Raw genomic sequence first — 54,859 nt, 5'->3', positions numbered from 1 at the left:
CTCACGGCCCGCCTGCACGCCATGCTGGACTTCGCCGAGAAGCTCACGCGCACGCCCGAAGCGATGCGCGAGCAGGACCTCGGCCCGCTGCGAGGTCACGGCCTCACCGACCCGCAGATCCTGGAACTCACGCAGGTCATCGGCATGTTCAACATGACGAACCGTATCTCCTCGGCGCTCGGCTTCGTGCCGAACGACGAGTACCACGCCGCTGCCCGCACCTGACCGGACATCCGGCGCGGGCGGCCGCTATGCTCGGGGGGTGACCGCCGTCCCGCCCGCCTTCCCCGGCACGCTCGCGCTGCCCCTCACGCACCCGCGCTCCGGCAAGGTGTACACCCTCACGCGCGCCGACGCCCTGCAGGACACCCCGGAATTGCGCGCCGACCTGACCGCCGCGTGCAACGAGCCGCTCATCTACGACTGGCTGTTCCGCGAACGCTGCGGCGGCCAGCCGTACAGCGACGCGGACGCCGCAGCGTTCCTCGCGTGGCTGCGGGCCGGATGGCGGGACGGCACGCACTTCGTGTTCGCCCTGCAGTCCCCGTGTGGACGGACCGTCGGCGCGCTCGACATCAAGAGCGCCGACACGGACGCCGCCGAGATCGGGTACTGGCTCAGCGCCCGCCACTCGGGCCTCATGACGCTCGCCGTGCAGGCCCTGGAAGACGTGGCCCGCCAGGCCGGTTACCGCGCCCTGTACGCCCGCGTGCGTCCCGGTAACGCCCGCTCCCTGAACGTCACGGCCCGCGCCGGATGGACGGACGCGGGCCTGGAAGCGGACGGCCACCACCGGCGCTTCACGCGCGCCCTCCGCTGACCCCCGCCGGGTCAGCAGGCCGGTGCGTCAGCCGCGCGCGGCCCGCAGGGCGTTGCGGATCACGCGGATCTGCCCGCGGTGACTGACCTCGTCCTCCATCACGTGAAACCACGCCCAGTGCTGGTTCGGCCGGAAATCGTCCCACGCCGTCATGACCTCCTGCAGCCACGCGTCGTCCCGCGCCGCGAACTGCCGTAACGTCTCCTCCCGCACCTCGGCCAGCTGCGCCAGCAGCTCCTCCAGCGTCCGGCCCTGCACGCGCTCCCCGTCCTTCCCGAACGACATGGCGCCCACGAACGGCGCGTACGCTTCCGTCTCGTACGGGTCCACGCCCTCAAAACTCGCCGTCTGGTACAGGCGGTCCGTCGCCGCCACGTGCGCCAGCAGCATCCCGATGCTGTTCGAGAATCCGGGCGGCACCGCGTCCAGCTCGTTCACGCTCAGGTCGTGCACCGCCTGCAGCGTCGTGCTGCGCGCGTAGTTCATCATCTCGACCAGCGCCCCGATCTGAGGCGTGAACGGCGGCTGCGGCAGGATGCGGTACAGGCGATCCGGGTCACTCACGATGCCCCCAGCATACGGGGAACGACCGGCCATCCACATGGAATCTGCCGGTCGTCCGCGCATCACTGCCCTGTGTGTGACCGGGGGGACGTGAGCGCGCCCGGAACGGCCCCCGCGCTCCGTCAGTCGTAGCGGTAGAAGCCCTCGCCGCTCTTGCGGCCCAGCAGGCCCGCCTGCACCATCTTGCGCAGCAGGGGAGACGGCCGGTACTTGTCGTCACCCAGGCCCTGGTGCAGCACCTCCATGATGCTCAGGCACGTGTCCAGCCCGATGAAGTCCGCCAGCGTCAGCGGCCCCATCGGGTGATTCATGCCGAGCCGCATGATCCCGTCGATCGCCTCCTTGTCCGCCACGCCCTCCATCACGCACTGAATCGCCTCGTTCAGCATCGGCATCAGGATGCGGTTGCTCACGAACCCCGGGAAATCGTTGCAGGTGAGCGGCGTCTTGCCCATCTGTTCTGCCGTGTCCATCACGAAGCGTGCCGTCTCGTCGCTCGTCCGGTACCCCCGGATGACCTCCACCAGACCCATCAGCGGCACCGGATTCATGAAATGCATCCCGATGAACCGCTCCGGCCGCCCCGACGACGTGGCGAGCGCCGTGATCGGAATGCTGCTCGTGTTGCTCGCCAGCACCCCCTCCGGCTTCACGATGCAGCCCAGCGACCGGAACAGTTCCGTTTTCACGGCCTCCTGCTCCACGATGGCCTCCACCACCAGATCGCACCCCGCGAAGTCCTCCAGCGCCGTCGTGAACCGCATGCGGCCCAGCACGACCTCCGGAGTTTCCGCCAGCCGACCCTTCTCGTGCAGCTTCGCCAGCGACTTCCCGATGTTGGCCCGGCCCCGGTCCAGGAACTCCTGCCGCACGTCCTGCACCACCACGTCGAACCCCGACTGGGCGGCCACCTGCGCGATCCCGCCCCCCATCTGCCCCGCACCGATCACACCGAACAGCATATGAACGCTCCTTTACTGGCCTTGATCTCCTGGCCTGGATCACCCTTCACCGGGACACGATGGAGGATGAGGTTGATGTCCTGAATCGCCTGAGGAAGAGACGACTGACTGGTCCCGATGTACAGCAGTTCGTCACGGAAGTGCGCCAGTTCGGACGTCATGACGAACAGCCCGGCGGCCTGCACCCATGCCTGCCCGGGCAGGTCGATCCTGGCGACCACGTTGAGTCAACTGGCATCCCGGTCCTCTTCAGCGGACGGAAATGGACCCCTCTTCACCGTCAGACGGAGCGGTCCGGGCGTGAAGTCGGTGGCCCTGTCTGCCGTTCACTCCACCAGCGGGATGCCTTCGATGTGGAGGGCCGCGCCGCGTTTGACGGGCGTGAAGGCGACGTAGCTGTACTCGGAGCAGCCCTGCTGCACGAAGGGGTCCTCGGCGAACACCGCTTCGAGTTCCGCCTGCGTTTCGGCGCGGGCCAGGATCACGCCGCCCTGCCCGCTGACCATGCGGCCCGACACGATGAACAGCCCGGAGCGGTAGTGCTGGTCGAGCCACTCGCGGTGCTGCGGGGTGACTTCGGCGATCTCGGTCTTGGGTTTCAGGTAGCTGCTGGTCACGATGAACAGGGTGGGGGCGGTCATGCGTTCAGCTTACCCGCTTCCGCGTGCCGGATTGCGCCTGCCTGACCGGGTGCGCGTGTGCTCATACGCGTCTGACGGCGAGGGCGAGACCGTTGCCGCCACCCATGCAGAGGGTGGCGACGCCGGTTTCGCGGTCGTGCTGGCGCAGGGCATGGAGGAGCGTCACGAGGATGCGTGCGCCCGAGGCGCCGATGGGGTGACCGAGGGCGACGGCGCCGCCGTGGACGTTGACGCGGTCCGGGTCGAGGTTCAGTTCGCGGGTCACGGCGAGGCTCTGGACGCTGAACGCCTCGTTGAGTTCCCAGAGGTCCACGTCGCTCGCCTGCCAGCCGAGCTTCTGCAGGAGGGTGCGGGTGGCGGGGACGGGCGTCATCATGACCCACTCGGGGTCGAGGCCGCCGGTGGCGTATCCGAGGATCTCGGCGAGGACGGGCAGGCCGTGCGCCTGCGCGAGTTCGCGGGACGTGACCATCAGGCTGGCCGCGCCGTCGTTCAGGCCGGGCGCGTTCCCGGCGGTGACGGTGCCGTCCGCCCTGAAGGCGGGCCGGAGCCGTGCGAGGCTTTCGGCGGTCGTTTCGGGGCGGGGGCCTTCGTCGGTGCTGACGACGGTGTCGCCCTTGCGGCCGTGGACGGTGACGGGCACGATCTCGTCCGTGAAGCGGCCCGCCTGCATGGCGGCGACGGCCTTCTGCTGGCTGGCGAGGGCGTAGGCGTCCTGTTCGGCGCGGCTGATGCCGTAGTGGTCCGCGACGCGTTCGCCGGTCATGCCCATGCCTTCCTGCCCGATGCTGCACCACAGGCCGTCCTGGGTGTTCGCGTCGAGGGCCGTCTGGTGCCCCATGCGGTACCCCTGGCGCGCGCCGGGCAGCAGGTAGGGGCTGCCGCTCATGCTTTCCATGCCGCCCGCGAGGACGGCGCTCTGGTCGCCCGCGCGGATGCTCTGCGCGGCGAGGATGACGGCTTTCAGGCCGCTGCCGCACACCTTGTTGATGGTGAGCGCCCCGGCGGCGCTGGGGACGCCCGCGTGGATGGCGGCCTGCCGAGCGGGGTTCTGGCCGCTGCCGGCCTGCACGACCTGCCCCATGATGACTTCCTCGACGAGGTCGGGGGAGAGGCCGCTGCGGGAGAGGGTTTCGTGGAGGGTGACGGTGCCGAGCTGCACGGCACTCACGGACTCCAGGGCGCCGAGGAACCGGCCGACGGGCGTGCGGGACGCCGCCACGATCACTGCGTTGGACATGCGGGCAGTCTAGCGCCCCGAACCGAACGGGCGTTAGGTGCGGGGCCCCCGGTCGGGCCGGACCACCTCGGTCGCCCGCGCACGCCCCGGCAGGCGGTCCTGCGCGTGTGCCGCAGGGCGCGGCGGCCCTTGCCAGCCCACGCCCGGCCGGATATACCGGAAGCATGACGCTGCCAGGCCCCCTGACCGCCGTGCGCCCCGCCACGCGAGGCGACGTGCCCGCCATCCTCGACATCTACAACGAGGCGGTCCTGCACACCACCGCGAGCTACGACCTCGAACCCGTCACGCTCGCGTCGCGCCTCGCGTGGTGGGACGACAAGGCCGCGCACGGACACCCCGTCTTCGTCGCGGAGCGCGGCGGCACGGTCCTCGGCTGGTCCACGTACGGCGCGTTCCGCACGAAACCCGGGTACGCGCACACCGCCGAGCACAGCGTGTACGTGAGCGCCACCGCGCACCGCCAGGGCCTCGGGCGCGCCCTGATGCAGCCCGTGATCACGCACGCGCGGGACGCGGGCCTGCACGTGCTGGTGGGCGGCGTGGACGCCAGCAACGCCGCCAGCATCGCGCTGCACGTCTCGCTCGGCTTCGAGCAGGTCGCGCATTTCCGGCAGGTGGGCCGCAAGTTCGGCCGCTGGCTGGACCTCGCATTCATGCAGCTCCTGCTGGACGACCGCCCCTGACCCGCACCGCATGACCAGCCCGGAGGGTGCACGCGTCCCGGCCCGCATGCCTTACGCTGACCTCATGTCCTGGCCCTTCCTCGTCTTCCTGGTCTGCTGGCTGGTGGGCATGGTCGGCACCTTCGTGCCGGTGCTGCCCGCCACCCTCATCATCTTCGCGGGATCGGTGGTCGCCACCCTGATGGACGGCTTCCAGCCGTGGCCGGACCTGCCGTTCCTGCTGAGCTTCGCGGCCCTGACGGTCGCCATCTCGCTCATTGACAACTTCGCGTCCGCGTGGGGCGCGCGCCGCTACGGCGGGAGCCGCCAGGCGGGCTGGGGCGCCCTGATCGGCGGGCTGGTCGGCATCTTCATTCCCTTCGGCCTGATCCTCGGGCCGCTGGCGGGCGCGCTCCTCGCGGAACTCGTGTGGGTCCGCAAACCGTTCATGGAGGCGCTGCGGGCCGCGTGGGGCACATTGATCGGCCTGCTGACCGGCATCGCCGCGAAATTCGTGCTGCACCTCCTGATCGGCCTCTTCGAACTGTGGCGCCTGTGGGACCCGGCCGGGAGCATCCTGCGTGCCTGACACCCTGTACTCCCGGAACGGCTGCCACCTGTGCGAGGACGCGCAGGCCGCCCTGGACGCCGCCGGGTGGCCGTACACCCGCGTGGAGATCACGGGCGACGCGGACCTCGAACGCCGGTACGGCTGGGACGTGCCGGTCCTCGTGCGGGACGGCCACGTGCTGCTCAAGGGCGTGATCGGCGCGTCCCGCCTGCGCCGCCTCACCCCGCCCACCCCCTGACCCGCCCCGCGGCCACGTGCGGACTGCACGCCGCACGCGGCCGGGCAGGCACGCGTGACGGGGTACACTGACGCCGATACCTATGCATCCAGTCTTCCTTCAAATCGGCAGCTTCACCATCGCGTGGTACGGCGTCCTGATCACCCTCGGCATCGTGATCGGCGCGGTCCTCGGCACCCGCATGGCCCGGCAGCGGGGCCTCAACGAGCAGCTCTTCTCAGACATGATCCTGTGGGCCGTGCTGTGGGGCCTGATCGGCGCGCGCCTGTTCTTCGTGGCGACGTCATGGAACCTCTTCGCAGGCAAGTCGGGCCTGCCGCTGCTGTACGACATCGTGAACATCCGGCAGGGCGGCATCAGCATCCACGGCGGCCTGATCTTCGGCGTGGCGTACCTCGTGTGGGCGGCACGCAGGCACCGCATCAACTTCTACAAGTACGCGGACCTGTTCGTGCCGGGCGTGTGCTTCGGCATCATCGGCGGACGCATCGGCAACATCATGAACGGCTCGGACACCGTGGGCCGCGTCACCGGCTGGGCCGTCGGGTACCACTGGCCCGCCTGGGCGCGCGGCTTCCACGACAGCATGTGCAGCGCCGCCACGCCCCTGAACCTCGTGCAGTACTGCCAGAACATCGCCGGTCAGCAGGTCATGACGGCGCCCGTGCACTTCACGCAGCTGTACGGCGTGATCATCGGCATCATCCTGAGCGTCGCGGTGTTCTCCTGGCTGCGTTCCCGCCGCCCCGGCTGGACCTTCTGGCAGTTCTGGCTGTGGTACAGCCTGCTGCGCGCCGGGTGGGAGGAGACCTTCCGCCTCAACCCGCTCCCCTGGAAGGTGTACCTCTCGGAGGGCCTCGACAAGTCCGGCATCGGCCTGTTCACCGAGACGCAGCTCGTCAGCATCCCGCTCGTGATCGTGGCCATCCTGCTGCTCGTGCGGATCCGCAGGCAGCCGGAACAGCCGTGGACGGAACCGGCCCCAGTCACCGATCCGGTGAAGGCGTGAGCGCCCCGCACGCGCCCGCCGCACGTCCGCTGGACGTGGTGATCCTCGCGGCGGGACAGGGCACCCGCATGAAGTCCTCGCTGCCCAAGATGCTGCACCCGGTGCTGGGCCGCCCGATGGTCGCGTGGAGCGTGAAGCTCGCGCAGGGCCTCGGCGCGCGCGACATCGTGGTCGTCACCGGGCACGGCGCCGAACAGGTCGAGGAGACCCTCCGGCCGCTCGGCGTGCAGTTCGCGCGACAGGAACAGCAGCTCGGGACCGGGCACGCCTTCCTGACCGCCTCACAGCGGCTCCAGGGCGGCGCGGACGTGCTGCTGCTGTACGGCGACAGCCCCATGCTGCCGCACGCCACCCTGCAGGCCTTCCTGGACGCGCACCGCTCCCAGGGCAACGCCCTGACCGTCCTGACGAGCGAACTGCCGGACGCGACCGGGTACGGCCGCATCATCCGCGCCGACAACGGTGACGTGCAGCGCATCGTGGAAGAAAAGGCCGCCACTCCCGAGGAGCGCCGCGTGCGGGAATTCAACAGCGGCGTGTACGTCATGGACCCGCAGGCGCCGGAACTCGCGGCCCGCATCGGGAACGACAACGTCGCGGGCGAGTACTACATCACGGACCTGCTCGCCCTGTACCGCGAGGGCGGCTCGCGCGTCGCCGCGTTCCGCATCGCCGACCCCGGCGAGGTGATGGGCGCCAACGACCGCGTGCAGCTCGCGGAACTGGAAGCCATCATGCGCCGCCGCGTGAACGAGGCGCACATGCGCGCCGGCGTCACCCTGCAGGATCCCGCCAACACCGTCATTCACGACACCGTCACCATCGGGCGCGACAGCGTGATCGCGGCGGGCGCGCACCTGCTCGGCCATACCACCCTCGGCGAGGGCGTGCAGGTCGGCCCGTACAGCGTCGTGCAGGACAGCACCCTCGGGGACGGCGCGCAGCTGGGCCCATTCGCGGTCGTGACGGGCAGCGCCCTGGCGGGCGGCAGCGTCGTGCACGCGCACAGCGTCCTGCAGGAAGCGCGCGTGGCGGGCGGCAGCGACGTCGGCCCCTTCGCGCGCCTGCGTCCCGGTACGGTCCTCGAAGAGGGCGTCCACATCGGGAATTTCGTGGAGACCAAGAACGCGCACCTGCACTCGGGCGTGAAGGCCGGACACCTCGCGTACCTGGGTGACGTGGAGATCGGCGCGGAAACGAACATCGGGGCGGGCACCATCGTCGCGAACTACGACGGCCTGAACAAGCACCGCACCGAGATCGGTGCGGGCGTGTTCGTGGGCAGCAACAGCACCCTCGTCGCGCCGCGCACGCTGGGCGACGCGGCCTTCGTCGCGGCAGGCAGCACCGTCACCGCCGACGTGCCCGAGGGCGCCATGGCCGTCGCGCGCGGCCAGCAGCGCGTCGTCGAGGGCTGGTCCCGCCGGTACTGGGGCGCCTTCGGGGAGCGCCTGAACGCCAAGCTGCCGTTCCTGGCCGCCTGGATCGCCCGCAAACCCTGACCCGCTCCCGGTGCGTCCGTGCTGCACGGACTGCCCGGAAGGTGCGCCGAGCGTGCCTGCCCGTCCTCCGCCCCGCGCGGCGGTGAACCGGGCGGGCACGCCGCGCCACGTGGCAGCCACCGCGTGCCCTGCACGGCACCTTCACCGTTCCTGAACATCCAGACGCGGACCGGCCGCGTATACCAGTTCAGGGCAGCACCACACCGGGCGGCACACCTCCCCTCGCCCTCCCCGCCGCACGCTGCCCCGCCCGGCGGTCCCCGCCCCGGCAGGCAGGCGGCCAGCGTTCAGGAAGCGTAAAGGACACCCCCGCCGCGCCGCTCCCCCTCCGGGGACTCAGGGCGTATCCTCAGAATCACATCACTCCGCCCGACCGGGCCGGAGTCAAGGAGAACAGATTATGGGTATCGTGGAAATTCTGCTCATCGTGGTGGTCATCGTGCTGCTGTTCGGCGCCAAGAAAATCCCGGAAATCGGGAAGGGCCTCGGCCAGGGCATCAAGGAATTCCGTTCCACCGCCAAGGACGACACGACCGTCACGGTCGTCAAGCCCGAAGACCGGCACTGAGCACGGAGGCGCGGCATGACCCAGAACGACGTCCCCACCATGCTCGAAAAGAGCGCGCCACTGCTGGACCACCTCGAGGAACTCCGGACCCGGCTGATCTACTCCCTGATCTACCTCGTGATCGGGCTCGGCGCCGCGTGGAACTTCGTGCCGCGCATCATCAAGCTGCTGCAGGAACCCCTCGAGCACACCGCCCTCTACAAGGCCGGTAAACTCCAGCTGGTCGCCACGCAGCTTCCCGAACAGCTCCTCATGAGCTTCAACATCGCCCTCTGGGCGGGCCTCGCCATCGCCCTGCCGTTCATCCTGCATCAGATCTGGCTGTTCATCGCGCCGGGCCTGTACCAGGAGGAGAAACGCTGGGCGGCCCCCTTCATCGTCGGGGCGGGCGTCAGCTTCATGCTCGGCGTGGTCACCGCGTACTACCTGATCCTGCCGCCCATGGTGAAGTTCCTGGCGGACTTCCTGGGCGGCACCGTGTCCGCGTTCCTGAGCGTCGGCACGTACATCGGTCAGGTCGTGACCGTGATGGTCGCCTTCGGGCTGTTCTTCGAGATGCCGATCCTGGCGGTCGTCCTCACGAAGATCGGCGTGGTCAACCACGTCATGCTCGGCAGCGTCCGCAAGTTCGCGTTCATCGCCTGCCTCGTCGCGGCGGCCATCATCACGCCCACCACCGACCCCGTCAACATGGCCCTCTTCGCCGGACCCCTCTACCTGCTGTACGAAGTGGGCGTCCTCCTCTCCCGCGTCTTCCGCAAGCGCGAGGAGGCCGAAGTGCAGAGCGGTGACCCCTTCGCGGGCATCTGATACGGTTTTGAGCTGAACTTGTAGAGTTCAGCCGAGCGAAGCGAGTGCAAATAGATACGGTTTTGAGGAGGTGGAAGGGATGTCGGTGCTGTTTCCGGCATCCCTGGAATCGGATCGAAACCGTAGGACACGCCCGGCCCGTCAGCGCCGCAGAACCACTCCAGACACCCAGGCTCACCCTGGGTGTTTTTCGTTCCCGCCCGGACCTTTCAATTGACTATGTTTACCCCCTCCGGCGTGGGTTGGGGGTCACTACACTGGGTGCATGAATCCCAACCCCTCCATCGAAGACCTGCGCAGTCAGGTCGACGAAATCAACCGGGAACTGCTCAAGCTCCTCAGTCGGCGCGGCGAGGTCGTCGCGCAGATCGGGCACGCCAAGACCCTCGAAGGCCGCCCGCACCACTACGACCCGCAGCGCGAGGAGAAGCAGTTCCGTGAACTGGAGGCCCTGAACCCCGGCCCGTTCACGAACGCCGCCGTCAAGGCCGTCTTCAAGGAGATCTTCAAGGCCAGCCTCGACCTCGAAGAAGCCAACGACAAGAAACAGCTCCTCGTGTCCCGCAAGGTCCAGAAGCAGGACACCGTCCTGCACATCGGCCCCGTCACCATCGGCGGCGACAGCGCCCCCATCATCCTCGCCGGACCGTGCAGCATCGAGAGCGAAGAACAGATGGACGAAACCGCCCGCTTCCTCGCCGGGAAGGGCGTCCGCATGCTGCGCGGCGGCGCGTACAAGCCCCGCACCAGCCCCTACGGCTTCCAGGGCATGGGCATCGACGGCCTGATCATCGGGGCGGGCGCCGCGCGCGAGAACGGCCAGATCTTCGTCACGGAAGTCATGGACACCCGCGACGTGGAAGTCGTCGCCGAGTACGCCGACGTGCTGCAGGTCGGCGCGCGCAACATGCACAACTTCGCGCTGCTGCGCGAGGTGGGCCGCGCCCGCAAGCCCGTGCTGCTCAAGCGCGGCCTGTCCGCCACCATCGAGGAGTGGCTGTACGCCGCCGAGTACATCCTGGCCGAAGGGAACCGCGAAGTCATCCTGTGCGAGCGCGGCATCCGCACCTTCGAGAAATGGACCCGCAACACCCTCGACCTGTCCGCCGTGGCGCTCGCCAAGCAGGAGACGCACCTGCCGGTCATCGTGGACGTCACGCACGCCGCCGGTCGCCGCGACCTGCTCATCCCGCTGGCCCGCGCGGCCCTCGCGGTCGGCGCGGACGGCATCCACGTCGAGGTGCACCCCAACCCCGCCACGGCCCTGAGCGACAACGAGCAGCAGCTGGACTTCGCGGGCTTCGAGGCCTTCCAGGCGGCCCTCGCGCCCCTGATGAACGCCCCCGTCAAGCTGTAAGCAGAGCAGGATAAGGGAAGGGCGGCCAGTTCGAACTGGCCGCCCTTCCCCTATCCCGGTGCGGAACCTGCTGTTCCTGCTTTACTCCATCGTGACGAGGTAGTCGTACAGGTCCGGGCCGCCCGCGTGCACCTCGGTCTCGGCCATCGGGAATTCCTGCGCGAGGCGCTCCTGCAGGCTTTCCTGCTGTTCGGGCGTGACGCCCGCGCCAGTGAAGACCGTGATGATCTCCTGCCCGGCGTAGTTGCGGGTGAGCATGGCGAGCACGGCGTCCTCGGGCGTGCCGCCCGCGTGCGTGAGGTCGTCGTCCATCAGGCCGATCACGTCGCCGTCCGTGATGTGCAGGTCGCGGCCGTCCTTGGTGGTGAGGGTGGTGGTGCGGCTCGCGCGCGTCACCTCGAAGGTCGTGACGGCCTTCGCGGCCTCGTCCATGGTGGGCGCGAGGTCCTGCGCGCGGGTGTCCTGACTGAAGGCGAGGGCCGCGCCGATGCCCTGCCCGAGCGTGCGGGTCGGCACGACGACCGCGCGCCCTTCGAGCAGTTCGGCAGCCTTCTGGGCGGCCATCAGGACGTTCTTGTTGTTGGGGAGGATCACGACCGTCTCGGCGCTCACGCTGCGGGCGGCGTCCACGATGTCCTGCACGCTGGGGTTCGCGGTCTGCCCGCCCGACACGATGCGCGCGCCGAGGCTGCGGAACAGTTTCACGAGGCCGTACCCGCTCGCGACGGCGACCATGCCGCTCTGAGGGAGTTCCTCCTCGGCGCGGGCGGCACTGCCTGCCTGCGCGAGAATCTCGGTGTGCTGCTCGCCCATGTCCTCGACCTTCGTCTTGAGCATCCGGCCGTGCCGTGCGACCGTGGCGAGCAGGTCGTCGGGCTCGTTGGTGTGAATGTGGCCCTTCACGTACCCTTCGGCGCCCACCACGAGCAGGCTGTCCCCGAACGGCGCGACGAGTTCACGGATCTGCTCGATGGGCAGCGTGGCCTTCTCCATCAGGAACTCGGTGCAGTACCCGAACTCCTCGTGCTCGAAGTGTTCCTGCGCGTAGCTCGTGACGTCCGGCGCGGCGGGCAGCGCGTCGCCGCGCAGGCTGGCGAGCAGGCCCTGCACGACGTACAGGTACCCCTGACCGCCGGAGTCCACCACGCCCGCCTGCTTCAGCACGGGCAGCTGTTCGGGCGTGTGGTCCAGGGCGGCCTGACCGGCGATCAGGGCGTTCTCGAGGACCATGTCGGGCGTGTCGCCCTTCGCGCCGTCCGCGAGGCCGCGCGCGACGCTCAGGATGGTGCCCTCGACGGGTTTCATGACGGCCCCGTACCCGGCCTTCTGTGCGGCCTGCAGCGCCGTCACGAGCTGCGCGGCGTTCACGGACGGCAGGTCACGGATGCTGTCCGCGAAGCCCTTGAGGAGCTGGCTGAGGATCACGCCGCTGTTGCCGCGCGCGCCGAGCAGCGCGCCGTAACTGACGGCCTTGGCGACGGCCGCCATGCTGGATTCCGGCGCGGTGTCCAGTTCGCGGCGCACGCTCTGCATGGTGAGGTGCATGTTGGTGCCGGTGTCGCCGTCCGGGACGGGGTACACGTTCAGGGCGTTGACCTGCTCGCGGAACACGCCGAGCCACTCGGTGGCGTACCGGAACGCGGCCGCGATCTGGGCGGGGGAGAGGGTCTGCTCAGGCATGGGCGACCCCCACGGCGTGCACGCGCGTGGCGGCCAGTTCGGTCCCGGCCTGCGTCTTGACGATGTGCTCCACGCGCTCCACGATGTTCTGCGCGACGGTCGGAATGCTGACGCCGTACGCGACCACCACGTACAGGTCGGCCGTGTACCGGTCCCCGTCGCGGCCGATCACGACCCCGTCGCGGACCTGGGCGCGGCCCAGCACGCGCTGGATGCCTTCGCGCAGGTTGGCGGGCGCCATGCCCACCACGCCGGGAATCTCGTGGGCCGTCAGGCCGATCAGTGAGGCCAGGGCCCCCTCGGTGATGTGAATACTTCCGTTCATAGTGCTCCCGCAATTCGAGCCGTCAACATGCGTCCCAGCTGAATGTTCAAATGCGGGCAGTATAGCGGAGCGGGAAGGTCGGGCGCGACCCCGGACCTTCCCACTTTTGTGAGCCTCGCGTGCCCTGCCGGGTCAGTCGCCCGCGAGGGGCGGCACGACAAGTGTGCCGAACACCGTGTTGACGGGGTTCACGTCGCGCACCTGCGTGCCCCGGAACTTCCCGCCGAAACTGCTGGCCCCGCGTGCCCGCGCCCGTTCGAACTCGTGCGGGATCATGTCGAGCGGTATGCGGCTGTCCTGCAGGATGCGCCGGAACACCGAGCCGCTCAGACCGGGCCTGCGGTACGCGCGCTCCAGGCTGGCCGGTGACGTGGCGAAGAACACCGGGTCCAGCCCGAACAGGGCGTCCGCGCGTTTCAGTTCGTTCCGCAGGGTCTGGAGGCGGTCGGGATCCGTCGCGTGCGGCGTGGCGATCAGCAGTCGGTCGCCGCGCCTGCCGAGCACGGCGAAGGCCTGCGCGTGCGCGAGTTCCGGCGTGTACAGGCGGCGGTCGATCATTTCGGGCGTCAGGTCGAGGTACGTGACGCCCTGCGTGGTGGCGAGCACCTCGTGCAGCTGTGATTCGTCGAGCAGGTGGTGGTTCAGGGCCAGCTGCCCGAGCGGGAGCTGCGTGCGGCGCTGGTCCGCCACGAGGCGCGACAGGGCGCGCGCGTCGAGCTTCCCGGCGAACAGCAGCTGGTCGCCCACCCGGCGGCGTGCGGAGTTCAGCACCTCGTCCGGCACGTAGGCCTTGCGTTCGGTCTTGTCCCATCTGGCCGTGCCGCGCTTCTGGCCCTTCTCGGGGAAGAGGTACAGCCGCCAAGCGCGGACCGTGGCGAGCGTGTTGATGTAGTTGCCGATCAGCCACCGGAGCGGCAGGCCCGGCAGGGCCAGCGTCGCGATGAGTGCCTGCCGCAGCCCGTAGATGCGGCGCACCGCCTCGCCGCGCATCAGCATGCGCCACGCGGTGATGCCGAGCACCGTGAACAGCAGCGTGCGCGTGAGTGGTGTCGGCTGGTCGCTGAGTCCGAACGCGCTCGCGACGAGCAGCGTCAGCGAGAACGGGTACCCGATCAGGTGGATGAGGTTGGTGTACTTGCCTTTCTGGTCGTGCCAGAGGGTCAGGCGGTCCCGGAGGTTCAGCCGCATGCCCTTCAGGCGTTGCGGGGTCTGCAGGGTGATGCCGTACGTCCAGCGGCCCTTCTGTTTGATGGCGGCCGCGATCTCGGTCGGGAAGTATTCGCGGACCGCGACGTAATCCATCTGCGCCTGCCCGCGCGTGTCGATGCGCGGGAGCGGCTGCACGTGGAAGTGCACCCTGATGCCCTTGCGCCACAGCCTGAGGGCCAGTTCGTAGTCCTCGGCGAGCGCGCCCTCGGTGAGCACCTGGCCGTCCTCGTTCAGGAGCTCCATCACGCTGCGCCGCATCGCGAAGCCGGTCCCGGCGCTCGGCAGGAACAGGCCCAGCGCCTCGCGGGCGGGCAGGTGATGCAGGTGATGCTCGGCGAACTCGTCCGCGTAGCTGCCGGTCACGAGTTGCGCCAGCACGCGGTAGAAGCGTTCGCGGGGACCGCCGCCGCCCTTCGCCATGCGCGGGAACAGCGCGAAGACGGGCAGCTGCACCATCTTCCAGCGTTTCAGCAGGGTGCTGTACAGCCGGAAGGTGTACGGGTGGATGACGTCCTCGGCGTCGTGCACGGCGATCACGTCGAAGCGTTTGCCGGTGCGGCGCTCGTGTTCCACGATGGCGGCGTACACCCCGTTGAGGTTCTGGCTCTTGCTGGTCGGGCCGGGTTTCTCGTTGACGACGCAGTGCACGTTGGGGAGCCGGTCGGCGAGTTCCTGCACTTCCGGCAGGGTGGCGAGGTCGTTGGGGTACACGCCCACGAAGAACTCCACGCGGGACGCGGGGTAGTGCATCATGCGCAGCGTGCTTTCCACCATGGGCGTGACGACGCCCGCCTCCTGCCACGCGCCGACCATCAGGGCGATGTGGGCGGGCCGGTCGCGTTCGAGGTCGCTGGCGCGCACTTCCCAGCTGCGGATGCGGCGGCGGTTGAGCAGGTACGCCACGTCGAGCAGCAGGTCGTCGAGGCTGACGAGGATGTACACGGCGAGCAGGGCCGTCACGAGCACCAGCAGCACGGCGGCGGGGCCGGTCAGGTGCAGGGCTTGGAAGGGCATGTCGTTACCTCCTTGTGAGATTGAACCCATGAAGGGCAGGGCCGACCGCAGGCAGCAGGCGGGAGCGCCGGGCGTGGGGGTGGCGGGGGACGTCGTGGGGGTCGGAGGAGGGGTGGCGGCCGCTGGCCGGACCGGAAGAACGGAACGAATGAGAGTCTACTGAGGGAAGCGCTAAGGAAACGTTTCAGGCCACGGCGCCGCATGACACGGGCCGGGCCGTCAGGGCGAGAGGTCCAGCGTGCGCGTCACCATGCCGCCCTGCATGTAGCGGCGGAACACGGCCGCCAGGGCCGGGAGGCGCTCCACGCGCAGTTCGCTGTCGTGCGCGGGGTCGTCGTCGTTCGCCCACGCGCTGTCCCACCACGCGAAGCCGCGCAGGGCAGGCCAGCGGCGGGCCGTCAGGTCGCGCAGCGCCGCGTCCGCCCAGACTTCAGGGGCGGGCGACGCGCCCGCACTGCTCCCGAACTCCAGCAGCAGCACCGGCTTGGTGGGCGCGAGCGTCTGCAGGCGCGGCATCACGTCGTCCAGCTGCTCGCGCAGGCCCTGGACGGGCGCGTCCGTCGGGGACTGCGCGCCGTACGCGGACACGCCCAGCACGCTCACCACGTCCCCGCCCGGGTAGTACCGCTCCAGGCGGTTCCAGTCGGTGTCCGGGTCGTCCTGCGCCGCGACGTGGAACACCCAGCGGACGTTGTCGGCGCCCGCCTGCCGCACCACGTTCGCCACGTGCCGGTACGCCTGCACGAACCGTTCCGGTCCGGCCTCCTGGCCGTTCCACAGGCCGTTCCAGGCGAACCACCGGCCGTTCACCTCGGTGCCGTACTCGGCGTACACCGGGACCCCGGCGGCCGCCGCGCCGCGCGCCCAGGCGCGCAGGTCCGCGTCCAGCGTGCCGTCCGTCACGTCCTGCAGGGTGTACCCGTCGTCCGGGCCGGTCGCCTCGTCGTCGCTGGAGCGCAGCATCAGGCGCACGAACGGCACCGACCCGCCCGCCACCACGCGCCGCACCACGTCCGCCGGAAAGGCCCGGCTGCGGAACCAGTTGTTGGTGACGTACACGAAGGCCAGGCCGTCCGCACCACTGGCCTGCAGGTACGCCTGCAGCTGCGCGTCCGGCACGTCGTCTTCCGGCGTGCCGGGCGACGCGACGAACACGCCGTGCGCGAGCGGGCGCTCGCCCGTCATGCGGCTGGCCGGTTCGCCGCCCGAGCAGCCTGCCAGCAGGGCCAGCAGCAGGCACGGCGCGAGGCCCGTGGGGCGGCGCACGTTACTGGAGGGTGCGCGTCGTCACGTCGAGCGGGCTGACGAACGTGAAGCCCTTGGCCTGAATGTCCGTGAGCAGCTTCGTGAGCGTCGCCTTGGTCAGGCGGTCCGCGCCGGTGTACCCGGACTCCAGCAGGTACGGGTGCACGAACACACTGGCGTACGCGCAGTCCAGGTTCCTGTTCGCTTCGGCGGCCTCCAGCACGGCGTCCGTGCCGTACCCGACCTGCACGTTCCCCAGGTTCTCCGGCACGACCAGCGTCCCGTATGCGTCCTTGACGGGGTACGGGAAGAACTGCCCGGCCCGTACGCCGTCCGCGCTGTACATGCGCCGCTCGATGACGCGCGGGTACACGCCGGTCAGTGCCGGGTACAGGCCCGTGTCGGCCTCGTAGTGCGGCGTGGTCCACATGCGCGGCTGGATGCCCAGCCCGAGCAGGATGTTCCGGCCCGTCTGGAGGCGCGCGGTCGTCGCGGCGGGCGTGAGGGTCGGCAGGGGCACGCCGTTCTCCTTGTCCCAGAACTCCCACTCGTCGCCGGAGTTCCCGTCGCCCTGCACCGCGCCCAGGCGGCTCAGGCCGTGGTAGTTGTGCGTGGTGCCGTGCTGGATGGCGACACCGCCCAGCGTGAGGGCGCGGTACACCTGCAGCAGCTGCGCGCCGTTCGCGGTCCACGGGTACTTCACGCCGTCGTACCACGTTTCGGGGATGACCGTCATGGCGAAGGGGATTTTGAGCGTCTGAATGACGTCCAGCGTGTCCCTGAGCGCCTGCGGGTCGTTGATGCTGCTCAGGTCCTCCAGCCGCAGGATCGCCTGCTTGCGGCAGGTGGCGGTCTGCGTGTCGCCGAGCATGCGGTGCAGGCTGTCGGCCAGCACGAGGTAGCGGTCGGTGGTGGTGATGTACTGGAAGGGGTTGTCCGCCACGTAGTAGAAGTTCCCGCTCCGCACGAGGTACGGGATGCGGCTGCCCGCCGCGTTGCTGGCGGTGGCGAGCGTCTCGGTGCGGGCCGGGTCGGCGGTGAGTTCCACCATCTCCTGCTGCGTGGCGTACTTGCGGTACGTGTACCCCTTGTAGGCGACGTTGCTGTACGCGGCGGCGATGTCGGCCGTGTTGACGGCGGTATGCAGGCCCACGTATCCCAGGCCCAGGCCGCTCAGGCCGCTCCCGAGTTCCCAGACGTTGTACCCGATCCACGAGACGGGCGCGCCCGCCCGGACGTCCGAGAGGAAGCTGGCGGGCAGCGCCTCGTCGAACACCGTGCCGATGTAGAAGGTGCGCAGGCTGCTGGCCGCGTCGCCCGCCACGTACTGGCTGATGGGTCTGCTGATCACCTGGACGTTGTCGTACTGCCCGAGCAGGTTGCGGAGCATGACGGCGTGGAAGCTGCCGCCGTCCCGGTACGGGGAGCTGGCGGGCAGCGGGTCGCTGTAGTACACGCGGACGGTGCGGGTCGGCGCGGTCGCCTGCGTGTGCAGCGGCAGGGTTTCCGGGGCGTCCGGGACGGGCGGGCGCAGCTGTGCCGGGTCGATGGGCTGCATGCCCCGGTACGGGACGGGCGTGACGTGCCGCTCGAAGAGGGCCTGGGTGTCCGCGACGGGCTGGGACGCCTGGACCGGCTGTCCGCCGGTGGTGGTGTCGGTGCGGCCGGTGCCGCTGGTGCTGCTGGACCCGCAGGCCGCCAGGGCGAGGCTGAGGGAGAGCAGGATGACGCTGGACGTGCGCTTGGGTTGACTCACGGTCACTCCTGTGAGCGCGTGCGTTCCGGGCCTGGAGTGCACGGCACGGCCGCCCGCGTGGGCGGGGGCGTGTGACGGTGCGGGCTCCGTGCCTCGCGCGCGCGTCTTCCCCAAAACGGGCGTGCGGGTGGCCGGGTTCGGACGCGCCGATGTCGAGAGGGCTCCAGACGACCTGCTGCGGGCGCGCCGCGCGGTGCGGTGCGAGCCTGAGTCGTCCGAGGCGGCTCCCCCCCTGCGGCCACTCGTGCTGTCGGAAAGTATACGTCAGCGGACCGCGATTTTAAGAAAGTTCACATTTGCAGGCCGCACATGAACTTCATGATCCGGGGGGGAAGTCCAGACCGGCACCACGCCATCCCGACATAAGGAAAGGGCCGTGTGGCATTGCCACACGGCCCCCGACCCGGTCCGGCTCAGGCGAGAACGGTCGCCGCCTCCACGAACGGCAACTCCAGCGCGTCCGCCACGCCACGGTACGTCAGCTGCCCCGCGTGCGTGTTCAGCCCCGCCATGAGCGCCTTGTTGCGCCGTACCGCGTCCAGCCCGCGCTCCGCCAGCTGCAGCGCGTACGGCAGCGTCTGGTTCGTGAGCGCGAAGGTACTCGTGCGCGGCACCGCGCCCGGCATGTTCGCCACGCCGTAATGGATGACGCCGTCCACGATGTACGTGGGGTCGTCGTGCGTCGTCGCATGAATCGTCTCCACGCACCCGCCCTGGTCGACCGCCACGTCCACGATCACGCTGCCCTCCTGCATCAGCGGAAGCATGTCGCGCGTCACGAGGTGCGGGGCCTTCGCACCCGGAATGAGCACCGCGCCGATCAGCAGGTCCGTCTCCGGCAGCAGTGCCCGCAGGTTCGCCTCGCTGCTCATCATGGTGGTCAGCTTGCCGAAGAACACGTCGTCGAGGTACGTCAGGCGGCGGTGCGACACGTCCAGCACCGTCACCTTCGCGCCCAGACCCATCGCCATCTTCGCGGCGTTCGTGCCGACCACGCCGCCGCCCACGATCAGCACGTGGCCCGGCTGCACGCCCGGAACGCCGCCCAGCAGCACGCCGCGCCCACCGACCGGCTTCTGCAGGTGGTACGCGCCCGCCTGCACGCTCAGGCGGCCCGCCACCTCGCTCATCGGCGACAGGAGCGGCAGCGACCCGTCGAGTTCCTGCACCGTCTCGTACGCCACGCTGGTCGTCCCGGCCTTCAGGAGCGCCTCCGTCAGCTCACGGTCCGCCGCGAGGTGCAGGTACGTGAACAGCAGCAGGTCCGCGCGCAGGTACCCGTACTCGGACGCGACCGGCTCCTTGACCTTCACGACCATCTCGGCCGCCCACGCCTCGGCGGCGGTGCCCATCACGGCGCCCGCCGTCACGTACTCGCTGTCGGCGATGCCGCTCCCGACGCCCGCCCCGTGCTCCACCGTGACGGTGTGCCCGCGGCGCACGAGCGTCCCCACCCCGCCGGGGGTGAGGGCGACACGGTTTTCCTTGACCTTGATCTCTTTGGGCAGTCCGATATGCATACGCGCTCCTCGCCGCGCTGCGCGAAGTGCGAGCCGGCTGACATTGGCACCATCTTAAGCGCCGGACGCAATTTAGGATTGCGTTCTGCCCTGCCTGCCGCCGCATCCGGGCAACGATATTGCGCGAACATGCTATCCTTCACGCGTCACATGTCAAAAACCGATCAGAAGGCCGAACTCGACGAAATCGACCGCCGCATCCTCGGCATCCTGCAACGCGACGCGCGTATCCCCAACACCGAACTCGCCGACGAGGTCGGCCTCACGCCCGCCCCCACCCTGCGCCGCGTCCGCCGCCTGGAAGAGGAAGGCGTCATCCGCCGCTACGTCGCCCTGCTCGACCCCAAGAAGGTCGGCCGCGACCTGACGGTCTTCGTGGACGTCAGCCTCGACAAGCAGACCAAGCCCGGCTTCGAGACCTTCGCCGAACAGATGCGCCGCCGCCCCGAAGTGCTCGAATGCTACCTGAGCCTCGGCGAGAGCGACTTCATCCTGAAGGTCTGCGTGCCGGACCTCGACGCGTACCAGCGTTTCCTGGTGGACGTCCTCGCCGCCATTCCCGGCGTGCGCAACACCAGCAGCACCATCGTCGTGCGGCAGGAGAAGTACACCACCAGCCTCCCCCTCGACCGCGACGACTGAACTGGTCCCCCTTCAGTCCGCCGCGCGCGGATCCAGCCGCAGCGTCCACGAGCAGCCTTCCTCCGGCGCGGTGAACCCGTGCACGAAGTACCGCCCGCCCGGCAGGGCGTCCGTCGTGACGCGCAGTTCCCGCTCGCCGGACGCCGCGCCGACCGTCTTCCCGGCGCGGCTCCACTCGCCGCCCACCGGCGTCAGGTAGAAGGTGTACTGGCATTCGGGCAGCAGGTCCGCGCGCACGTCGTACCGGCCCGCGCGCAACGTGAACGGCGCGGTGCTGGCCTCCGACTCGCCCGCCAGCGCCACCGGCCCCTGCCGCGACCCCAGCCACAGCAGGGCGCCGCCCAGGACGAGGAGCACGGCCAGCGCCGCGCCCCACAGGGCCGGACGCCGGAAGACGGACGGACGGTCGGACTTCAGCATGACCCGTGCAGTGTAGCAACCGCCGCGCCCGCCCCCGGTCAGGGCACGGTCTGCTCCCGCCCGGGCCGGTAGAATGCCCCGCAATGACGAAGTCTGGAACCTTCATCCGAACGGACGAACTGCTTGACGGCACGTTCGGGACGGCCCGCGCCCACGCGCTCGAACAGCAGTACGGCAACGGCAAACTCATGCGGCTGCTGCAGGTGGTCGGCGCGGGCGGCCCCTTCCGGGCCGTGACGCCCTGGGAACTCGACGACGACCAGGGGAAACGCGTCATCAACGCCTCCGGCTACGCCGCCCTCCCGTTCGGCGACAACCCGCCCGAACTGAACGCCTTCGTGCGCCGCGTGCTGGAAGACCCGCAGCAGATGATGTTCGCGCAGCAGTCCGTCAGCGAATGGCGCGCCGCGCTCGAAGCGAACCTCGTGAATCTCCTCGACCGCGAATGCCAGGCGGGCGGCGACACCACGCACCACGACTCGCGCGTGTTCTTCTCGAACAGCGGCGCCGAGGCGATCGAGGCGGCCATCAAGTTCGCGCAGGCCGCCCGCCCCAGGGGACGCTACGTCGTGAACTTCACGCGCGCATACCACGGCAAGACGCTCGGCGCGCTCGCCCTGACGCCCAACCCCAGCCTGCAGGGCCCCTTCCGCAACATCCTCTCCCCGAACGTCATCACGCTGCCCTTCGGGGACGCGGACGCCGTGGAACGCACCGTGAAACGCATCGGGCCCGACAAGATCATCGCCGTGATCCTCGAACCGATCCTCGGGGAGGCCGGCGTGCGCCTCCCCCCGCCCGGCTTCCTGAAACGCGTCGGGGAGGTGTGCCGCGCGCACGACGTCCTCGTGATCGCGGACGAGATCCAGACGGGCCTCGGCCGCAGCGGGCACTGGTTCGAGAGCGTCGCGCAGGGCCTCGTGCCGGACATCCTCACGCTCGCCAAACCGCTCGGCGGCGGCATGGTCCCGGTCGGCGCGACCATCGTCCGGCACGCCATCTACAAACCGCTGCTCGGCAGTCTCGAAACCGTGAAACGCCACTCGAACACCTTCGGCGGCAACACGCTCGCCATGGCGGTCGGCCTCAAGAGCCTGGAAATGCTGATGGACGCCGACATGCCCGCCCGCTCCCGCCGCCTTGGGGCCGCAGGCCTGCAGCGCCTGAAGGCCGCGCAGGCCCGGCACCCCGAACTGCTGGAGGACGTGCGCGGCGCCGGCATGCTGTTCGCCATGAACTTCAGGCCGCTGCTGGCCCTGCCGTTCAAACTGCAGGCGGACCTCATCTCCGAAGCGACCGGCATGCTGGCCCTCGTCGCCTTCTACCGCAGCGGCGTCCTCATGAACTTCTCGCTGAACGCCGCGCGCACCATGCGCCTCACGCCCGCCATGAACATGCCCGAAGAGACCTTCGGCGAGCTGTTCACCCGCGTCGAACGCGTCACGGACGCGTACCCCAGCAGCTTCAAGCTCGTGCAGCGCTACGGCACCCCGCAGATGCTCGGGCTGCTCAAGGCCGCCTTCCTCGAAGACTGACGCGCCCCGCCCACCCCCAGCCGAAGTCCGCCCACCCTCACGTTTCCCCTGTTACCCCTGCGGGAACGCGGCGGGCAGCGGCGTGACCGCCGGAAGCCAGTGATAAAGTGAGGCCAACATGACCAACATCGCCAAAGGGCTCGAAGGTGTACTGTTCACCGAAACAAAGCTCACGTTCATCAACGGAACCGAAGGCATCCTGACCCACCTCGGCATCCCGATCCAGGAGTGGGCCGAGAACAGCACCTTCGAGGAACTCAGCCTCGCGCTGCTCGACGGGAAACTCCCCACCGCCAGCGAACTCGCCGCCTTCGACGCGGACCTCCGCGCGAACCGCGCCGTGCCCGCCGAACTGCTCGACATCATCAAGGCGTACCCGAAAGGCATCCACCCGATGCAGGCCCTGCGGACCGCCGTGTCGCACCTCGCGCTGTACGACAAGCAGGCCGAGGACACCAGCGACACCGCCCGCCGCGCCATCTCGGTGCGCCTCATCGCGCAGATGTCCACCCTGATCGCCGCCATCAACCGCACCCAGCAGGGTGAGGAGCCCGTCGCGCCGCGCGCCGACCTGACGCACGCCGGGAACTTCCTGTACATGCTCAAGGGCACCGAACCCACCCCCGAGCAATCCCGCCTCTTCGACATCGCGCTCGTCCTGCACGTCGACCACGGCATGAACGCCAGCACCTTCACGGCCATCGCCACCGCCAGCACCCTCAGCGACCAGTACTCCACCGCCGTCAGCGCCATCGGCGCCCTGAAAGGCCCGCTGCACGGCGGCGCGAACGAAGCCGTGATGGACATGCTCGACGAGATCGGCACGCCCGACCGGGCCGCCGACTTCATCAACGCCAAACTCGACGCCAAGGAGAAGGTCATGGGCGTCGGGCACCGCGTCTACAAGTACTTCGACCCGCGCAGCCGCGTCCTGCGTGACTACGCCGCGCACGTCGCCGAGAAGGAAGGCAAGAGCCACTACTACCAGATTCTCGAAGTCATCGAGAAGACCGTCGTGGACCGCCTGAGCAGCAAGGGCATCTACCCCAACGTGGACTTCTACTCCGGCACGGTGTACAGCGACCTCGGCATCCAGAAGGAGTACTTCACGCCGATCTTCGCGCTGGCCCGCATCTCCGGCTGGTGCGCCAGCGTCAACGAGTACGAGCGCGACAACCGCCTCCTGCGCCCCGACGCCGTGTACAGCGGCGCCGAAGGTGCCCACTACATCCAGATTCAGGACCGCAAGTAAGACAGAATTGAGCTGAACTCCCGGCGTTCAGCAGAGCGGAGGGGCCGGGTCTTCGGACACCGGCCCCTCCGCCCTGTCCGGTCACGCGGTGGGGCGCGGGTCCCGCCGGGCGAGCCACACGGCCAGCGCCAGCAGCAGCGCGCTCACGCCCGCGATGAGCACGAACAGGGCGCGCGGCGAGGCGGTGAACACGGCTCCGGCGAGCGCGGCGGCCGGGACGGAGCACAGCAGCGCGAGCGTCTGCACGGCCGAGTACAGGTCGGCGGCCCCCTGGCCGGGCAGGCGGGCGAACAGCGCCGCGTCCCGGTACGTCTGCGTGAGGAACGTCGCGCCGCCCAGCAGGCTCACCACGAGCAGCATCACGCCCAGCTGCCCGGCCGGAACGAACAGCAGCGCCACGGCCCCCACCAGCCCGAGCGCCCGCGTGAGGACCAGGGCGCGCGTGACGGGCAGCGCCGCGAGGCGCGGCAGGACCAGCGCGTACAGCAGTACCGTGACGGCCACGCCCGCCACCGGCACGTACGACAGCGCCTGCGCGCTGAAATGCAGCGTGCGGCCCAGGAACAGGATCTGGAACAGGCTGAGCTGCTCCAGAAATACCGTCAGGACGTAGAAGGCCGTCACGCCCATCAGGCCGGGATGCCCGCGCATGCCGGCCACCTCGGCCAGCGAGTGACGCAGGCTCTGCAGGACGCCCAGCTCGCGGTGCTGCGCGCGGGCGGCGACGCCGCTGACCGTCTCGGACGTGAGGGCGTTGCGCCACACGAACATGACGGTCATGCCGATGCCGCCCGCGAAGTACAGGGCGCGCAGGGTGGGCGTCACGCCGTGCCCCGCCATGACGAGCCCCACCAGCGGTGTGAGCAGCCCGCAGCCCGTCACGAGCAGGTTCAGGATCGCGAACACCCGTGCCCGGTGCCGCTCCTGCACGTCCTCGATGACGAGCAGGCTCCACGACACGCCCACGATGCGGTTGCTGGCGTTGAGGGCCGCCGCGACCGCGAACGCCGCGAAGCTCTGCGCGAACGCCCACACGAACATCGGGGCCGTCCACGAGATCAGGTCGCCCCACAGGGTCGTGCGTTTGCGGCCCACGCGGTTCGTGACGGGACCCGCCAGCGCCTGGAACACGAACGACAACGCCAGCCCCAGCGAGCCCAGCACGCCGATCTGCGTGCCGGACAGCCCGACGCTGCTCATGTACAGCGGCGCGTAGTACAGCAGCGGCGTCGCGAACACCGCCCACAGCGGCTCCAGCAGGATGGAGTTGCGCGCGTTGCGCGGCAGGTCCTCCAGCGCCCGCACGCGCGGCCCACGCCGGGACGGGGGAGGGGACGTCAGGCGCGCAGCCCGCGTTCGCCGTGCAGGGTGCGCTCCACCGCGTCGCTCACTTCACGCTCGAAGCGCGTCAGGTGCTCGCGCAGCCGCATGAGTTCCGTCTCGTCGAGCGTCGGGAGCCACAGCACGCTGCGGCCCAGCACCGCGAACGTCACGCTCTCGTCCAGCCCCAGCGGACTGCCGGGACCGTCCTCGTCGTCGTCCGTTTCGAGCGGGTCGAGGACCAGCGACCCGTAGTCGAGGTTCTGGTTCATGAGGTTCACGCCCATCAGGACGTCCATGAGGGCTTCCTCGTCCACGTACAGGTTCAGGTCCAGGTGCAGGCGCACCAGCACGCCTCCGTCCTCGGCGTCCTCCACGAACAGGGCCACGCTCGAATCCCCTTCCCGGACCAGGGCGCCGTCCTCAACGCTTTCGACATCCAGTCCGTCACGGCGAAGCGCCGCCAGAATGCGCTGAAGTTCGGTCATGTCAGGAAGTATAGAGGGTTTCCGCAGACGCCCTGCCGCGCGGCAGCCCTCCAGCACGCCATTCCCGCCCGCCACGGGGCAAGGCGGACCGGCCTGCGGGCGTGGCGTCCGGGCAGGCGGGCCGGGCGCGTGCCACAATCAGGCATGGTGACCGCCATTGTCCTCATTCAGGCCCAGCGTGAACAGATCGCCGAGACGGCTGCCGCCCTCGCCAACATCAAGTACGTGGGCGAGGTCTACAGCGTGACCGGCGAGTGGGACATCGTGGCCCTGCTGCGCCTCCCCGACTACAGCCACCTCGACGAGGTCGTGACCGGCAGCCTCCGCAAGATGAGCACCATCCTGCGCACGCAGACGATGCTCGCCTTCCGCGCGTACAGCCCGGACCTGCTCGACCAGGGCTTCGGGGTGGGCGTCACCGAGAAGTGATACGGCGTTGAGCTGAACGCCCGGTGTTCAGCCGGGCAGAGCCAGCACCGGGCCGGAGGCGGTCTGTCAGGCGGTCGCGCCCGCCGCACCGTCCGGTTCCGGCTCCATGCCTTTCATGGCGTCCAGCACGTGCTGCATGTGCTCGTCGAGCGGCACGCCGAGTTCCTGAGCGCCGAGTTCCACCTCGTCACGGTTCACGCCGCCCGCGAAGGCCCGGTTCCTGAACTTCTTCTTCAGGCTCGCCAGTTCCACGCCGCGCACGTCCCGGTCCGGCCGGACGAGCGCGGCGGCCTGCACGAGGCCCGTCAGTTCGTCCACCGCGAACAGCGTGCGGGACAGGCGCGATTCCCTCGGCACGCCGCTGTACGTCGCGTGCCCCATGATGGCGTCCAGCACGTCTTCCGGCACGTCGCCGCGCACCCGCAGGAACTCCACCCCCCAGAACGGGTGCTCCTGCGGGTGCCGCTCGTAATCGAAGTCGTGGAGCAGGCCCGTCACGGCGTACCGTTCCTCGTCCTCTCCCCAGTTGCGGGCGTACCAGCGCATCGCGGCCTCCACGTTCAGCATGTGTCGCTGCAGGCTGGCGCTGGGCGTGAACTCGACCATCAGGGCGTAGGCGTCGGCACGGTTCATGCCGGGCAGTCTAGAGCATCCGCCTGAACAGCTGCCCGGCCCTCGTGACCGAACGGCGTGCGGAGCTGCCGGGCTGAAGCAGCCTGGAAACGGAAACGCTGCCGGCACGGGGCAGGCAGCGTTCGGGGTGGGGGCAGGTCAGGCCGCGCGGCCCGTCATTCCCACTCGATGGTGGCGGGCGGCTTGCCGGTGATGTCGTACACGACCCGGTTGATCTCGTGCACCTGATTCACGATGCGGTTGCTCATGGTCGCGAGGAAATCGTACGGGAGGCGCGCCCATTCGGCCGTCATGAAGTCGTCGGTCGCCACGGCCCGCAGCGCGCACGTGTAGCTGTACGTGCGCTCGTCGCCCATCACGCCGACGCTCTGGATGGGCGTCAGCACCGCGAGTGCCTGCGAGCAGCTGTCGTACAGCCCGAACTCGCGCAGGCCCGAGATGAAGATGTCGTCCACGCGCTTCAGGATGTCGAGCTTGTCGGGCGTGATTGCGCCCAGGATCCGGATGGCGAGGCCCGGGCCGGGGAAGGGGTGACGCATCCGGATGTGGTCCGGCAGGCCCAGCAGGCCCGCGATCTGCCGTACCTCGTCCTTGAACAGCGTCCGGAACGGCTCCACCAGCTTGAAGGCCAGGTCGTCCGGCAGGCCGCCCACGTTGTGGTGACTCTTGATGTTCGCGGCGCCTTCACCGCCGGAACTTTCGATCACGTCCGGGTAGAGGGTGCCCTGCGCGAGGAAGTCGAAGGGGCCGTACTCGCGCGCTTCCTTTTCGAAGGCGCGGATGAATTCCCGCCCGATGATCTTGCGTTTCGCTTCCGGGTCGCTCACGCCGTCCAGTGCGCCGAGGAACTGCTCGCGGGCGTCCACCGTCACGAGGTGCACGCCGAGCGGCTTGAGGGCCGCCTCGACCTGTTCGCGCTCCCCGAGCCGCAGCAGGCCGTGATCGATGAACACGGCCGTCAGGCGGTCCCCGATGGCGCGGGCGAGCAGCAGGCCGAGCGTGCTGCTGTCCACGCCGCCCGAGATGGCGAGCAGCACGCGCCCGTCCCCCACCTGCGCCTGCACGTCCGTGATGAGTTCGTCCACGATGTGTTCCGCCGTCCAGTCGAGGGCCGCGCCGCACACTTTCAGGTAGTTCAGGAGCAGCTGCGTGCCCTTGGGGGTGTGCACGACCTCCGGGTGGAACTGCACACCGTAGCGGCGCGTGACGGTGTTCTCGATGGCGGTGACGGGCGTGTCTTCGGTCTCCGCGACGACCTCGTACCCTTCAGGGAGGCGCGTGACGCTGTCGCTGTGGCTCATCCACGCGACGAACTCGCCCTGGATGCCTTCGAACAGCTGCCCGCCGTACCGGGTGAGGTCAGCCTTGCCGTACTCGCGCTTCCCGGCGCGTTTCACGTCGCCGCCCGCCTGCTGCGCCAGGAACTGCATGCCGTAGCAGATGCCGAGGACCGGCATGTCGAGGTCCAGCACGCCCGGCGCGGGGCGGGGCGCGTTCTCGTCGTACACGCTGCTCGGCCCGCCGGACAGCACCACGCCGACCGGCTTCTCCTGCAGGATGCGTTCCAGCGGGGCGTTGCCGGGAAGGATGACGCTGTACGCGCCGAGTTCGCGCATACGCCGCGCGATCAGCCGGGTGTACTGGCTGCCGAAATCAAGGATGACCACACTCACGCCGTGCATTGTACCCACAGGGAGGCGGGACGGACCGGAGGCGGGTCAGGCAGGTGCCAGGCTGTCACTTCAGGGCGACAGGGAAGGGCGCGCCGCTCGGGACGGTGACGGTGCCGTTCTGCGGGTCGTGGCCGGGCGCGCTGAACTTCAGGGTGTACTGTCCGGGCGGACCGGGGAACTGCAGCGTGCCGGGAACCGAGCCGACGACCGCGCCCGGCTGCAGGGCACTGCCGGGCGGGGCGTGCACGAGCGTCACCGTGACGCGCTCCCGGCCCGTCACGGTGAACGCCTGACTGCAGCACGCGCCGGAGGGCGTGCCGCCGCGACCGAACACCCAGAACGCCCCGAGCAGCAGGACCAGCACCACGCCCGCGATGAGGGGGAGGTTGGCGGGCCTGCGTTCACGGACGGGCGTGGGCGGGCCGGGCTTGACGACGCGCCACGAGTGGTCCTCCTCCCAGCCGATCCGGAACGGCTGCCCGCGTCCGGGCGCGTCCGCTGAAAGGGCGGGGCGCGGCACGGCGGGCGGCGCGGCCCCCGTCAGGGTGGGGGAGGAGGCGGGCGTGAAGCGGGCAGGCCGCCCCGCCGCGCCTCCGGGTGCGGGTGGCGTGCCGGGCGCGTCCGTGCCGCCGTCCTCGCCGGGCTCCTGCACTGATGCCGCGTCGTCCGGCGTCCACTCGGGAAGTTCCTCGTCCTCGAAACCGATCCGGATGGGGTCCGGGATGGACGGCGCGCCCTGCCGCTGCCCTGCCGTGGTGGGCGCGGGCGTCTGCGGCGGTCCTTCCGGCAGGGGATCGCCGATCACGATCACGTCCCCCGGCGCGCGGAACACGGTGGGCGTCACGTCCGCCGCCACGGGGTCAGGCACGGGCGGGATCACGGTGGCGGGCGCCACGGGGACCGTTTCCGGCGGGCGAACTGCTGCGGTCATGGCGGCGTCTGCTGCGGATTCAGGCAGCGGCGTCTCGTGCCGGGGGGTGGGCACGAGGCGCTCCTGAGCCTGCCGCCGCTCCTGAGGCTTCGCGGCCCTTCCCGCGCGCTTCGCGGCCGGAGTGGACTGCAGCGGCAGATCTTCCGGTGCGGGCGCGGCGGACGGGACGGGCACAGGCGGCAGCGGTGGGGCAGACGGGGGCAGGGCAGTGGACGGTGCGGGTGTCCCGGCCCTTTCCGTCCGGAGGGCCGGAGGGGAGACTGCCTGAAGCGGCGCCGGGGCCACGGGGTCCGGCGCAGCCTCGGGGACAGGCACCGGCGCGGTGCGGGACTGCCCCGCGCGGGACGTGTCACCGCCCGCCTCCGTGAGCCTCGCGAGCGCCTCTGGCGCCGTCAGTTCCTCCAGGCCCTTCAGGGCGGTCGGGCGCGGCCCCAGGCTGTCCAGCGCCGCCGCGAGCGCCCGCATGTCCCCCTGCGGCGTCGCGTCCGCCGCCCACGGCAGGCCCGCCCCGGCCAGACGCACGTCGCGCCCCACCTGCCAGAACTGCGAGGGATGCACCGCACCGTGCGAGACGCCCGCCCGGTGCAGGGCCGCCAGGGCGCGCAGCACGCCCGGCGCTGCCGTGGCCGGATGCGTCGCCAGCAGCGCCGAGATCGGCAGTTCCGTCACGGCGTACGGCTGCGCGTCCCACACGTCCACCTCCGTCACCGGCAGCAGGTCCGGCGACTCCGGCACAGCGCCCGGCAGCACGTACTCCGGCAGGTGATGCAGCAGCACCGGCATGCCCGTCAGACGGTCCACACCGTGCAGCGGCACGCTCCCCGGCACGGCCTGCAGCGTCGCCACGGGTGGCCGGGGCGCGCTGCCTGCCTGCCCGCCGGAAGCGGTTCCGAGCGGCGTGGCCGAGATGACGTACGGCCCGATGACCTTCATCCGCCGAGTATAGAGCATCCCCTTCCCGCAGGTTCGCCCACCGTGTGCTGGAAACGGCGTGCTGGTGCGGCTGCACTCCGGCCGCCCCGTGCGCGGGTCGCCGCTCCGGCCCGCCGGGAGGTCCGCCGTTCCCGCCGCGCTTCCCGTCCTGCCCGGCGCGGGGGTGCGGCACGTTCCGCTGCCCGCCTTTGTAACCCCTTAACTTGCTCCGCGCGTCCCCGTGCGCTAAAACTCGCTCATGCATGAGAAGTTGCTGGCCGCCCTGAGCACGGTGAACGATCCCGAGCTGCACCGTGATCTGGTTTCGCTGGGCATGATCGAGCGGGCCGAGGTCAGCGGAGGCGTCGCCGACATCAAGGTCAACCTCACCACGCCCGCCTGCCCCCTCAAGGCCACCATCCAGGCCGACGTGACGCGCGCCGCGCTCGGCGTGACCGGCGTGGAGTCCGTGCAGGTCGAGTTCGGCGCGCAGGTCCGCACGCAGGCCACGCCGCCCCTGCCGGGCGTCAAGAACATCATCGTGGTCGGCAGCGGCAAGGGCGGCGTCGGGAAGTCCTCCGTCGCCAGCAACCTCGCCTGCGCCCTCGCCGGGACGGGCGCCCGCGTGGGCCTGCTCGACGCGGACGTGTACGGCCCCAGCATCGCGCACATGATGGGCCAGGGCACGGCCCGCATCACCGCCAACGCCGAAAAGAAGATGCAGCCCATCGAGGCGCACGGCCTGCGCTTCCTGAGCATGGGGAACCTCATGCCTGCCGGTCAGGCGCTCGTGTGGCGCGGACCGATGCTGCACTCCGCCATCGGGCAGTTCCTGAAGGACGCCGCGTGGGGCGAACTCGATTACCTGATCGTGGACCTGCCGCCCGGCACCGGCGACGTGCAACTGTCCCTGACGCAGTCCGTGCAGCTCACGGGCGCCGTGATCGTCACCACCCCGCAGGACGTGGCGCTCCTCGACGCGAGCCGCGCCATCGACATGTTCCGCAAGGCGAGCGTCCCGGTGCTCGGGATCGTGGAGAACATGAGTTACTTCGTCGCGCCCGACACCGGCCTCACGTACGACATCTTCGGGCGGGGCGGCGCGCAGAAGCTCGCGCAGAGCTTCGGGGGCCTCCCCATCCTGGGCGAGATCCCGCTCGACACCGAGGTCCGGCAGGACGCCGACGCGGGCCGCCCCTCGGTCCTCGCGCACCCCGACAGCCCCGCGTCCCGGGCGCTCACGCAGGTCGCCCTCAACCTCGCGGGCCGCGTGAGCGTGCAGACCTTCACCGGCTCCCTCGAGCCGCTCCCGATGGCCTGAGGGACGCCGTGACCGTCTCCGTGCCCCCCGCGTCACCGCAGGCCCTCGGCGCCCCCCTGCAGGGCACCAAGGCACGCCTGCTGGAACTCGTCAAACGGCACGGCTCGCCGACCGTGCAGGCCCTCGCGCAGGACCTCGACATCAGCGTCCCCGCCGCACGCAAGCACCTCTGCGACCTGCAGGAAGCGGGCCTGATCGACGCCCGTACCGAGAAGCCCGGCGGGCGCGGTCGCCCGCAGCACGTGTACGTCCTGTCCGACCGGGGCGAGAGCACCTTCCCGAAATCCTACGCGAGCCTGTGCAGCGACGTGCTCGCCCACGTCCAGAAGCTCTTCGGTGAGGGGGCCGTCATGCAGGTCCTGTCCGAACGGCAGGCGGACCTGTACGCGCGCCTCGCGCCCGCCATCACCGGCACGCTCAGCGAACGCCTCCACACCCTCGCCCAGAAACTCCAGGAGGCCGGGTACGCCGCCGAGATCAGCCAGGAGGACGGCGTGTGGTACCTCAAGGAACGCAACTGCCCGGCCCTGAAGGTCGCGCGCGACTACGGAGAGCTGTGCGAGTCCGAACTGCGGCTGTACCGTGACCTGCTGGGCGTCCCGGTCGTCCGCGAGACGCGCATCGCGTGCGGGGCGGCCGAGTGCCGCTACCGCGTGGGCTGAATGACGAACGGGCCGCTGTACGGCCTCGTCGCCTGGCCCTGCCCCGAACTCGACGGCTGGCTGCGCGCCCTGCAGGCCCGACTGAACGTCCGCGCGTACGGCGAGCCGCACCTGAACCTCCGCGCGCCCTTCCCCGCCGACGTGCCCGAGGAGACGCTCGTGCACGACCTGCGCGCCCTGCTGTCCGGCGTTCCGGCCTTCGAGGTGCACGTGAGCGGCTGGCGGTACTTTCCGGGCATCGTGTTCCTGGAGTGCACCCTTGGGCCGGACCTGGCGGCCCTGCACGACCACGTGCTGGCGCTCCCGTCCGCACCGCCGCAACCGTACGACCAGAAGGCGTACATTCCGCACCTCACGCTCGCGCTCGGCGTGCTCCCGTGGGCGCAACCCACCCTGGAAGCCACGCTCGCCCCGCTCGTGCCGCCCGTGCAGCACTTCGAGGTGTCGGCCCTGAGCCTCACGGTCGAGGCGGGCGGCGAGGTGCGCGAGGTGCACACCTTCCCGCTCACCGCGCCCACCCCGCACCCCCACTGACCTGCAGAGACGCCCGCGCCCACACCGGACCCCGCCCGGCCTGCGCTAGCATCCCGGCATGACCGGCCCCCGCATCGACCTGAGGAGCGACACCGTCACCACCCCCACCGAACGCATGCGCCGCGCCATGCACGAAGCGGTCGTCGGGGACGACGTGTACGCCGAAGACCCCACCGTCAGCGAACTGCAGCGGGAAGCGGCCGACCTCCTCGGCTTCGAGGCGGGCCTCTTCATGCCGTCCGGCACCATGACCAATCAGGTCGCCATCGCCGTCCACACGCAACGCGGCCAGGAAGTCATCTGCCCGGAAGGCTCCCACATCTACGAGTGGGAACTCGGCATGATGGCCACCTTCTCCGGCGTCGTCCCGCGCTTCGTGCCCGCCCCGCGCGGCGTGCCCGACCCGGACGACGTGCGCCGCGCCATCCGCCGCAGCATCCACCAGTCACCGAGCGGCATGATCTCCCTGGAAGACACGCACAACAAGGCGGGCGGCACCGTCCTCCCGCTCGAAGTGCTCGCAGGCGTGCGCGACGTCGCCGAGCAGGAAGGCCTGCCGCTGCACCTCGACGGGGCCCGCATGATGAACGCCGCCGCCGCGCAGGGCGTCCGGCCGAGCGACATCGCCCGGCACTTCCACAGCGTCAGCCTGTGCCTCAGCAAGGGCCTCGGCGCGCCCGTCGGCAGCGTCCTCCTCGGCAGCCGCGACTTCATCGGCGCCGCGCACCGCTACCGCAAGATGATGGGCGGCGGCATGCGCCAGGCAGGCATCCTCGCCGCCGCCGGCCTCATCGCGCTGCGCGAAGGTCCCGCCCTCCTCCAGGAAGACCACCGCCGCGCCCGCGAACTCGCCGTCACCCTCAAGGAAGCCGGGTACGACGTGGACCTCGAAACCGTGCAGACCAACATGATCTACGCGACCCTCCCCGACGCGCAGACCCGCGTGAACGCCTGGGCCGCACGCGGCCTCCTCGCGAGCGCCCTCGACCACGACCGCGTCCGCTTCGTGCTGCACCACCAGATCACCGACGACCTCCTCGCCCACGCGCAGGACATCATCCGCAGCTGACCCGCCCCGCCCCGGGAAGGATCGGCTACCCTGGGCAGCATGCCCGTGTACGTCACCGACAAACCGCTCCGCCTCACCTCACACGACGTGGTCGCCCGCGCCCGCCGCGCCCTCCACACCCGCCGCGTCGGACACACGGGCACCCTCGACCCGCTCGCCACCGGCGTCCTCGTGCTGTGCGCAGAGGACAGCACCAAACTCGTGCAGTTCATGGAGCACGACACCAAGGACTACCTCGCCTGGATCAGCCTCGGCGCGGGCACCCCCACCCTCGACGCCGAAGGTCCCGTCAGCGAGGAACGCCCCGTCCCCACCCTCGACCATCCGGGCGTGCAGGCTACGCTCGACACCTTCCTCGGCCCGCAGATGCAGGTCCCGCCCCAGTACAGCGCCATCCAGGTGAACGGCCAGCGCGCCTACGCCGCAGCCCGCGCAGGCGAACACATCGACCTGCCCGCACGGCCCGTCCAGCTGCACGAACTGACCCTGCTCGGCCTGCACGCCACGACGGACGCCGCCCCGCACACCTTCTCGCCGGACGCGGACGGACGCTGGCACCCGGACCCCGCAGGGCAGACCTTCACCCTCCCGCCCACCCTCGGCGACCACCCCACGCTGCTCGTCTGGGCACGCGTCGGCAGCGGCACGTACATCCGCTCCCTGGCACGCGACATCGGCGCGGCCCTCGGCACCACGGCGCACCTGTCCGGACTGGTCCGCACCCGCGCAGGCCGCTTCGGACTGCAGGACGCCGTCCAGCTGACCGACCTGGAAGGCGCCGCGGGCCTGGATGACCTCGCCGCCCTCGACCTCCCCACCATCCCCGCCACGCCCGACCTGGCCCTCAAGCTCCGGCAGGGCAAACGGCCCGCCTGGCAGGACACCGGCCGCTTCCTCGTGACGCTGGACGGCGCCCTCGTCGCCGTGGCCGACGGGGACGGCCACACCCTGAAAGTCGTGCGCGCCTGGAACTGAAGACGGCACGCCGCACTCCGGCCAGGGGCTACGGGCCGGTGCAGGCGACAGACGGAAGCCGGACCGTCAGGCATACTCCCTTCATGCCCACGCAACTGCTGAACGTCGGTGATACCCGTCTCTTCGCGGATCTCCGGGGCCCGGAGCACCTGCCGCCGCTGATCGTGCTGCACGGCGGTCCCGGCCTCGACCATCACGAGTTCGCCGACTACCTCGACCCGCTCACCGACACGGTGCGGCTGGTGCTGCTGGACATGCGCGCGCAGGGCGAGAGTGACCGCGACGCGCCGCAGGACACGTGGACGCTGCCGCAGATGGCGGCCGACGTGAGCGCGGTGGCGCGCGCGCTGGGAGCGACGCGGTACGCGGTGCTGGGTCACTCGTACGGGTCGTTCGTGGCGCTGCAGCACGCGGTGACGGAGCCGGGCGCGGCGGCGGCGAGCATCGTGTGCTGCGGCGTGCCGTCGAGCCGGTACCTGGACGACATTCCCGCGCGGCTGGAGGCGTTCGAGCCGGAGTCGCTGCGGGAGGTGGTGCGGGCGTCGTGGGCGGACGAGGTGAACGTGCGGACGGAAGCGCAGTTCGAGCAGCTGATGGTGGATCAGATGCCGTGGCACTTCGCCGACCCGAACGACGCGCGCATTCAGGAGTACGCGCGGCGCAGCGCGGGCCGGTACGCGCCGGACGTGCTGCGGGTGTTCTCGGCGGCGGGGTACGGCGGCCTGGAGGTGGAGGACCGCCTGCAGGCCGTGACGTCGCCCACGCTGGTCCTGGCGGGCCGATTCGACCGGACATGTCCGCCGGAGGCGTCCGAGGCGACCGCGGCAGGCGTGCCGGGCGCGCAGCTGCACGTGTTCGAGCAGAGCGGGCACATGCCGTTCGTGGAGCAGCCGCAGGAGTTCCTGACGGTCGTGCGCGACTTCCTGCGCGCCGCGCTGCCCGAACACGCCTGACACGGTGTTGATCCGATTCCAGGGATGCCGGAAACGACACCGGCATCCCTTCCATCTTCTCCAAACCGTGCTTTTTGGTACTCGCTCCGCTCGGCTGAACTCTAAAAGTTCAGCTCAAAATCGTATGACACGACGTGCCTGAAGCGGGCGCGCCTCACATCCGGGCGGCTGGCGGTACCGGTCACGGTGGGTCCCTGGCGGTGTCGGTCACGGTGTGCGCCCCGCGTCCGCTCTAGCCTGTGGCGTGGCCAAGAAGCACCGCCAGCCCTCCGCTCCGCCCGAAACGTACGTTCAGCTGCTCCCCATGCCCGGCACGCGCGTGCTGTTCTGGGCGGTCGGCGAGTGCCCCTACTGCGAGGGGCGGCACTATCACGCGGCCGGAACGGAACGGGACGACCCGACCGAACGACTGGGCGAAGTGCAGGCAGGGTGCGGCGGCGGACCGTACGTGCTGGCCCTCCCACCCCGCCCGGCCCGCAAGAAGGGCAAGAAAGCCAGGCGGCGCGAAGCGTGGGACGACGCCCGCGATGACGCCCTGTGGGACGACCGGGACGAGTGATCCGGTGTTGAGCTGAACTTTTGGAGTTCAGCCGAGCGACAAGGGCGCCAAAAAGTCCGGTGTTGAGGAGGTGGAAGCAGGCAAGCGTCCTGCAGGGCGCTGTTCTGCCCAAGAAGGGATGTCGGTGCTGTTCCCGGCATCCCTGGAATCGGATCAACACCGTATGACCGGGGCGCCGCTCCGCCTGACGGACTGACCGGACGCGGGCACGCACCCCGAACCGGTGCGCAGCAGCGGCACGCTACACTGCCCGCATGCGAATCATCAGGGGCAGGACCGGCACCCGCACCGTGTGGGGCGAAGTGGAGGGCGACACCGTGCACGTCACGGCAGGCATGCGCGGCGAACGGACGGGGGAGACCGTCCCCTTCGCGGACGTGACGCTGCTCGCACCGGCCGAGGGCGGCAAGGTCGTCTGCGTCGGGCGCAACTACCTGGACCACATCCGCGAACTGGGCAACGACAAGGGCGACCTGCCGACCGAGCCGGGCATCTTCCTGAAAGGCGCGAACGCGCTCGCCGAGCCAGACGGCACGGTCGCGTACCCCGACTGGACCGAAAACTTCCACTACGAGGGAGAGCTCGCCCTCGTGATCGGCACGCGCGCCCGGCACCTCACGCCGCAGAACGCGCTCGCGCACGTGGCAGGCTTCACGTGCGCGAACGACCTCACGGCCCGCGACCGGCAGAAGACGGACCTGCAGTGGTTTCGCGCGAAGGCCGCCGACCGCTTCTGCCCGCTCGGCCCGTGGCTCGTCCCGGACCTCGACCCCGCCGACCTGCGCGTGCAGACGCGCGTGAACGGCGAGACGCGCCAGGACGGCCGCACCAGCAGCATGATCTTCCCGGTGGTGGACGTGCTCGTGTACCTGACGCGCTTCGTGACGCTCGAACCAGGCGACGTGGTCCTCACCGGCACGCCCGAAGGGGTCGGGCCCGTGCAGCCGGGCGACACGGTGGAGGTCGAGGTGGAAGGCGTGGGCGTGCTCCGCACCCGGATCGGCCCCGTCGCCTGACCGGCCTGTCGCCTGACCTGCCCGGCACGTGACCGGGAAGCGGCCCCGGACGGGTGACTGTTTCCAGCAGGACAGGAACGCCGGGACTGCAGCTCAGTCCCGGCGTTCCTGTCTTTCCTGTCAGTCTGGTGCGGTTATTCCTTCACGCCGCCGGCGACGGTGCCGCCCGTGAAGTACTTCTGGAAGCCGTAGAACAGCGCGATGATCGGCAGGGCGCCGAGTGTCGCGGCGGCGGCGAACACGCCCCACTTGGTGCTGAACTGTCCGGCGGTGAAGGAGCGCAGCATGACGCCCACCGTCCATTTCTCCACGCCGGTCAGCAGGACGTTCGCGAGGATGAATTCGGCGTACGTGCCGATGAACTGGTTCAGGAAGATGAACACCAGCATGCTGCCGGACAGGGGCAGCACGACGCGCGTGAAGGCCGTCCAGCGGGTCGCGCCGTCCACCATCGCGGCCTCTTCGAGGCTCTCGGGGAGGCTCTCGACGTAGCCTTTGTAGATCCAGGTGTTGAAGGCGATGGCGCCGCCGGAGTACGCGAGGATCAGGCCCGTGAAGCTGTTGATGAGCCCGAGGTTGAAGAGCAGCGCGTAGATGGCGACGAGCGCCAGGAACACCGGGAACATCTGCACGAAGATGAAGAACAGCAGCGTCTGGAAGCGGCCCGGGAAGCGCAGGCGCGCCATGGCGTACCCGGCGGTGGTGGACAGCAGGATGGCGAGGACGCCCGTGAGGCCCGACACGAGGAGCGTGTTGCGGACGGACAGCAGGAACTTGCTCTCGTTGCCCTGCCCCTGGAACTGCGCGGGCGTCATGAACACCGCGAGGACCGCCAGGGCGACCACGAGGACGCGCGTGGCGATGGTGCGGGGGCGTTCGAGGCCCTGGTCGCTGCCGCGCGCGCGGGCCATGAGGGTCAGCACGAGGAGCGCGCCGAGGGACGCGCCGACCAGCACGGCCAGCGCGACCTGCCAGCCGGGGATGGTGACGCCGTCGAAGAGCTTCCCGAAGTTCTCCCAGGTCAGGCCGCTGAGTTTGGGCAGCAGGCCCGTCTTGTAGAAGATGTTGGGGTTCGAGAAGTCCGGGAAGGCGAACAGGCTGTTCTTGGGGTCGAAGGCGGCCAGCAGCACGTACAGCAGCGGGTACACGGCGACGAGCACCACCAGGATCAGGAACAGGTGCGTGAGCTGGTCGCCGAGCACCTGCCAGTAGTTGATGGTGCGGCCCGTGCGCCGCTGCCCGTACCGCTGCCCGATCAGGCTGGTGAGGGCGAGGACGCCGCACGCGGCGAGCAGGAACAGCAGGAAGCGGATCCAGCCGCCCTTGACGGTGTAGATGGTGAAGCTCGGCGCGCGGCCCTGCATGCTCTGCCACAGCACGAAGCCCAGGTACCCGAGGCCCGCCACGATGGCGGCCAGCACCAGCCACGGGACGGCGCGGCGCAGGGCGCTGGGTTCCCGGTGGACGTACACCTGCGTGGTGTCGTGGGTGTCGGTGGTCATTTGCGGGCCTCCTCGAACACGCCGGCCGCCTTGAAGTTCAGCAGGCTGATGCCGAGCGTCAGGAAGAACACGATCATGGCGATGGCGCTCGCCATGGAGTAGTTCTGCCCGCCGCTGGACGCGAAGGCCGTGTTGTAGCCCCACGACAGCAGGATGTCGGTCGCGCCTGCCGTGCTGGTGCGGCCCGGCACGCTCGGCCCGCCCGCCGTGAGCAGGTAGATCACGCCGAAGTTGTTGAAGTTGAAGGCGAAGCCGGACAGCAGGATCGGCGTGAAGGAGTTGCGCAGCAGCGGCAGGGTGATGTTCACGATCTGCTGCCAGCGGCTCGCGCCGTCGATGCTGGCCGCTTCGTACAGGTCGTCGCTGATGGTGCTGAGGGCCGAGATGGTGGCCGTCATCATGTACGGGAAGCCGAGCCACAGGTTCACGAGCAGGATCGTGATCTTGGCCCAGAGGGGGTCGGTGAGCCACGGGACGGCCGACACGCCGAGCAGGCCGAGCGTCTTGTTGACGACCCCGAACTGCTGGTTGAAGAGCGCCACCCACATCTGGATGGTGATGACGCTGGGGATGGCCCACGGCAGGAACAGCAGCGTGCGGTACACGTTGCGGCCCTTGAGGCGCTTGTTGTACAGCAGCACGCCCAGGATGAGGCCCGCGGCGGCGTTCAGGGCGACAGTGCTGAACGCGAACACGACCGTCCACACGAACACCGGCACGAGTTCGTTGCTGGCGCGCGAGAAGATCTCACGGAAGTTCGCGAGGCCCACCTGCCGGATGGCGTTCAGGCGCGTGCCGTCCGTGACCTTGAAAGTGTCGGCGACCGGCATGGCGAGGCGTACGCTCAGGCCGTCCACGCCCGTGATGCGGGCGTTGACGGGCACGGCGGCGTCCTCGTCGTACAGCACGACCGTTTCGTTGCTGCAGGTGGCCTGCGCGCAGCCCAGGAAGCCCGGCAGGTCCTTGGCTCCCTCGGGCAGGGACTTGAAGGTGATGGTGGTGCGGTCGGCGTTGATGCTGACGGGCGTTTTGACGCTGGTGTCGCCGTAGCCGCTGTTCACGCCGGAGTAGTTGGTGAACGCGTAGCTGATGGTCAGCACGATCGGCAGGATCGTGAAGGCCGCCAGGAACACGAGTGCCGGGACGAGGTAGTACCAGCTCTGAATCCACGGGAAGAGCCGCAGTGCGATCAGGAGCGTGATCAGCATGAGCGGCACCGTGATGATGAGGATCAGGTACGACGGTGCGGTCGGGTAGCTCTGCGAGATCAGGCCGCTGACGAGCCAGCCGATGAGGGCTGCGCCGCCCAGCGCGGCGATCAGGATGCCGATCGCGGCGAGAATGCCGAGCGGGCCCTGCGGCGGAACGAGCCGCTGAGCGCGGCGGTCTTGCGGGACGGCGGCCGTCATGTCGGCCGTCCCTGCGCTTCGGGTGAGTCTGTGTGCATGTGGTCCCCGTGGGTGACGCTGTGGGTCTGAGGAACGGCTCCTGGAACGGCTGGGTTCCGGGAGGTGACGAAGGCCGGGTGCGGCCCCATTCTGAATCCTTCGCCCGCCCGGAACAAGGTGGCCTGTCCAAACGGGTGGCCGTGCCGGGCTGGAATGGAGCGAGGGCGGAAGGGGAGGGGTCCTTGGACTCCTTCCCCTTCCGCCCTCGCTCCTGCCGTGTCCGGGTGCCCGGCGGCCTTCCGGTCGGGTGGGCGGGTCAGTCTTGGCGTGACTGTCCCGCCCGCGTCCGGGTCACTTGATGTTGCTGTTGATTTCCTTGACGGCGCTGTCGAGGATGCCGCTGTAGTTGGCGTTGGGCTTCTGGACGCTCTGCGCGACGGCGTTGCTCCAGGGGCCCCACACGGCGCCCATCTGCGGGATGTTCGGCATGGGCGTCCCGGCGCTGATGGCCTTGCCGAAGCCCACCACGACCTTGTCGGACTTGAGGCTCACGCGGGCGCTGAGGCTGGCGGGGATGCGGCCGCCCGCCTTGTTGAAGCTGATCTGCGCGGCGCTGCTGACGAGGGCCTTGGCGAGCTGCGCGGACGCGACCTTGTTCTTGCCGTAGGCGTTCATCATGACGCCCTGCACGCCCACGAAGGGGCTCCACTTGCCGGTCGCGCCGGGAGGGGTGGGGAGGTTCGCGATGCCGTAGTCGATGCCGGCCTTCTTGATGTCACCCATGTCCCAGGGACCGGTGAGCAGCATGGCGAGGCGACCGTCCGTGAAGGCACTCTTGGCGACGCCGCCGTCCACGCCTTCGGGGATCAGGTTGTACTTGTAGCGCAGGTCGTTCAGCAGGGACACGGCCTTGTCGGCGCCCGCGTTCGCGAGGCCCACGTCCTTCGGGTTGAGGGTGCCGCCGGTGTTCTTGAAGACGTAACTGCCGTACGCGCTGAACACGCCGTAGTTCATGTAGGCGTTGCTGAGGTCCACCAGGAAGCCGAACTTGCCGTTGCCGGTGTTCGCCTGCGCGGCCTTGATGAAGCCGTCCCAGGTGGTGGGAACGGTCGGGACGAGCTTCTTGTTGTACACGACGGCGACCGCTTCGGCGAACATGGGGAGGCCGAAGAGCTTGCCGTTGTACGTCATGGCGCTCAGGGCCGTCTTGTCGAGGTCGGTCTTGCTCGTCACGTACTTGTCCATCGGCTCGATCACGCCGGCAGCGGCGAGCTGACCGAGGCGGTCCTGCGGGAGGGACACGACGATGTCGGGACCCTGGCCCTTGGGGGCCGACTGGATGAACTTGTCGGGGATCTGGTCGAAGGGCACGGAGACGATGTTCACGGCGTTGCCGGTCGCCTTGGTGTACGCGGCGGTCTGCGCCTTGAGCCAGGGGAGTTCCGCGTCGCCGAAGTGCGTCCACACGGTGAGGGTGGCGGCGCCGGCATTGCCCATCAGGGCGAGGGAGAGGACCATCAGTGCTTTCTTCATGTTGGCTCCTTGGGGCGCCACCACTCCAGACGGAATGGAACCGCTTCCAGTATTGAAATCCGTTCGGACGCTACAGAAGAACGCGGCAGCCCAATGCTGCCTGCCTCTGGTCGAGCGAACACGTGTTTGTTCGGCACGCATTATAGGCACGACACATTCGTCCACGCAACGTGCAGAATTCACCGAAACCTTAGCTCTCCTCACCTGCCGTCCCCACCCGCCACGTGACACGCCACCCCCCCGCGGCGTACAGTCGTGTGCCATGACCCAGACTCCGCCCCCCACCACCCCGAGGCTGCGCCTCAAAGTCACGCCCGCAGCCCAGCAGCACCTGAGGGCCGGACACCCCTGGCTCTACGAAAGCAGCGTCAAAAGCCAGAACCGCCCGGGCACGGCCGGTGAACTCGGCATCGTCCTCGACCGCCAGGACCGTTTTCTCGCCATCGGCCTGTACGACCCCACCTCACCGCTCCGCCTGCGCGCCCTGCACGTCGGCCCGCCCGTCACCATCGACGAAGCCTGGTGGGCCAGCCACCTCGACACGGCGCTCGCCCTGCGCGACGGCCTGTTCGACGAGACCACCGACGGCTACCGCCTCATCAACGGCGAGAGCGACCGCTGGCCCGGACTGGTCCTCGACCGCTACGCCCAGACGCTGGTCCTCAAGCTGTACACCGCCGCGTGGTTCCCCCACCTGCAGATGGTGCTGAACCTGCTGCAGGAACGCTTCCCCGACTACGCCGTCACGCTGCGGCTCAGCCGCAACATCCAGGATGCCGCCAGAGCACTCGACCTGCACGACGGTCAGGTCGTCCAGGGCCACATGGACGGCGACATCGTCATCTTCAGCGAATCGGGCCTGAAATTCGAGGCCGACGTGGTCAAAGGCCAGAAGACCGGCTTCTTCCTCGACCAGCGCGAGAACCGCCGCCGCGTCGAAGCCCTCTCGCAGGGACGGCGCGTCCTCAACGCCTTCAGCTTCACCGGAGGCTTCTCGCTGTACGCGGCGCGTGGCGGGGCGACCTCGGTGGTCAGCCTCGACCTGAGCCAGCACGCGCTCGCCGGGGCCAAGCACAACTTCGCGCTCAACCCCCAACTCGGCAAGGTCGGCCACCAGACGGTACAGGACGACGTGTTCGAATGGCTGCAGCAGGACCAGGGCACCTTCGGCCTGATCGTGCTCGACCCGCCCTCACTGGCCCGCCGCGAAAGCGAACGCGCCGCCGCCATCTCCGCCTACGGTACGCTGGCCGAAGACGCCCTGAAGATGCTCGGCAGGGGCGGCATCCTGGTGGCGGCGTCCTGCTCGGCACACGTCAGCGAACGCGAGTTCTACGCAGCGGTGCGCGGAGCGGTGCAGCGCAGCGGGCGCGGCAGCGTGGAACTCGAAACGTCGGCCCACGCGCCGGACCACCACGCCACCTTCGCCGAAGCCGAATACCTGAAGGCCATTTTCATTCAGGTGTTCTGAGCCGGTGTCGAGCCGAACGCTCGACGTTCAGCCGGGCGGAACGCGAAGCCGCCGCCCGGCCGCGAGCGCCAACACGTACGGTGTGGAGAAGATGGAAGTGGGCAGGCGTGGCCAGCCGCGCCTGAGGTCGCCACTTCTCCCGCCCCGCTCGGGCCGCTGGACGGGCAGGCCGTGAGGTCCGGGCTGTACGACAGGTGAACGGACGGCACACAAAAAACCCGGCGTGCGGCCCCTTGACGGGCCGCACGCCGGGTTTCGTCCCTGTCGGCTTACGCCAGGGCATTCACCATGTCGAGCACGCTCTGCACTTCCAGGGCCGCGCCGCCCACCAGCGCGCCGTTCACGTTCGGCTGCCCGCAGATCTCGGCGATGTTGCCGCCCTTGACGCTGCCGCCGTACAGCACCTGCACCTGCGCGCCCGCGTCGCCCAGCAGGCCCGTGAGCGCCGTGCGGATCGCGGCGCACAGTTCTTCCGCATCCAAGGCCGTGGCGGTCTTGCCCGTCCCGATCGCCCAGACCGGCTCGTACGCCACGACCAGCGAGGCGGGGTCCGTGAGCGTCACGCCGTCCAGACTGTCGCGCAGCTGGTCGAGCGTGTAGTTCACGTGCTCGCCCTGCTCACGCACCGCGAGGCCCTCACCGACGCACACGATCGGCACGACGCCCGCTGCCATCGCCGCGCGCGTCTTCGCGGCCACCACGGCGCTGCTCTCGGCGTGGTACTCGCGCCGCTCGCTGTGGCCCACCACCGCGAAGCGCGCACCGACGTCCTGCAGCATCGCGGTGCTCGTCTCGCCGGTGTACGCGCCGGACGCGTGCGCGGACACGTCCTGCGCGCCGTACTGCACGCTGCTGCCCGTCAGGGCCGTCTGCAGGGCGGGCAGGTCGATGGCCGGAGCCATGATCGCCAGGGCGGTACCGGCGGGCAGGGCGGGCAGCGAAGCGAGCAGTTCGCGTGCCCATGCGGCCGCTTCGCTCGGCGTCTTGTTCATCTTCCAGTTCAAAGCCAGCAGGGTGGATGGGCCGGTCATTTCATCGCCTCCACGCCGGGCAGCTTCTTGCCTTCCAGCAGTTCGAGGCTCGCGCCGCCGCCCGTGCTGATGTGCGACACGCGGTCCGCCTGACCGCTCTTGTTGATGGCGCTCACGCTGTCCCCGCCGCCGATCACGCTGTACGTGCCCGCGCCGAGGTCAGCGACGGCCTTCGCGATGGCGTTCGTGCCGCTCGCGAACTTCTGGAACTCGAACACGCCCATCGGGCCGTTCCAGAAGACGGTCTTGGCGCCCTGCAGGGCCGCCGTGAAGGCCGCCTGACTGTCCGGCCCGATGTCCATGCCTTCCCAGTCGTCGGGGATGTCGGCGGTGGGCACCACGCGCGTGTTCGCGTCGTTGCTGAACGCGTCACCGGCGAGCGTGTCGGTCGGCAGGACGATCTTGTCGCCGTACCTGCCGAGCAGTTCGCGGGCCTTGTCCAGGAAGTCGTCCTCGTGGATGCTCTTGCCGATCCGTCCGCCCTGCGCCTTGACGAAGGTGTACGCCATGCCGCCGCCGATCAGCATGCGGTCCACGGTCGGGAGGAGGTTCTCGATCACGAGGAGCTTGTCGCTGACCTTCGCGCCGCCGATGATGACGACGTACGGGTGCTCGGGCGCGTCCAGCAGCTTGCTGAGCGCCGTGACTTCCGCTTCGAGCAGCAGGCCGCCCGCGTGCGGCAGGTGCGCCGCGACGCCGCTCACGGACGAGTGCGCGCGGTGCGCGCTGCCGAAGGCGTCCAGCACGAACGCGTCACCGAGCTGCGCGAGGGCCGCGCTGAGGGTGGCGTCGTTCTTCTCCTCGCCCGCCTCGAAGCGCACGTTCTCCAGCAGCGCCACGTCGCCGGGCTGCATGGCCTGCACGGCCGCGCGCGTCTCGTCCGAGCTGGGCAGGCCGCCCAGGAACTGCACCGGCTGGCCGAGCAGTTCCGAGAGGCGGGCCGCGACGGGCTGCAGGCTGAATTTCGCTTCCGGTCCGGCCTTCGGGCGGCCGAGGTGACTCATCAGGACGACGCTCGCGCCGCCCGACAGCAGCTGCCGGATGGTGTCGAGGCTCGCCGTGACGCGCGTGTCGTCCTGAATGACGCCGTCCTTGAGGGGCACGTTGTAGTCCACGCGCACGAGGACGCGTTTGCCCCGGGTGTCGAGTTGTTTGAGGGTCTGCATGGTGGGCCTCCTGTGTGGGGTGTGAACGCGAGCGGGGCGGGCCGTGAGCCTGAGCGCTGTTGCTCGGTGCTCACGGCCCGCCCCGGAACGGGTGTGCTGGGCGCTGTTCGCCCGGCCCGGCTGCCCCGTTCAGGGCAGCGGGCGGGAGATCAGAAGCCTTTCTGCTCGACGAACTGGACGAGGTCGGCGATGCGGCTGCTGTAGCCGGTCTCGTTGTCGTACCAGCTGAAGAACTTGACCAGGCTGCCCATCGCCATGGTGAGGCCGCCGTCGATGATGGCGCTGTGCGTGTCGCCCACGATGTCCTGCAGCACGATGGGGTCCTCGGTGTAGCTGAGGATGCCCTTGTGGCTGCCCTCGGCGGCCTGCTTGAAGACGGCGTTCACTTCGGCGACCGTCACGTCGCGGCTGAGGACCACGACGACGTCGCTGATGCTGCCGACGGGCGTGGGAACGCGCAGCGAGGTGCCGTCGAACTTGCCTTTCAGCTTGGGGTACACCTGCGACACGGCCTTCGCGGCGCCGGTGCTGGTGGGGATGATGTTGATGGCGGCGGCGCGGGCGCGGCGCAGGTCGCTGTGCGGCAGGTCCAGCACGCGCTGGTCGTTGGTGTAGCTGTGCACGGTCGTCATGATGGCCTTCTCGATGCCGAAGGCTTCGTCGAGGAGCTTCATGGGCACGCCGAGGCTGTTGGTGGTGCAGCTGGCGTTGCTGATGATGTTGTGCTTGGCGGCGTCGTAGTCCTGCTCGTTCACGCCGAGCACGATGCTGAAGTCCTCGTTCTTGGCGGGCGCGGTGATGATGACCTTCTTCGCGCCGGCCGCGAGGTGCTTGCTGACGCTGTCGCGGTCCGTGAAGATGCCGGTCGATTCGATGACGAGGTCCACGCCCAGGTCACCCCAGGGGAGCTTGGCGGGGTCGCGCTCGGCGAGGGCCTTGATGGCCTTGCCGTTCACGGTCAGGCTGTCGTCGTTGTACTCGACGGTGCCGTTGAACTTGCCGGCGGTCGAGTCGTACTTCAGCAGGGTGGCCAGGGTCTTGTTGTCGGTCAGGTCGTTGATGGCCACGACGTCCACGCCGCGCTCCACGAGAATGCGGAACACGAGTCGCCCGATGCGTCCAAATCCGTTGATGCCTACTTTCATGGTGCCTCCTGAAGTGATGCCTGGACAGTAGTGTCCTGCGTGTGGGTCAGGGAATCGTCCCCTGCATGGGGCAGTCTAACCCACCGGGGCACGCGCGAGGCAAATTGTGTAGATGCTACACCAAGTACAGCGAATCCCGCCCCGAACCGTCCCCGCGCGGCTCCTGCGCCCCCGGCGCCCGTTACGGTTCCACGCCCAACTCCGCCAGTGACACCCGCAGCGCCGCCGCGCCCGTGAACTGAACCGCGTGCATCCCGACGCTGCGGGCCGCCTCCGCGTTCTGCAGGCGGTCGTCGATCATCACGGCCTCGTGCGGCTGCACGCCCGCCATGTCGAGCGCCAGCCGGAAGATCGCCGGGTTGGGTTTCGCGACCCCCAGGTAACACGAGCTGAAGAACGCCAGCAGCGGCCCGTCCAGCCGGAAGGTCCGGCGGCGGTACGCGTTCAGTTCGCGCGACTCGTTGTTCAGCGCGTACATGCGGTGCCGTCCCGCCAGTTCGGACAGCAGGGCGAGCGCTTCCGGGTCCGGCGTGCTCTGCGCCTCCATCGCCGCCACGAACGCGTCCCGCCCGAACGGCACGGGACGGCAGAACACCGTCTGCGTCAGGTAATCGTCCAGCGACAGGCGCCCCATCTCCAGTTCCGGCACGATCAGCTTGTGCCGCTCCTGAAAGTCGTCCGCGTCCAGCCCGAACTGCGTCACGACTGCCCGCCGCTGGTCGCGGTCCCAGCCGTTGGAGAGCAGCACGCCACCGAGATCCCAGAACACCGCACGGACGGGGGAGAAGGTCATACCGGCAGAGTAGCGCAGCGCCCCCGCACGCCCGGACGCACGGTAGCCCCCCCCCACGCCACCCGGACGACACCCCGCCCCCATGACCGGGAACCCGTACCGCCGCGCCCCGATGCCGTATACTCCGTCCATGACCCGCCTCACCTGTTGCCCCCCCAAGCGGTAGCAGAGGACGCTCTGCCGCCGCGCTCGCCCATACCGGGAGCGCGGCCTTTTTTATGCTTCCGGCCCGCCCGGCCCCCGCACGACCCCCATTAGGAGACCCCATGACCCAGGCCCCCACCTTCCCCGACGTGTACCTGTACGACACCCTGCAACGCCGCAAAGTGAAGTTCGAGGCGACCTCGCCCGGCCGCATCGGCATGTACCTGTGCGGACCCACCGTGTACAGCGACGCGCACGTCGGCCACGCCAAGAAGGAAGTCGCCTTCGACGTCATCCGCCGGTACTTCATGCACCTCGGGTACGCGGTGCGCTACGTCAGCAACATCACCGACGTCGGCCACCTCCAGAACGACAGCGACGACGGCGAGGACAAGATGCTCGCCCGCGCCCGCCTGGAACAGCTGCAGCCCATGGAAGTCGCCGAGAAGTACTTCTGGAGCTTCATGGACGACATGGGCCGCCTGAACGTCCTGCGGCCCAGCATCCAGCCGCGCGCGACCGGCCACATCGGCGAGCAGATCGCGCTCGTGCAGGAACTCATCGCGCGCGGCCACGCCTACGAATCGCACGGCAGCGTGTACTTCGACGTGCGCAGCTGGCCGAACTACGGCGTGCTGTCCGGCCGCAAACTCGACGACCAGGAGGAAGGCACCCGCGAGGAAGTCCGCACCGAGAAACGCGACCCGCGCGACTTCGCCCTCTGGAAGAACGCCGAACCCGGCCACATCATGCGCTGGGACTCCCCGTGGGGCGAGGGCTTCCCCGGCTGGCACATCGAGTGCAGCGCCATGAGCCTCAAGTACCTCGGGGAGGGCTTCGACATTCACGGCGGCGGCCTGGACCTGCAGTTCCCGCACCACGAGGCCGAGATCGCGCAGAGCGAAGCGGCCGGACACCCCTTCGCGCGCTACTGGATGCACAACAACATGCTCACCATCGGCGGCGAGAAGATGAGCAAGAGCAAAGGCAACTTCACGACCCTGCAGGACCTCTACAGGCGCCTCGACCCGATGACGGTGCGCTTCCTGCTCGTGTCCAGCCACTACCGCAGCATCACCGAATTCAACGACGACGCCTTCGTCAGCGCCCAGAACGGCTACAGGCGCCTCACCGAAGCGAAAGGCGAGGTCGAGCGCCGCCTGGCAAGCGCCGCCGAGCACGACGACTCGGCCCTCGTCACGCGGATCGGCGCGCACCGGGACGCGTTCGAGGCGGCCATGCGCGACGACTTCAACACGCCCGAAGCGGTCGCCGCGCTGTTCGGCCTGACGCGTGACGTGAACGCCGCCCTCGCCGCAGGGATCGGCCGTGCCGGACTGCAGGCCGCGCACGACGCGTACCGCGAACTGGGCGGCGACGTGCTCGGCCTGTTCATGGAGGGCCAGAGCGACACGCAGGACGACGCGCAGATGCTCGATACCCTGCTGGAACTCGTGCTGCAGGCCCGGCAGAACTACCGCCTGAACAAGCAGTACGCCGAGTCGGACGCCCTCCGTGACCGGCTGGCCGCCGTCGGCCTGACCATCGAGGACACCCGGGACGGCGCACGCTGGAAGAAGTGAAGCCCGCAGAAGTGACGCCCGCCGCCCCGCTGCGCTTCACGGTCCTGTCGTGCAGCCTCGACCCGAACAGCCGCAGCCGCGTCCTCGCGCACCTGAGCCGTGACGTGCTCGCCGGGGCCGGGCACCACGTCCAATTGATCGACCTGCGCGACACGCCCCTCCCGCCCTTCGACCATCACGCCGTGTACGACAGCCCACACCACGCCACGCTGCACCGCGCCGTGCAGGACGCGGACGGCGTGGTCCTCGCCGCGCCCGTCTACAACTGGTCGCTCGGCAGCGCCCTCAAAAACGTCATCGAGGCGACCGGCTCGACCGGGGAGGGCAGACGCGCGGCGTGGTTCGATCAGCTCGTGACCTTCGTGTGCTCCGGCGGACTGCCGCACAGCTACATGGCGGCCGCCAGCCTGCAGACGTCGCTGATGCTGGACTTCAAGTGCGTGCTCAACCCGTACCAGGTGTACGCGTCGGGCCGCGACTGGCAGGACGACGGGCAGCCCGTCCCGGCCCTGCGGGCGCGGCTGGAGAAGACGCTCGCCGTCAAGGCCGAACTGGCCGCCCGCCTGCGCGGCCGCACGATCACGTCCGACTGGGAGATCTGACATGACGCCGACCGATATGCCGTCCGCCCTCACGCTCGTCACGCCCTCGCAGGACCTGCTCGTCACGTACCGCGCGGCCCTCGCCGAGTCCCACGCGGCGGGCGAGCACCTGGAACTGCACCCGGACCTGCTGCCGGAATACGTGCGGCGGCTCGCGGAGCGCGGAACGCACGTGCCGGAGGGCCGCGTGCCGGAAAGCGTGTACTGGGGCGTCGTGGACGGCGAGTACGTGGGCCGCGTCAGCCTGCGCCACCACCTGACGCCCGCCCTGGACGCATGGGGCGGCCACGTGGGGTACGAGGTGCGGCCCTCCCGGCGTGGCCAGGGGTACGGGCACCGGCTCCTCGCGGCCGTCCTGCCGCACGCCCGCACGCTCGGCCTGACGCGCGTGCTGCTGCAGTGCGACGACGCGAACGCCGCCTCGGCCCGCATCATCGAAGCGGCGGGCGGCGTGCTGGAATGCCACGTCACGAACCCGCACGGCGAACCGGGACGGCGCTACTGGATCGAGCTGGACCCTGCCTGAGCCTTGGTCTGGATGGACGGATTCGGGTGGTCCTGCGGGCGGTCCTGGGGCGCTTCAGGTGGAGCGTGCCGCGCGGCGTTTCGCCTGCCGGACCACGCCGACGAAGCGGGCGAGGGCGGGCGCGCGGCCCCAGCGTTTGCGGTCGCCCGCGACGCGCCAGATCCACTCGACGCCCAGGCGGCGCGTCCAGGCGGGTGCGAGGGTGGCGGTGCCCGCCAGGACGTCCAGCACGCCGCCGACGCCCATCATGACGGGCACGTTCAGCACCTCGCGCCAGTACTCGTTGAAGATCTCCTGCCGCGCGGCGCCCATCGCGGTGAGGAGCAGGTCCGCGCCGCTGTCGCGCACGAGTTCCGCGACGCGCACGTCGTCCGACGCGTCGAAGTACCCGTGGTGGACGCCCGCCACCACGACGCCGTACTTCTCGCGGGCGTTCTGAGCGGCTATCTCGGCCACGCCGGGTTTCGCGCCGAGGAAGAACACGCGCAGGTTCGGCCCGTGGCGCTGCATCAGGCCCGCGCTCAGGTCGAAGCCGGGCGCGCGGGGCACGTCCGCGTGCAGCAGTTCCTTCGCGGCCCACACGATGCCCACGCCGTCCGCCGTGACGAGGTCCGCGGCCCGGATCGCGGCCGTGAAGCGCGCGGCGAGGTCCGAGCCGTCGCGGCACTGCATGATGAATTCCGGGTTGAGCGTCACGACGGTGTGTGGCGCGCGCGGTCCCTGGATCCACGTGCCGAGCAGGTCGAGGGCCGCGTCCAGACTGACGGGGTCGAGCGGGTGGCCGAGCAGGTCGAGGCGGGCGGGGCGGCCGGGGTGGGCGGTGGTGCTGGGCGCGGCCATAACAGCGCGGAGTGTAGCACGCCGCACTTTCCGCTGCCAGCGGGCGCGGCGCGCCTGCACGCGTCAATCGTGCGTTCCCTTGCCTTTGGCGCACGGCTTCCCTGCTGATACTGTGCGGGTATGCTGCCCAGTTTCCTTCTTGCCCTGACTGCCGAGGCGAGGGCTGCCGTCCTCAGCTCGACCCGGACCCTGAACTGGAGTCGCGGCAGCCTGCTTCATCACAGTGACGACGTCGCGGAGGCGGCGTTCGCCATCACGTCCGGCCACGTCCGCCTGTACCGCCTGGGGACGGGCGCGCGCGAGGTGACGGTCAGCGTGCACGGGCAGGGCGAGGTGCTCGGCATGGCGACCCTCACGCCCGGCGGCACGTACGGCCTGTACGCCGAGGCGATGGACGACGTCGAGGCGCTCGTGCTGGGCGGCGACAACCTGCGGCAGCTCATCCGGCAGCATCCCGACATGGCGGTCGCGCTGACGGCGCAGGTGGCGCGCCAGACGCGCAGCCTGCAGGAGCGCCTCTCGCAGCTGGTGTTCCTGGAAGTCTCGCAGCGGCTCGCGCTGGCGCTGCTGCAGCTGGCGCACGAGAGCAGTCCGGGCGGGCAGGCGGCCGAGAACGGCCCGGTGGCGCTGCGGGGACGCATCTCGCATCAGGACCTCGCGTACGTGGTGGGGTCCACCCGCGAAACCATCACGAAGCTCCTCGGGGATTTCCGGGGGCGGGGCCTGCTGGACCTCGGGTACCGGCGCATCGTGGTCACGGACCTGTCCGGCCTTCAGGACGCGGCGCGCCAGCCGCTCGGCGCGTGAGTCGGACCGTGCCGACCCGGCCGACCGAGACGCGCAGCGTCGCCCGCGCCTACGCGGACGGCGACCTGCCTGAATTCTTCCGCCTGTCGCCCGCCGACCTGCCGGGCCTCGCGGAGCGTGCCACCTTCCGGCCCGACGTGGACCGCGCGGCGCTCGTGGCGGCCCTGCGCGCGTACCACGCGGCGCTCGGCACGCTGGACAGGCCGCTCGAAGTGCAGCTGGAGCGCCTGCTCGTCCCGAACTCGGCGGTCGTGGTGACGGGCCAGCAGGCGGGCGTGCTGGGCGGCCCGGCGTACAGCGTCCACAAGGGCGCGAGCGCCGCCCTGCTCGCACGCGAACTGGACCGCGACGACGCGCCCGTGCTGGGCGTGTACTGGGTGGCGAGCCAGGACCACGACGCCGACGAGGTGGCGGGCACCACGCTCCTCGACTACTCGGAGGTGCTGCACCGCCTGCACCTCGACCTGCCGCAGGGCGTCCCCGTGGGCCGCATCCCCTGGACGCCCGGGTACACGCGGCAGGTGCACGACCTGCTCGCGCAGTTCGACACGCCCGCCGAACGCCGGGACGCCGTGCGCGCCCTGCTCGACTGGGCCATGCAGGGCCACTCGTACGCGGACGTGTTCGCGCGCCTGCTGCACCGCCTGCTCGGCCCGACCGCCGCGCGCCCGGACGGCCTGATCGTGCTGGACCCGCTGTTCCCGGACCTCGCGCGCCTCATGGCGCCCGCCCTGCGCCGCGAACTGACGGACCCGCTGGAGTCGTCGCGCCGCATCGAGGTGGCGGCGGCGGCGCTGGAGGCGCGCGGTTTCACGCCGCAGCTGCGCCGCGCGCCGGGCGCCACGAACCTCTTCCTGGAAGAGGACGGCGGGCAGCGCGTGCTGCTGCGATTCGCGGGCCGCACCTTCGACGCGGACGGCAGGAGCGTCACGCGCGCCGAACTGGACGCGCTGCTGGACGCGCACCCGGACTGCCTGACGCCCGCCGCCGGACTGCGGCCCGCCATTCAGGACGCGCTGCTCCCCACCCTGGCCTTCGTGGTCGGGCCGGGCGAGATCGCGTACGGCGCGCAGCTGCGCGAGGTGTACGCCCTGCACGGCCTGCAGCAGCCGCTGCTGTGGCCGCGCCTGAGCGTCACGTGGCTGGAGAGCAACGTGGACCGCCTGCTCGGCCGGTTCGGCGTGACGGCCGCCGCGTTCCAGGCGGACCCGGAACGCGCGCTCGGCGAGGCGCTCGCCCGTGAACGCGGGGCGGGCGCCGCGAGTGCCGAACGCCTCACGGAACTGCGCGACCTGTTCGCGCGGCTCGCCGCGGACCTCGGCGCGCTCGACCCGACGCTGGAGGGCGCGGCGGCCCGCACGTCCACGCGCACGCTGCTCAGCGTCGCGCGGCTGCAGGACCTGTCGGTGCGCGCCCTCGCCCGCGCCGAGAACGACCGGACCCGCCAGCTGTCCCGCCTGAAACTGCACCTGCTGCCCGCCGGGACGCCGCAGGAACGCGAGATGAACTTCCTGACGTACGTCCTCAAGCACGGCCACGACCCCGTGCGGCAACTGCTCTCGCAGGCGGCGGGCGGCAGCGTCACCCTGCGGCTCGAGTAACGGTGTGCGCGTTCCTCCCGCCCGCGCGGGGCAGGCTATGATGGGCGCCGTGCCGGACGGCCCCGACCACCCCCAACTCCCGCTGTTTCCGACCCTGGAAGCCCGCTACGGGCCGCTCGTGCCGGCCGACGCGGGCATGCAGAGCCGCGTGTACCGCGCCGGTGACCTCGTCCTGAAGGTGTACCGCCGCAGGCGCGGCGAGCACCTGCTGGAGGCCGACAACATGCGCCGCGCCGGAATGGGAGACCGCGTGGCGGACGCGCTGGAGGCGGACGGCGTGGAAGTGCTCGTCATGCGGCACTTCCCGGGCCACCCGCTGCGCGAGGCGGACGTGCTGCCCGCCCTGCCGCAGCTGCGGGACGCGCTCACGCGGCTGCACGCCATCCGGTCCGGGCGGGTGGACCTGCTGAAGCTGCGTGAGCGCCTGAAACGCTTCCGGAGTGCGCTCGCACCGTACCCGCTGGAGGACCTGTTCGAGGCGGTCGAGGGGCCGCTGGAGCACGGCGCGCTCGACGTGCCCGCGTCGTTCTGTCACCTGGACCTGTGGCAGGACAACATCCTCGTCAGCGAGGGCGGAGAGGTGCTCGTGATCGACTGGACGCGCGCCGGGTTCGACGACCCGCTGCGCGACATCGCGCTCCTCAAGACCGGCACGCTCGACATGCTGCCGCGCCAGCAGAGCCTCGACGCGGCCCTCGGGATGCTGCCGGACCGCGCGCCGGACACGCTGCTGCGTTTCCGGGCGTACCTGGCGCACACGTGCCTGCACGACCTGTACTGGTTCCTGATGAACGAACCGTACGCCTTCGAGGGGCAGCGGGACGTGAAGCTCCCCCGCGCCCGGCATGCGCTCGAACACCTCGCCCCGCACCCCTGATCCGGACGCCGATGGAATCCCGCTGAAAGCGGGGTGACGCCCGCCGGACCTGTCCGCCCTAACCTCCCCTGAACGCCCCCTCACCCGGCGCGTGGTGGGGCGCGCCTACGCTGGGGCATGGACCTCAGCACGCACAACCAGGTTGACGACGCCCGCTCCGCCCTGACGCTCGACGTGACGGCCGCCCCCGACCCGAGTGCCCTGGTGCCCGCGCAGGGCGAGCCGGTCCTGCAGCTGCGCGCGCTGGAACACGCGGGCGACCCGGAACTGCAGCACGAGTTCTTCAAGACCTTCCTGACGGACGACGCGGCCGCGCAGCTGCAGTCGCTGCTGCGGCTGGAGGAGGGCGACACCAGCCTGGACCTGCTGTACCCCCCGCAGGCCCCGAACTGGGGGCTGCGCGTGGAGAACCTGCCGGACACCGGGACGCGCTTCACGCGGCTGGACGTGGACAGCCGCCTCCCGACGGACGACACCCTGACCGTCAGTGCCGACGAGGCGATGGCGCTCGCGGACCGCATCACGCAGGCCCGTTCGGAGCGGGCCGCGGCGAGCGCGCAGGTGCACGCGGACGGCGACGGGGGCGGTCAGGCGAGCGCGCAGGACCCCACCCGTCCCTGACGCCCATCCGGCGTTCATCATTTCTTCATTCTCTGCAGTTGTGGCCCCGGCATGCGCGCCAGGGCCACAACTGCGTGTTTTCCTGTGCTGCACAGGTGTATCCTGCCCCTGAACAACAGTTCACGATCCTGTCCGGCGGCCCCTGCCCCGGACGCCCGCCGCACGCCTGACCGGGCCATGATGCGCGCCCTGCACGCTGCATTCCGCTG

The 54,859-nt window shown here is 70.0% G+C and carries 55 protein-coding genes (1 of these 55 cut by a window edge); 30 read left to right on the top strand and 25 right to left on the bottom strand.

What is annotated here, in order from left to right; all coding sequences use genetic code 11:
- Nucleotides 1-225, top strand: the end of a protein-coding gene (locus tag IEY33_RS03930; RefSeq protein ID WP_188960876.1) for a peroxidase-related enzyme. 393 nt of this gene lie to the left of the window's left edge; 225 of the gene's 618 nt are visible here — the last part of the coding sequence; its start codon lies off the left edge, out of view; the stop codon is at nucleotides 223-225.
- Nucleotides 226-262: 37 nt separating this feature from the next.
- Nucleotides 263-820 carry a GNAT family N-acetyltransferase gene (locus IEY33_RS03925; RefSeq protein WP_188960875.1) on the top strand — a complete coding sequence of 186 codons (558 nt, stop codon included), beginning with the start codon at nucleotides 263-265 and terminating at the stop codon, nucleotides 818-820.
- Nucleotides 821-847: 27 nt separating this feature from the next.
- Here the strand turns inward: IEY33_RS03925 and IEY33_RS03920 are convergent, their stop codons facing one another.
- The 5 genes from IEY33_RS03920 to IEY33_RS03900 form a co-directional block, all read right to left on the bottom strand.
- Nucleotides 848-1,384 carry a DinB family protein gene (locus IEY33_RS03920; RefSeq protein ID WP_188960874.1) on the bottom strand — a complete coding sequence of 179 codons (537 nt, stop codon included), beginning with the start codon at nucleotides 1,382-1,384 and terminating at the stop codon, nucleotides 848-850.
- Nucleotides 1,385-1,506: 122 nt separating this feature from the next.
- Nucleotides 1,507-2,346, bottom strand: a complete 840-nt coding sequence (locus tag IEY33_RS03915; protein WP_188960873.1) for a 3-hydroxyacyl-CoA dehydrogenase family protein — start codon at nucleotides 2,344-2,346, stop codon at nucleotides 1,507-1,509.
- Nucleotides 2,331-2,567, bottom strand: coding sequence for a hypothetical protein (locus IEY33_RS03910; protein WP_188960872.1), 237 nt, complete (start codon nucleotides 2,565-2,567; stop codon nucleotides 2,331-2,333). Before IEY33_RS03910 ends, IEY33_RS03915 begins: the two co-directional genes overlap by 16 nt.
- Before the next feature lie 105 nt (nucleotides 2,568-2,672).
- Nucleotides 2,673-2,987, bottom strand: a complete 315-nt coding sequence (locus tag IEY33_RS03905) for a YciI family protein (RefSeq protein ID WP_188960871.1) — start codon at nucleotides 2,985-2,987, stop codon at nucleotides 2,673-2,675.
- Between the two features lie 61 nt (nucleotides 2,988-3,048).
- Nucleotides 3,049-4,227 (bottom strand): acetyl-CoA C-acetyltransferase, encoded by a 1,179-nt coding sequence (locus tag IEY33_RS03900; protein ID WP_188960870.1) that lies wholly within the window; start codon nucleotides 4,225-4,227, stop codon nucleotides 3,049-3,051.
- Between the two features lie 164 nt (nucleotides 4,228-4,391).
- Here IEY33_RS03900 and IEY33_RS03895 point away from each other — a divergent pair, with 164 nt between their 5' ends.
- The 8 genes from IEY33_RS03895 to IEY33_RS03860 all read left to right on the top strand — a co-directional run bounded on the left by IEY33_RS03895 (nucleotide 4,392) and on the right by IEY33_RS03860 (nucleotide 10,947).
- The gene (locus tag IEY33_RS03895) at nucleotides 4,392-4,913 is read left to right on the top strand and encodes a GNAT family N-acetyltransferase (protein WP_188960869.1); all 522 of its coding nucleotides are present in this window, start codon (nucleotides 4,392-4,394) and stop codon (nucleotides 4,911-4,913) included.
- A gap of 64 nt (nucleotides 4,914-4,977) precedes the next feature.
- Nucleotides 4,978-5,481, top strand: a complete 504-nt coding sequence (locus tag IEY33_RS03890) for a DUF456 domain-containing protein (RefSeq protein ID WP_188960868.1) — start codon at nucleotides 4,978-4,980, stop codon at nucleotides 5,479-5,481.
- Nucleotides 5,474-5,701: a glutaredoxin family protein gene (locus IEY33_RS03885; RefSeq protein WP_188960867.1), complete on the top strand. Its 228-nt coding sequence runs from the start codon at nucleotides 5,474-5,476 to the stop codon at nucleotides 5,699-5,701. The genes IEY33_RS03890 and IEY33_RS03885 overlap by 8 nt, the downstream gene beginning before the upstream one ends.
- Before the next feature lie 82 nt (nucleotides 5,702-5,783).
- Complete coding sequence (locus IEY33_RS03880; RefSeq protein WP_188960866.1) at nucleotides 5,784-6,710, top strand: prolipoprotein diacylglyceryl transferase; 927 nt, start codon at nucleotides 5,784-5,786, stop codon at nucleotides 6,708-6,710.
- Nucleotides 6,707-8,212 (top strand): bifunctional UDP-N-acetylglucosamine diphosphorylase/glucosamine-1-phosphate N-acetyltransferase GlmU, encoded by a 1,506-nt coding sequence (glmU, locus tag IEY33_RS03875; protein WP_268238802.1) that lies wholly within the window; start codon nucleotides 6,707-6,709, stop codon nucleotides 8,210-8,212. The genes IEY33_RS03880 and glmU overlap by 4 nt, the downstream gene beginning before the upstream one ends.
- Before the next feature lie 400 nt (nucleotides 8,213-8,612).
- Complete coding sequence (gene tatA, locus IEY33_RS03870; RefSeq protein WP_188960865.1) at nucleotides 8,613-8,780, top strand: twin-arginine translocase TatA/TatE family subunit; 168 nt, start codon at nucleotides 8,613-8,615, stop codon at nucleotides 8,778-8,780.
- 15 nt (nucleotides 8,781-8,795) lie between these two features.
- Nucleotides 8,796-9,590, top strand: coding sequence for a twin-arginine translocase subunit TatC (gene tatC / locus IEY33_RS03865; protein ID WP_188960864.1), 795 nt, complete (start codon nucleotides 8,796-8,798; stop codon nucleotides 9,588-9,590).
- 265 nt (nucleotides 9,591-9,855) lie between these two features.
- Nucleotides 9,856-10,947 (top strand): bifunctional 3-deoxy-7-phosphoheptulonate synthase/chorismate mutase, encoded by a 1,092-nt coding sequence (locus tag IEY33_RS03860; protein WP_188960863.1) that lies wholly within the window; start codon nucleotides 9,856-9,858, stop codon nucleotides 10,945-10,947.
- Between the two features lie 81 nt (nucleotides 10,948-11,028).
- On the opposite strand, the gene fakA is transcribed toward IEY33_RS03860, so the two are convergent.
- The 6 genes from fakA to ald all read right to left on the bottom strand — a co-directional run bounded on the left by fakA (nucleotide 11,029) and on the right by ald (nucleotide 19,696).
- A complete protein-coding gene (fakA, locus tag IEY33_RS03855; protein WP_188960862.1) occupies nucleotides 11,029-12,627 on the bottom strand; it encodes a DAK2 domain-containing protein in 1,599 nt (532 codons plus the stop codon).
- Nucleotides 12,620-12,952: an Asp23/Gls24 family envelope stress response protein gene (locus tag IEY33_RS03850; protein WP_188960861.1), complete on the bottom strand. Its 333-nt coding sequence runs from the start codon at nucleotides 12,950-12,952 to the stop codon at nucleotides 12,620-12,622. Before IEY33_RS03850 ends, fakA begins: the two co-directional genes overlap by 8 nt.
- A 132-nt stretch (nucleotides 12,953-13,084) precedes the next feature.
- Nucleotides 13,085-15,175 carry a glycosyl transferase family protein gene (locus IEY33_RS03845; protein ID WP_188960860.1) on the bottom strand — a complete coding sequence of 697 codons (2,091 nt, stop codon included), beginning with the start codon at nucleotides 15,173-15,175 and terminating at the stop codon, nucleotides 13,085-13,087.
- Nucleotides 15,176-15,394: 219 nt separating this feature from the next.
- On the bottom strand, nucleotides 15,395-16,441 hold the full coding sequence (locus IEY33_RS03840) for a glycoside hydrolase family 26 protein (RefSeq protein WP_229670720.1): 1,047 nt from the start codon (nucleotides 16,439-16,441) through the stop codon (nucleotides 15,395-15,397).
- Between the two features lies 1 nt (nucleotide 16,442).
- Entirely contained in the window at nucleotides 16,443-18,176 is a 1,734-nt protein-coding gene (locus tag IEY33_RS03835) for a DUF2334 domain-containing protein (RefSeq protein WP_188960859.1), read from the bottom strand.
- 413 nt (nucleotides 18,177-18,589) lie between these two features.
- Nucleotides 18,590-19,696: an alanine dehydrogenase gene (gene ald, locus IEY33_RS03830; protein ID WP_188960858.1), complete on the bottom strand. Its 1,107-nt coding sequence runs from the start codon at nucleotides 19,694-19,696 to the stop codon at nucleotides 18,590-18,592.
- A 150-nt stretch (nucleotides 19,697-19,846) separates the two neighbouring features.
- On the opposite strand from ald, the gene IEY33_RS03825 reads away from it, so the two are divergent.
- Nucleotides 19,847-20,338 (top strand): Lrp/AsnC family transcriptional regulator, encoded by a 492-nt coding sequence (locus IEY33_RS03825; RefSeq protein WP_188960857.1) that lies wholly within the window; start codon nucleotides 19,847-19,849, stop codon nucleotides 20,336-20,338.
- A gap of 12 nt (nucleotides 20,339-20,350) precedes the next feature.
- On the opposite strand, the gene IEY33_RS03820 is transcribed toward IEY33_RS03825, so the two are convergent.
- Nucleotides 20,351-20,758, bottom strand: coding sequence for a hypothetical protein (locus IEY33_RS03820; RefSeq protein ID WP_188960856.1), 408 nt, complete (start codon nucleotides 20,756-20,758; stop codon nucleotides 20,351-20,353).
- 83 nt (nucleotides 20,759-20,841) lie between these two features.
- Between IEY33_RS03820 and IEY33_RS03815 the strand changes: the two genes are divergently transcribed.
- Nucleotides 20,842-22,293, top strand: a complete 1,452-nt coding sequence (locus tag IEY33_RS03815; RefSeq protein ID WP_188960855.1) for a class-III pyridoxal-phosphate-dependent aminotransferase — start codon at nucleotides 20,842-20,844, stop codon at nucleotides 22,291-22,293.
- 118 nt (nucleotides 22,294-22,411) lie between these two features.
- The gene (locus tag IEY33_RS03810; protein WP_188960854.1) at nucleotides 22,412-23,545 is read left to right on the top strand and encodes a citrate/2-methylcitrate synthase; all 1,134 of its coding nucleotides are present in this window, start codon (nucleotides 22,412-22,414) and stop codon (nucleotides 23,543-23,545) included.
- 81 nt (nucleotides 23,546-23,626) lie between these two features.
- Here the strand turns inward: IEY33_RS03810 and IEY33_RS03805 are convergent, their stop codons facing one another.
- Entirely contained in the window at nucleotides 23,627-24,850 is a 1,224-nt protein-coding gene (locus IEY33_RS03805; protein ID WP_229670719.1) for an MFS transporter, read from the bottom strand.
- A 32-nt stretch (nucleotides 24,851-24,882) separates the two neighbouring features.
- Entirely contained in the window at nucleotides 24,883-25,353 is a 471-nt protein-coding gene (locus IEY33_RS03800; protein ID WP_188960853.1) for a hypothetical protein, read from the bottom strand.
- A gap of 144 nt (nucleotides 25,354-25,497) precedes the next feature.
- Between IEY33_RS03800 and IEY33_RS03795 the strand changes: the two genes are divergently transcribed.
- Nucleotides 25,498-25,782 carry an Lrp/AsnC ligand binding domain-containing protein gene (locus IEY33_RS03795; RefSeq protein WP_188960852.1) on the top strand — a complete coding sequence of 95 codons (285 nt, stop codon included), beginning with the start codon at nucleotides 25,498-25,500 and terminating at the stop codon, nucleotides 25,780-25,782.
- 66 nt (nucleotides 25,783-25,848) lie between these two features.
- Here IEY33_RS03795 and IEY33_RS03790 read toward each other — a convergent pair whose 3' ends face one another.
- From IEY33_RS03790 to IEY33_RS03780, 3 genes are all read right to left on the bottom strand, one after another.
- Nucleotides 25,849-26,415 (bottom strand): HD domain-containing protein, encoded by a 567-nt coding sequence (locus IEY33_RS03790; protein ID WP_188960851.1) that lies wholly within the window; start codon nucleotides 26,413-26,415, stop codon nucleotides 25,849-25,851.
- 155 nt (nucleotides 26,416-26,570) lie between these two features.
- On the bottom strand, nucleotides 26,571-28,088 hold the full coding sequence (gene guaA, locus IEY33_RS03785; RefSeq protein WP_188960850.1) for a glutamine-hydrolyzing GMP synthase: 1,518 nt from the start codon (nucleotides 28,086-28,088) through the stop codon (nucleotides 26,571-26,573).
- Nucleotides 28,089-28,152: 64 nt separating this feature from the next.
- On the bottom strand, nucleotides 28,153-29,952 hold the full coding sequence (locus IEY33_RS03780; protein WP_188960849.1) for a hypothetical protein: 1,800 nt from the start codon (nucleotides 29,950-29,952) through the stop codon (nucleotides 28,153-28,155).
- 238 nt (nucleotides 29,953-30,190) lie between these two features.
- Here IEY33_RS03780 and IEY33_RS03775 point away from each other — a divergent pair, with 238 nt between their 5' ends.
- The 8 genes from IEY33_RS03775 to IEY33_RS03740 all read left to right on the top strand — a co-directional run bounded on the left by IEY33_RS03775 (nucleotide 30,191) and on the right by IEY33_RS03740 (nucleotide 37,020).
- Complete coding sequence (locus IEY33_RS03775) at nucleotides 30,191-31,252, top strand: Mrp/NBP35 family ATP-binding protein (protein ID WP_188960848.1); 1,062 nt, start codon at nucleotides 30,191-30,193, stop codon at nucleotides 31,250-31,252.
- 8 nt (nucleotides 31,253-31,260) lie between these two features.
- On the top strand, nucleotides 31,261-31,914 hold the full coding sequence (locus IEY33_RS03770) for a helix-turn-helix transcriptional regulator (protein WP_188960847.1): 654 nt from the start codon (nucleotides 31,261-31,263) through the stop codon (nucleotides 31,912-31,914).
- The gene (locus IEY33_RS03765; protein ID WP_188960846.1) at nucleotides 31,915-32,448 is read left to right on the top strand and encodes a 2'-5' RNA ligase family protein; all 534 of its coding nucleotides are present in this window, start codon (nucleotides 31,915-31,917) and stop codon (nucleotides 32,446-32,448) included.
- Nucleotides 32,449-32,506: 58 nt separating this feature from the next.
- Nucleotides 32,507-33,517 carry a threonine aldolase family protein gene (locus IEY33_RS03760; RefSeq protein WP_188960845.1) on the top strand — a complete coding sequence of 337 codons (1,011 nt, stop codon included), beginning with the start codon at nucleotides 32,507-32,509 and terminating at the stop codon, nucleotides 33,515-33,517.
- A 39-nt stretch (nucleotides 33,518-33,556) separates the two neighbouring features.
- Nucleotides 33,557-34,492, top strand: coding sequence for a tRNA pseudouridine(55) synthase TruB (gene truB / locus IEY33_RS03755; protein ID WP_188960844.1), 936 nt, complete (start codon nucleotides 33,557-33,559; stop codon nucleotides 34,490-34,492).
- Between the two features lie 83 nt (nucleotides 34,493-34,575).
- A complete protein-coding gene (locus tag IEY33_RS03750) occupies nucleotides 34,576-35,445 on the top strand; it encodes an alpha/beta fold hydrolase (RefSeq protein ID WP_188960843.1) in 870 nt (289 codons plus the stop codon).
- A gap of 244 nt (nucleotides 35,446-35,689) precedes the next feature.
- A complete protein-coding gene (locus IEY33_RS03745; protein ID WP_229670718.1) occupies nucleotides 35,690-36,004 on the top strand; it encodes a hypothetical protein in 315 nt (104 codons plus the stop codon).
- 254 nt (nucleotides 36,005-36,258) lie between these two features.
- Nucleotides 36,259-37,020 carry a fumarylacetoacetate hydrolase family protein gene (locus IEY33_RS03740; protein ID WP_188960842.1) on the top strand — a complete coding sequence of 254 codons (762 nt, stop codon included), beginning with the start codon at nucleotides 36,259-36,261 and terminating at the stop codon, nucleotides 37,018-37,020.
- Nucleotides 37,021-37,154: 134 nt separating this feature from the next.
- Here the strand turns inward: IEY33_RS03740 and IEY33_RS03735 are convergent, their stop codons facing one another.
- From IEY33_RS03735 to IEY33_RS03725, 3 genes are all read right to left on the bottom strand, one after another.
- Nucleotides 37,155-38,522, bottom strand: a complete 1,368-nt coding sequence (locus IEY33_RS03735) for a sugar ABC transporter permease (RefSeq protein WP_188960841.1) — start codon at nucleotides 38,520-38,522, stop codon at nucleotides 37,155-37,157.
- Entirely contained in the window at nucleotides 38,519-39,931 is a 1,413-nt protein-coding gene (locus IEY33_RS03730; protein ID WP_188960840.1) for an ABC transporter permease subunit, read from the bottom strand. Before IEY33_RS03730 ends, IEY33_RS03735 begins: the two co-directional genes overlap by 4 nt.
- A gap of 330 nt (nucleotides 39,932-40,261) precedes the next feature.
- Nucleotides 40,262-41,443, bottom strand: coding sequence for a sugar ABC transporter substrate-binding protein (locus IEY33_RS03725; protein WP_188960839.1), 1,182 nt, complete (start codon nucleotides 41,441-41,443; stop codon nucleotides 40,262-40,264).
- 262 nt (nucleotides 41,444-41,705) lie between these two features.
- Between IEY33_RS03725 and IEY33_RS03720 the strand changes: the two genes are divergently transcribed.
- On the top strand, nucleotides 41,706-42,914 hold the full coding sequence (locus tag IEY33_RS03720; RefSeq protein WP_188960838.1) for a 23S rRNA (cytosine(2499)-C(5))-methyltransferase: 1,209 nt from the start codon (nucleotides 41,706-41,708) through the stop codon (nucleotides 42,912-42,914).
- A gap of 269 nt (nucleotides 42,915-43,183) precedes the next feature.
- Here the strand turns inward: IEY33_RS03720 and tpiA are convergent, their stop codons facing one another.
- From tpiA to IEY33_RS03700, 4 genes are all read right to left on the bottom strand, one after another.
- Nucleotides 43,184-43,945: a triose-phosphate isomerase gene (gene tpiA, locus IEY33_RS03715; protein WP_188960837.1), complete on the bottom strand. Its 762-nt coding sequence runs from the start codon at nucleotides 43,943-43,945 to the stop codon at nucleotides 43,184-43,186.
- Nucleotides 43,942-45,111 (bottom strand): phosphoglycerate kinase, encoded by a 1,170-nt coding sequence (locus IEY33_RS03710; protein ID WP_188960836.1) that lies wholly within the window; start codon nucleotides 45,109-45,111, stop codon nucleotides 43,942-43,944. Before IEY33_RS03710 ends, tpiA begins: the two co-directional genes overlap by 4 nt.
- Before the next feature lie 149 nt (nucleotides 45,112-45,260).
- On the bottom strand, nucleotides 45,261-46,256 hold the full coding sequence (gap, locus tag IEY33_RS03705; RefSeq protein ID WP_188960835.1) for a type I glyceraldehyde-3-phosphate dehydrogenase: 996 nt from the start codon (nucleotides 46,254-46,256) through the stop codon (nucleotides 45,261-45,263).
- Nucleotides 46,257-46,437: 181 nt separating this feature from the next.
- Complete coding sequence (locus IEY33_RS03700; protein WP_188960834.1) at nucleotides 46,438-47,049, bottom strand: HAD family hydrolase; 612 nt, start codon at nucleotides 47,047-47,049, stop codon at nucleotides 46,438-46,440.
- Nucleotides 47,050-47,315: 266 nt separating this feature from the next.
- On the opposite strand from IEY33_RS03700, the gene cysS reads away from it, so the two are divergent.
- The 3 genes from cysS to IEY33_RS03685 are packed head-to-tail and all read left to right on the top strand — an operon-like array spanning nucleotide 47,316 to nucleotide 49,904.
- Nucleotides 47,316-48,776, top strand: a complete 1,461-nt coding sequence (gene cysS, locus IEY33_RS03695) for a cysteine--tRNA ligase (protein ID WP_188960833.1) — start codon at nucleotides 47,316-47,318, stop codon at nucleotides 48,774-48,776.
- The gene (locus tag IEY33_RS03690) at nucleotides 48,773-49,378 is read left to right on the top strand and encodes an NADPH-dependent FMN reductase (RefSeq protein ID WP_229670717.1); all 606 of its coding nucleotides are present in this window, start codon (nucleotides 48,773-48,775) and stop codon (nucleotides 49,376-49,378) included. Before cysS ends, IEY33_RS03690 begins: the two co-directional genes overlap by 4 nt.
- A 1-nt stretch (nucleotide 49,379) precedes the next feature.
- Nucleotides 49,380-49,904, top strand: a complete 525-nt coding sequence (locus IEY33_RS03685) for a GNAT family N-acetyltransferase (protein ID WP_188960832.1) — start codon at nucleotides 49,380-49,382, stop codon at nucleotides 49,902-49,904.
- Nucleotides 49,905-49,958: 54 nt separating this feature from the next.
- Here the strand turns inward: IEY33_RS03685 and IEY33_RS03680 are convergent, their stop codons facing one another.
- Nucleotides 49,959-50,744 (bottom strand): WecB/TagA/CpsF family glycosyltransferase, encoded by a 786-nt coding sequence (locus IEY33_RS03680; RefSeq protein ID WP_188960831.1) that lies wholly within the window; start codon nucleotides 50,742-50,744, stop codon nucleotides 49,959-49,961.
- Between the two features lie 120 nt (nucleotides 50,745-50,864).
- On the opposite strand from IEY33_RS03680, the gene IEY33_RS03675 reads away from it, so the two are divergent.
- The 4 genes from IEY33_RS03675 to IEY33_RS03660 all read left to right on the top strand — a co-directional run bounded on the left by IEY33_RS03675 (nucleotide 50,865) and on the right by IEY33_RS03660 (nucleotide 54,650).
- Nucleotides 50,865-51,551, top strand: a complete 687-nt coding sequence (locus IEY33_RS03675) for a Crp/Fnr family transcriptional regulator (protein WP_188960830.1) — start codon at nucleotides 50,865-50,867, stop codon at nucleotides 51,549-51,551.
- A gap of 8 nt (nucleotides 51,552-51,559) precedes the next feature.
- The gene (bshC, locus tag IEY33_RS03670; protein WP_188960829.1) at nucleotides 51,560-53,152 is read left to right on the top strand and encodes a bacillithiol biosynthesis cysteine-adding enzyme BshC; all 1,593 of its coding nucleotides are present in this window, start codon (nucleotides 51,560-51,562) and stop codon (nucleotides 53,150-53,152) included.
- A gap of 40 nt (nucleotides 53,153-53,192) precedes the next feature.
- The gene (locus IEY33_RS03665; protein WP_188960984.1) at nucleotides 53,193-54,029 is read left to right on the top strand and encodes a phosphotransferase; all 837 of its coding nucleotides are present in this window, start codon (nucleotides 53,193-53,195) and stop codon (nucleotides 54,027-54,029) included.
- Nucleotides 54,030-54,146: 117 nt separating this feature from the next.
- On the top strand, nucleotides 54,147-54,650 hold the full coding sequence (locus tag IEY33_RS03660) for a hypothetical protein (protein WP_188960828.1): 504 nt from the start codon (nucleotides 54,147-54,149) through the stop codon (nucleotides 54,648-54,650).
- Nucleotides 54,651-54,859 lie beyond the last annotated feature (209 nt).

The sequence above is a fragment of the Deinococcus aquiradiocola genome, from assembly GCF_014646915.1.
Lineage (GTDB): Bacteria > Deinococcota > Deinococci > Deinococcales > Deinococcaceae > Deinococcus > Deinococcus aquiradiocola.
The sequence above is the reverse complement of the archived record's forward strand: the minus strand, read 5'-3'. Positions and strand labels throughout refer to the sequence as shown.

What these genes read in the sequence shown, in the direction of transcription:
- truB (WP_188960844.1), top strand. Translation starts at nt 33,557, where the DNA reads ATGCCCGTGTACGTCACCGACAAACCGCTCCGCCTCACCTCACACGAC.
- IEY33_RS03905 (WP_188960871.1), bottom strand. Translation starts at nt 2,987, where the DNA reads ATGACCGCCCCCACCCTGTTCATCGTGACCAGCAGCTACCTGAAACCC.
- IEY33_RS03825 (WP_188960857.1), top strand. Translation starts at nt 19,847, where the DNA reads ATGTCAAAAACCGATCAGAAGGCCGAACTCGACGAAATCGACCGCCGC.
- IEY33_RS03700 (WP_188960834.1), bottom strand. Translation starts at nt 47,049, where the DNA reads ATGACCTTCTCCCCCGTCCGTGCGGTGTTCTGGGATCTCGGTGGCGTG.
- IEY33_RS03810 (WP_188960854.1), top strand. Translation starts at nt 22,412, where the DNA reads ATGACCAACATCGCCAAAGGGCTCGAAGGTGTACTGTTCACCGAAACA.
- ald (WP_188960858.1), bottom strand. Translation starts at nt 19,696, where the DNA reads ATGCATATCGGACTGCCCAAAGAGATCAAGGTCAAGGAAAACCGTGTC.
- IEY33_RS03750 (WP_188960843.1), top strand. Translation starts at nt 34,576, where the DNA reads ATGCCCACGCAACTGCTGAACGTCGGTGATACCCGTCTCTTCGCGGAT.
- IEY33_RS03725 (WP_188960839.1), bottom strand. Translation starts at nt 41,443, where the DNA reads ATGAAGAAAGCACTGATGGTCCTCTCCCTCGCCCTGATGGGCAATGCC.
- tpiA (WP_188960837.1), bottom strand. Translation starts at nt 43,945, where the DNA reads ATGACCGGCCCATCCACCCTGCTGGCTTTGAACTGGAAGATGAACAAG.
- IEY33_RS03800 (WP_188960853.1), bottom strand. Translation starts at nt 25,353, where the DNA reads ATGACCGAACTTCAGCGCATTCTGGCGGCGCTTCGCCGTGACGGACTG.
- IEY33_RS03795 (WP_188960852.1), top strand. Translation starts at nt 25,498, where the DNA reads ATGGTGACCGCCATTGTCCTCATTCAGGCCCAGCGTGAACAGATCGCC.
- gap (WP_188960835.1), bottom strand. Translation starts at nt 46,256, where the DNA reads ATGAAAGTAGGCATCAACGGATTTGGACGCATCGGGCGACTCGTGTTC.
- IEY33_RS03880 (WP_188960866.1), top strand. Translation starts at nt 5,784, where the DNA reads ATGCATCCAGTCTTCCTTCAAATCGGCAGCTTCACCATCGCGTGGTAC.
- IEY33_RS03775 (WP_188960848.1), top strand. Translation starts at nt 30,191, where the DNA reads ATGCATGAGAAGTTGCTGGCCGCCCTGAGCACGGTGAACGATCCCGAG.
- IEY33_RS03780 (WP_188960849.1), bottom strand. Translation starts at nt 29,952, where the DNA reads ATGAAGGTCATCGGGCCGTACGTCATCTCGGCCACGCCGCTCGGAACC.
- IEY33_RS03915 (WP_188960873.1), bottom strand. Translation starts at nt 2,346, where the DNA reads ATGCTGTTCGGTGTGATCGGTGCGGGGCAGATGGGGGGCGGGATCGCG.
- IEY33_RS03900 (WP_188960870.1), bottom strand. Translation starts at nt 4,227, where the DNA reads ATGTCCAACGCAGTGATCGTGGCGGCGTCCCGCACGCCCGTCGGCCGG.
- IEY33_RS03790 (WP_188960851.1), bottom strand. Translation starts at nt 26,415, where the DNA reads ATGAACCGTGCCGACGCCTACGCCCTGATGGTCGAGTTCACGCCCAGC.
- IEY33_RS03720 (WP_188960838.1), top strand. Translation starts at nt 41,706, where the DNA reads ATGACCCAGACTCCGCCCCCCACCACCCCGAGGCTGCGCCTCAAAGTC.
- IEY33_RS03815 (WP_188960855.1), top strand. Translation starts at nt 20,842, where the DNA reads ATGACGAAGTCTGGAACCTTCATCCGAACGGACGAACTGCTTGACGGC.
- IEY33_RS03685 (WP_188960832.1), top strand. Translation starts at nt 49,380, where the DNA reads ATGACGCCGACCGATATGCCGTCCGCCCTCACGCTCGTCACGCCCTCG.
- IEY33_RS03845 (WP_188960860.1), bottom strand. Translation starts at nt 15,175, where the DNA reads ATGCCCTTCCAAGCCCTGCACCTGACCGGCCCCGCCGCCGTGCTGCTG.
- IEY33_RS03740 (WP_188960842.1), top strand. Translation starts at nt 36,259, where the DNA reads ATGCGAATCATCAGGGGCAGGACCGGCACCCGCACCGTGTGGGGCGAA.
- IEY33_RS03890 (WP_188960868.1), top strand. Translation starts at nt 4,978, where the DNA reads ATGTCCTGGCCCTTCCTCGTCTTCCTGGTCTGCTGGCTGGTGGGCATG.
- IEY33_RS03730 (WP_188960840.1), bottom strand. Translation starts at nt 39,931, where the DNA reads ATGACGGCCGCCGTCCCGCAAGACCGCCGCGCTCAGCGGCTCGTTCCG.
- fakA (WP_188960862.1), bottom strand. Translation starts at nt 12,627, where the DNA reads ATGCCTGAGCAGACCCTCTCCCCCGCCCAGATCGCGGCCGCGTTCCGG.
- IEY33_RS03860 (WP_188960863.1), top strand. Translation starts at nt 9,856, where the DNA reads ATGAATCCCAACCCCTCCATCGAAGACCTGCGCAGTCAGGTCGACGAA.
- IEY33_RS03850 (WP_188960861.1), bottom strand. Translation starts at nt 12,952, where the DNA reads ATGAACGGAAGTATTCACATCACCGAGGGGGCCCTGGCCTCACTGATC.
- tatA (WP_188960865.1), top strand. Translation starts at nt 8,613, where the DNA reads ATGGGTATCGTGGAAATTCTGCTCATCGTGGTGGTCATCGTGCTGCTG.
- IEY33_RS03895 (WP_188960869.1), top strand. Translation starts at nt 4,392, where the DNA reads ATGACGCTGCCAGGCCCCCTGACCGCCGTGCGCCCCGCCACGCGAGGC.
- tatC (WP_188960864.1), top strand. Translation starts at nt 8,796, where the DNA reads ATGACCCAGAACGACGTCCCCACCATGCTCGAAAAGAGCGCGCCACTG.
- IEY33_RS03660 (WP_188960828.1), top strand. Translation starts at nt 54,147, where the DNA reads ATGGACCTCAGCACGCACAACCAGGTTGACGACGCCCGCTCCGCCCTG.
- IEY33_RS03735 (WP_188960841.1), bottom strand. Translation starts at nt 38,522, where the DNA reads ATGACCACCGACACCCACGACACCACGCAGGTGTACGTCCACCGGGAA.
- IEY33_RS03760 (WP_188960845.1), top strand. Translation starts at nt 32,507, where the DNA reads ATGACCGGCCCCCGCATCGACCTGAGGAGCGACACCGTCACCACCCCC.
- IEY33_RS03665 (WP_188960984.1), top strand. Translation starts at nt 53,193, where the DNA reads ATGGGCGCCGTGCCGGACGGCCCCGACCACCCCCAACTCCCGCTGTTT.
- IEY33_RS03680 (WP_188960831.1), bottom strand. Translation starts at nt 50,744, where the DNA reads ATGGCCGCGCCCAGCACCACCGCCCACCCCGGCCGCCCCGCCCGCCTC.
- IEY33_RS03820 (WP_188960856.1), bottom strand. Translation starts at nt 20,758, where the DNA reads ATGCTGAAGTCCGACCGTCCGTCCGTCTTCCGGCGTCCGGCCCTGTGG.
- IEY33_RS03765 (WP_188960846.1), top strand. Translation starts at nt 31,915, where the DNA reads ATGACGAACGGGCCGCTGTACGGCCTCGTCGCCTGGCCCTGCCCCGAA.
- IEY33_RS03675 (WP_188960830.1), top strand. Translation starts at nt 50,865, where the DNA reads ATGCTGCCCAGTTTCCTTCTTGCCCTGACTGCCGAGGCGAGGGCTGCC.
- cysS (WP_188960833.1), top strand. Translation starts at nt 47,316, where the DNA reads ATGACCCAGGCCCCCACCTTCCCCGACGTGTACCTGTACGACACCCTG.
- IEY33_RS03710 (WP_188960836.1), bottom strand. Translation starts at nt 45,111, where the DNA reads ATGCAGACCCTCAAACAACTCGACACCCGGGGCAAACGCGTCCTCGTG.